The following is a 57,671-nucleotide window of genomic DNA, read 5'->3' on the forward strand; positions in this document are numbered from 1 at the left end:
CTTGTTGCAAAGAGTTAAGAGATATGATTGCAAACATGCAAAAAGCACCGGTTTGTAACATCAGTAGCTTACCCAGCATACAATTTAAAAGAGGTGATAAATTAACCAAAGAAGCAATGCAATTATTAGATGCTGCCGCCGCAAGCATTAAAGCAAACCCAGATTGTAAAGTAAAAGTAATTGGTCACCCCGCTGCCAGCAAAGCAGCTCAGCAAATGGCATGGGAAAGAGTAAATGCTGTAATTAAATACTTAGTTGATAAACAAGGTATTTCTGAAAGCAGATTCATTTTCTCTTACGATGGTGGTTCCGGTGATGCTAATACCATTGATTTGCAAGGCACAACCGAAGAAGGTCCTAATACAGTACCTGCTCCACATCCGAACTTGAGAAGCAGAAACTAAATAATTAATCAGCATATTTTTAAAAAAGCCCCAATTTTGGGGCTTTTTTATGTTTAGATAAAGAGAAGGTTTTTACCTTGCCTATCCATAATAGCTTCATTTTCCTGTAAATTGGGGTACTTTTCAAGAATATTAACGTATGTTTTAAAGCTGCGTATTTATATTGCCAAAATTATTTACCTTCGCAAACTTGTATGAAGAAACTTGTATTGTTTTCATTAATAATTTTGGGATTTGCTGCTTGTTCCAGAAAAGGAGTGAAGTTTCAAAAAAGTCACCGATTCTCGCAGATTTTAAAGAGTAAGGATATTGACTATAAATTCAAAATGGCCGAACAATATTATGTAAATAAAAAATATAATTTTGCTCAGCAGCTCTTTGAAGATTTGTTCCCTTATGTAAAAGGAACTGATCGGTATGAAGACATGTACTACAAACTGGCTTATTGTTATTATTATCAAAAAGATTATTTGAACGCTGAAAATTATTTTAAAACATTCACTGAAACGTTTCCTTCCAGTGCAAAAAGCGAAGAGTGTGAGTACATGCGGGCATATACTTATTATAAGCAATCGCCCAAACCGGAATTAGATCAAACAAATACCAATAAGGCAATTGGTTTAATGCAGGCATTCATTAACATGCATCCCGGTTCATCTAAAATAAAAGAAGCAAATAATATTATTGATTTATGTCGGGAAAAATTAGAAACAAAAGATTTCTTAAATGCCCAGCTCTATTATAATTTAGGTTATTTTAAGGCGGCTGCTATAACATTTTCAGGAGTTTTAGATAATTATCCCGATTCAAAAAATGGTGATTTATATAAATATCAGTCAGTACGTTCATATTTTAAATATGCCGAAATGAGTTATCCTGATAAACAATTGGAAAGATTTGAAAAAGTAAAAGCCGATTGTTCAGATTTTTTGGATCGTTTTCAGGGAAGTAAATACACTACAGAAATTACAAAAATTAATACAGAAACAAATAATTTAATTAAAAACCTACAAAATGAGCAAACTAAGAAGACAGCTCAGCGCTAATATACCTAGCTCTGTTGAACCTAAAAGTTTGAAAGATATTAAAGATATCACCGGTAATCTTTATGAGTCTATTGCAATTGTTGCCAGAAGGGCCAATCAAATTAACATTACCATTCGGGAAGAGTTGCATAATAAATTAGATGAATTTGCTAGCCATACCGACAGTCTGGAAGAAATTCATGAAAATAAAGAACAAATAGAGATTTCTCGTGCCTACGAGAAAATGCCCAATCCGGCAATTCTTGCTTTAAATGAATTTATGGAAGGAAAAATTTACTACCGTTTAAATAACGATAACGATTTATTCAGATAAAGCAACAAAATGTATTAAAATTGATAAAAGGGCAGTATATATACTGCCTTTTTTGTTATTTGCAGTTTAATTAAAATACCATGTTGAAAGGGAAAAAAATATTAATAGGTATTACCGGTAGTATTGCTGCCTATAAAGTAATTTATTTGGTTCGGTTGCTGGTAAAATCCGGTGCAGAAGTAAAGGTTATTATGACTGCATCTGCAAAAAATTTTGTGAGTCCGTTGGTATTAGAAACACTCAGTAAAAATGCGGTATTAGAAAATTTAACCGAATCGTCAACCTGGGCAAACCATGTGGCGTTAGGCCGTTGGGCCGATGTATTTTTAATTGCACCACTCAGTGCAAACAGTCTTGCAAAAATTGCCAACGGAATATGCGATAATTTATTGATGGCCGTTTATCTTTCTGCTACTTGTCCGGTTGTAGCGGCTCCTGCTATGGACGAAGACATGTGGTTACATCCTGCTACAAAACGAAATATTCAGCATGCAGCATCAGATGGTGTTCATTTTATTCCTATTGAAAATGGTGAGTTGGCCAGTGGCTTAGTAGGTGAGGGCCGAATGGCTGAACCTGAAACCATTGTAAACTTTTTAATTAGTCAGTTTTTTAGAGGTACATTATTAAAAAACAAAACTGTTCTGGTAACTGCTGGTCCTACATATGAACCAATAGACCCTGTTCGATTTATTGGAAATCATTCTTCCGGAAAAATGGGTTTCGCCATAGCTGAAGCCTGTTATCTGGAAGGTGCCAACGTTGTTTTAATAACCGGCCCCACTGCATTGTATTCTTCATTCAAAGAAATTAAGTTGGTTCATATTACTACTGCCAATGAATTGTTGGAACAGTGCATGATAGAAGCGCGGCAAGCACAAATTATTATCATGAATGCAGCTGTGGCAGATTATACACCACTAAAAAAAGAAACTCAAAAAATTAAAAAGGGTAAAAACGAATCGGAATGGCTTCTTCCATTGGTTAAAACTATTGATATCCTTGCATTGCTCGGAAAGCAGAAAACTGCGCATCAATACATTATGGGTTTTGCCTTAGAAACAGAGCAAGAACTTAAAAATTCCTTAGAAAAATTAAATGTAAAAAAAATTGATAGTATTGTACTAAATTCACTCAATGATGCACAAGCCGGTTTTGGATATGACACCAATCAAATTACCATTATTTCAAAAAATGGCAGAACAGAAAAGATGGCATTAAAGTCTAAAACAGAACTGGCAAAAGACATTGTTTTATACATAAGTGAAGAATTAGATGCGTAGCATATTTATCATATTTTTATTGCTTTGCTTGGGTTTAAGTACTGGCATTACGGCACAGGAATTACAGGCCAAAGTAACCATTAATGCAAGCAGGGTAAATACTACCATCGATAAAAAAATATTCAATACACTTCAATCGCAATTAACCAATTTTTTAAATAGCAGGAAGTGGACAGATGATCAATTTAATCCTGCTGAAAAAATTGTTTGCAGTTTTTTATTCAATATTGAATCAATGCCACAAACCAATGTATTTAGTGCATCATTGATTATTCAGGCAGCAAGGCCTGTATACAATAGTACCTATCAGGCAGCATTGGTAAATTTTCAAGATCAGGATATAACATTCAAGTACATAGAATTTCAACCCATAGAATTTAATGATAGCAGAGTACAGGGCAATGACCCTTTGGTAGCTAACTTAACTGCTGTGCTGGCTTATTATGCCTATGTAATCATTGGATTGGATTATGATTCATTTGCTCCCAAAGCAGGACAACCCTATTTTTTAAAAGCACAAAATATAGTAAACAATGCACCTGAAGATGCCAGTATTAGCGGATGGCGTGCATTTGATGGATTGAGAAACAGATATTGGCTGGTAGATAATTTAACCAACAATGCCAACAATATTATTCATACTGTAATTTATGATTATTACCGATTGGGACTTGATAATATGTATGATAATGAATTGCAGGCACGCTCCGGAATTTTACAGGCTTTGAATTTATTACAGTCATTTAACAGAGAACATCCCAATACCATGTTTGTTCAATTTTTTATGCAAACAAAAGTGCAGGAATTAATTGGCCTTTTTGTAAAAGCAAATTCCGATGACAAACTAAAAGCGCTGGATGTTTTTACCAATTTAGATGTTGGAAATGCAACAAAATATAAAGAACAATTACAATAATATAATTTAAAATGTATTGATAAAAAATAAAATAACTAAAGCTTATAAAATTTTGCCAAACACCTGCATGAATAGATAAAATGAAGAAGATATTAATGATAATTTGTTTAATAATTTACCTGATGGCCTGTAATAGCCATAAATCAGAAATGCCTGTACTGAATTTTGATACCATGAAAGTGGTAATGTGGGATTTGCTGAATGTAAATGAATGGAATAATATGAAAGCCGGGCAGGATACCGTTTTTAAAAAAATTAGAGACGACCGTAAACAATTTGAACAGGTTTTCTATTGGCATCATATTACCAAAAGCAGTTTTTATCATAGCCTCTCATATTATGAACAACATCCTGATAAAATGAAAAAACTAGTGGACTCACTTTCTGCATATGGTAGAAGAGTTACACTTAAATCTGTTGATACCCAACCTACTCATAAATAGGCACAGATTAATTTTTTATAGAACATTACGTTTTATGGCTTAATTATTTGCCTTATCTTGCATAAGAACGGTTATAATCAAATGCATCATACCATCTAAGCAGATGTTCGTTTTTTTTGAATGATGCATGCATTGCTGCAATACATATTTTAAATGGTAAGGTATGAATAAGGTTGTTTTAAATGCACAAGAAGCCATCAAAGATATTCATGAAGGTGCCACCATTATGTTGGGTGGTTTTGGCTTAAATGGTATTCCTGAAAATAGTATTGCTGCCCTTGTACAAAAGGGTATTCAAAATTTAACCTGTATTTCCAATAATGCAGGAGTAGATGATTTTGGTTTAGGCCTTCTGCTGCAAAAAAAACAGATAAAAAAAATGATTAGCAGTTATGTAGGCGAGAATGCAGAGTTCGAAAGGCAATTATTGGAAGGAGAATTAGAAGTTGATTTAATTCCACAAGGTACACTTGCCACAAGAATACAAATGGCCGCCATGGGCATTCCTGCCTTTTATACACCAGCAGGTTTTGGTACAGAAGTAGCAATTGGTAAAGAAGTACGGTACTTTAATAATAAACCCTATTTAATGGAGTTAGCCCTGCATGCCGATTTTGCAATAGTTAAAGCCTGGAAAGGAGATACTATGGGAAATCTTGTATTCAGAAAAACAACCCGTAATTTTTCAACTTCAATGGCAAAGGCCGGTAATATTACCATTGCAGAAGTAGAAGAATTGGTTCAACCCGGTGAAATAGATCCCGATGAGGTACATGTTGCCGGCATTTATATACACAGGATTTTTCAGGGGTGGCATTATCAAAAAAGAATTGAAAAAAGAACAGTAAGAATGGAGAAGTAAATATTTTTTCAAATTTCTCTCAACATCATTAAATCATTTTTTATGGCATTAGATAAATATGGAATTGCCAAAAGAATTGCGCAGGAACTGCAAGACGGCATGTATGTTAATTTAGGAATTGGTATACCAACATTAGTTGCCAATTATGTACCCCAATCCATCACCGTTATATTTCAATCAGAGAATGGCATTTTAGGAATGGGGCCTTACCCTGCCGAAGCTGAAATAGATCCTGATTTAATTAATGCCGGAAAAGAAACCGTAACACTCATTAAAGGTGCCGCTTTGTTTGATAGTGCAGAAAGTTTTGGCATGATTCGGGCGGGTAAGATAGATTTAACTGTATTAGGTGCGATGGAGGTGAGTGAAAATGGAGATATTGCCAATTGGAAAATACCGGGTAAAATGGTGAAAGGAATGGGTGGCGCTATGGACTTAGTGGCCAGTGCCAAAAATATTATTGTAGCAATGATGCATACCAATCCAAAAGGTGAGAGCAAACTCTTGCCTGCGTGTACTTTGCCCCTTACCGGACTGCGATGCGTGAAGAAAATTGTAACCGATTTAGCAGTATTAGAAATTACACCCAAAGGTTTTTTATTAAAAGAAAAGGCTCCGGGCGTATCTGTTGAAGAAATTAAAGCCAAAACATTGGGCAGGTTAGTTTGCCCGGCTAATGTTCCGGATATGCATATTTAACTTTCTAAGTAAACTCTATTTACCTGGTATATCCGGTAAATAAGTTAAAAGCATGATAATAACCAACAGATTGTTCCATATTTCTTGTCAGGGTTTTATATTTGAAATACATGATGAAGAAAACATTACCGCTTATTGTTGTTTTGATATCTCTTTCCCTTTTCGGGCTTTTTCTTCTACAAGCATCCTGGTTAAAAAATTTACTGGCAGTAAGACAGGAACAGTTACAGCGAAATGTAAAAGAAGCCTGTGTAAATGTGGCTATTGATTTAAGTAAGAGTATGCATTATACCCCTTCGCTTCGTTTTCCAAAACGACCCGGTTTTAGAATTGCCAATGATTTTTTAAGTTTAATAAAACCACCTGCCATCAGCGACCGATTTTCACAACAAGATGTTGATCATAAATTACGCAGTGCATTTCACAAAGCCAATATTAAAGATTTGAATTTTGAGTTTGCCATTACCAATAATAATGATGAAATAGAAATGAAATCAGCAGGCTTTGAAAAAGAATTCTGGGATACATTACACAACAGAAGAATTTTTGTACCGGTGGTACCTGAAACTGGCAGCGATTTAGAAGGGATTGGACCTTATGAAAATTTAATTATCATTGTTCCTGATTTTCAAAAACAGGTTTGGGATTCACTGAAATGGATCATTGCCGGTGCTGCAGTTTTCATGCTTATAATTATTGCTGCTTTCTTTGTTACACTGCGAACACTTTTAAATCAAAAAAAATTGAGCGAAATTAAGAGTGATTTTATTAATAATATGACGCATGAGTTTAAAACACCATTGGCTACCATATCCTTGGCGGTTGATGCTATCAGAAATGAAAAAGTGCAGAGTGATAGAGAAAAGCTGAATTATTTCAGTGGCATTATCAAAGAAGAAAATAAAAGAATGAATAAGCATGTTGAAACCATATTGCAGGCTGCTATTACAGAAAAACAGGAGCTGCAATTAAAAAAGATACAACTGCATTTGCATGAACTGATACGTAAAATTGTAGAAAATTATCAATTACAACTGAAGGAAAAAGAAGCCAAAGTAGTATTACAACTCAATGCAAAAAATGATATGCTGGTGGCCGATGAAGTTCATTTTTCCAACTTATTATCGAACCTGATTGATAATGCCATTAAATATTCAAAAGATAATCTTGAAATAAAAATTACAACACACAGTACCAATAAATATATTGTTATTATGATAGAAGACAATGGTATTGGAATGAGTAAGGAAACCATGAAGCGTGTCTTCGAAAAATTTTACAGGGCCCATACCGGTAATGTGCACAATGTAAAAGGGTTCGGCTTGGGCATGAGTTATGTTAAAACCGTAATTGATGCGCACAAGGGTAAAATAAGAGTGGATAGTACCCTTGGTAAGGGAACAACCTTTACTATAGAAATGCCTGTTGGTGTAACTGCTTAAATCCTCCAAAGCAAACTGCCATCACCATAACTTAAAAATCTGAAAGAATTGTTCAGTGCATAATCATAAACACGCTTCCAGTCATCACCAATCATCGCTGCAATTAATAACAGTAAAGTAGATTGTGGTTGATGAAAATTAGTAATAATACCTTTTGCTAATTTAAAATCATACCCTGGAACAATGATGATACTTGTTTTTGTAATGAGCCTTTCTTTACCCTGAATATCCATCCATTGTAGAATATAGTTAAGTGCCTGATCTATAGAAACATTTTCCTGTTGTTGATAGGGTAGCCATTGCTCTACTGTGATATCCTGTAAAGAATTGAGTGTTTTGTTTTTTTGATAATACTGATGAATTTTTATACCAATCCAATAAAGTGATTCCAGGGTTCTTAATGAAGTGGTGCCAACTGCAACAATTGGATAATTCAATTGCATTTGTATATGTTGTATAAACTGTTTTGAAACATCTATAAACTCAGCATGCATTTCATGTGCGGCTAAATAAGCAGCTTTCACGGGTTTAAAGGTTCCGGCGCCAACATGCAATGTTACATAATCGGTTTGTATTCCTTTTTGTTTCAATGCATCCATTAATTCTGGTGTAAAATGAAGCCCTGCAGTAGGTGCTGCTACCGAACCATCTTTCTCAGCATAAATAGTCTGATACCGAATAGCATCTTCTTGTTCCGTTGCTCTGTTCAAGTAGGGGGGTAATGGTATAATACCGGCAAAATGCAATATTTCAGCGAAGCTGACATTTGCATCATTCCAATTAAATTCTACCAAATAAGTTCCTGCCTCGTCTAATACCTCTTTTTTTGCTGCTTGCAGCAATAGAGTACCGTTAGGCATTGTAATTACTTTTTCCAATATGGTTTCTTTCCATTTTTTTGCACCACCAATCAGGCATTTCCATTGTACATTACCGGTTTGTTGCATGGCTATTGTAATATCTTTGTGCGTATCAAAAGGTTCTAAACAAAATATTTCAATAGTGCTGCCGGTTGATTTAGTGAATAACAATCTCGCTTCTACCACCTTTGTATTGTTGAAAATCAAAATACTATCTTCAGGTAAAAAATCAGGTAAATGCTGGTAGGTTGAGGTATGTATAGTTGATTGTTTGTATACTAATAATTTACTTTCATCACGTTTGGCTAACGGATATTTAGCAATGGCATTTTCCGGTAATTCATACTGGTATTCCTGAATAGCAATTTGTTGTGGGTTGATAGATTTCTGCATAACAACATAATATTTTATAACTGGTGTTTTGAAAGATTAATGTTCAATAAAGCATCCATTCATCCTTTTTTACTCAAGGTATAGCCATTTCGGCAAATACTGTTTGGGTGGTTTTTATCATTTAAATTTTCAAAAATAAGTTTTGTAAACGCCTGTATTCACAGCATTTTTGCAGCTTATCCACACTAATTCACATTGAATTCACCTTAATTTTCATCAAAAATCGCTGAAAGTTAATGCAGGTAAGGATTTGGCTCTGTTATTTTTTGTGGATAAATACAAGTACTCAAAATTTGTATTTAAAGTGGGAAAAAGTGTTATTTTGTGTAAATAAATGGTAATTTTAAACCACAATTTTAAAAATGAACGGATTTCACGGCGAATATGAGGCTACAGTAGATGCGAAAGGTCGCTTCCTTTTGCCCGGTGGCTTGAAAAAGCAGTTGCCGGAAGGGGAGTCTCGTTTTATCCTCAGTCGTGGTTTTGAAAAATGCCTCACACTATATCCTTTTAAAAGCTGGGAAGTCATTATTGCTAAGATTAATCGGTTAAATGATTTTGATCCAAAAGTACGTCAATTCCGTCGCCAGTTTTTAGGAGGTGCTACTGAAGTAGAATTGGATAGCGCCGGCCGTATGTTATTGCCGGCATCTTTAAAGGAGTATGCAGGATTGCAAAAAGATATTGTATTAGCAGCAGCTATTGATCGTTTTGAAATTTGGGATGCAGGTAAATACAAACAGCTCTTTGAAGATTTTTCACCGGAAGCTTTTAGCGATTTAGCCAAAGAAGTAATGTCGGGTTTAGAAGGTGGTATATAATCATGGTTTTACATTTTTAATTGCGCTACAATGAATAATACTTACCATATACCAGTACTTCTTTCAGAAACAATTGATATGCTGGCCATTCAGCCCAATGGCATTTATGTTGATTGCACTTTTGGAGGAGGTGGACATTCTGCTGCAATTTTAAAGCACCTGAATGCGGAGGGTAGGTTATTTGCTTTTGATCAGGATGCAGATGCTTTTCAAAATTTTCCGCATGATGCTCGTATGGTATTTGTTCCTGAAAATTTCAGACACATACAACGATTTTTAAAATTGCATGGTGTGTTTCAGGTAGATGGTATTTTAGCCGATTTAGGTGTAAGCAGTCATCAGTTCAATGAAGCATCAAGGGGGTTTTCAATACGATTCGATGGGCCTTTAGATATGCGTATGGACGGTCGTTCTGAATTAACTGCTGAAAAAATTATTGCTACTTATTCTGAACACCAATTACACAAGTTATTTGAAAAATACGGTGAGGTTACCAATGCTAAAACTTTAGCCAAGCATATTGTTCAATACCGTCAGCATACCTCCGTAAGCAATGTTGCACAGTTTAAAGCAGCTTTGGCAGAGATGGTAAAGGGTAATCCTAATAAATATTTTGCTCAGGTATTTCAAGCATTACGAATAGAAGTAAATGATGAATTGGGGGCACTCAATGATTTATTACTGCAATTGCCGACTATATTAAAAACCAGTGGCCGTGCGGCTTTTATTACTTTCCATTCATTAGAAGACAGGCTGGTGAAAAATTATTTTAAAGGAACAACAGTTGAAGATGAAAACCCTTTCATTTCAACGCCCAAAAAACAGGAGTTTGAACTGATATCCAAAAAACCAATTGTGCCTTCTGAGAGTGAAATAAAAATGAATTCAAGGAGCAGAAGTGCCAAGCTAAGAGTAGCTGAAAAATTATAAAAGCATGATTCAATACCATGAATACGAATAATAAAACAGAAAATAAAAACGGAAAGCCATTGCAAAGGCTTTTTAATTCTGAATGGATTACCAATAATCTGTTTTTTATTTTATTCATTAGTTTTTTGGCAGTTCTGTATATCGCTAATGGCCATGTTGCTGATAAAACAATTCGAAATATCAGTAAAACAAAAAATGATATCAAAGATTTACAATATCAATATAAAACACTGAAAAGTGAAGTGATGTTTAAAACTGAAGAAACAGAAATTTTAAAAAAAGTTGAACCAATGGGTATTCAGATTAACAAAGAATTACCCGTTAAATTATATACTAAAAAGAAATAGTATAAAATGGATGTAAAACGCGACATATTATGGAGAGTATACCTAACCTACATTTTAATTGTAGCGGTTGGTATTACCATATTTGCCAAAGCTGTTTATATTCAGCAGGTACAGGGAAAATACTGGCAAAGTTTAAGCGACAGTTTGCATGAACGTTATGTAGAAACCGATGCAGAGCGAGGTACCATTTATAGTGAGGATGGCGAAATGTTAAGTACCAGTATTCCGCAATTTGATATATATGTAGATTTTGGCGCTGATGGATTACGTGAAAGAAATGGAAAAAGGTTCAGAGAAAATATTGATTCGCTCAGCATTTCACTCGCCAATCTTTTTAAAGATGAATCTGCCGCAGGTTATAAAAGAATTTTACTGAAAGGTTACAGAGAGAAGTTTCGTTATTTTCTATTAAAAAGAAGTATTACCTATCAGCAATACACAACACTAAAAAACTTTCCATTGGTTCGTTTGGGAAAAAATAAAAGCGGATTTATTGCTGATGATAAAAGTATACGGCTCAATCCATATAAAATGCTGGCTTTTAGAACCATTGGCTTAGATCGGGATTCATTTAAAGTGGGATTGGAATTAAGTTATGATAGTATTCTACGTGGCAAATCAGGAAGCCGCCTTGTTCGATACATTGCAGGTGGAGTGGGAGTTCCGGTAGATGCCGGTTACGAAACAGAAGCAATAAACGGAAAAGATATAATTACAAATATTGATGTGTTGATTCAGGAAATTACCGAAAATGCACTCATGAAAATGTTGGTACAAAACGATGCACAACACGGTTGCGCCATTGTAATGGAAACAGCTACTGGTAAAATTAAAGCAATGGCCAACCTGGGTAAAGGTACTGATGGTAGTTATTATGAAAATTATAACTATGCAATCAATGCATCAGAGCCGGGATCAACTTTTAAGCTGGCAACATTAATGGCTTTATTAGAAGATAAAAAAATTACATTAGGTCAAACTGTAAACCTGCATGGCGGTACATTAAAAATTGCCGATAGAACCATTTATGATGCAGAACAACATGGACATTTTGAAGTTACTGCAAAACATGCATTTGAACTAAGTTCAAATGTTGGGGTGGCCGAAATGGCGTTGGATGCCTATAAAAATAATCCACGATCATTCATTAAAAAATTACATGATTTTAGATTGGATGAAACTACCGGAATTGATTTGGTTGGAGAAAGAAATTCTACCATCATTAAACCCGGAAGCAGAAGTTGGAGTGCTACTACACTACCTTGGATGGCATTTGGATACAATGTGGAGGTTACCCCCTTGCAAATACTCACATTATACAATGCTATTGCCAACAACGGTGTAATGATGAAACCCTATTTGGTCAACGCAATTGTAGAAGAAGGTAATGTATTAAAGAAAATTGAACCAGTAACACTTATTGATAAAGTTTGCAGTAATACTACTTTAAAACAAGTTCAATCATGTTTGGAAGGCGTATGTACAAATGGTACTGCTAAAGAGCTTTTTAAAAATACACCCTATACTGTTGCAGGTAAAACCGGTACCGCTCTGGTAGCAGATGCAAATAAAGGATATGCAGATAAAGTTTATCAATCTTCATTTGCAGGTTATTTCCCCGCCAACAACCCGCAGTATACCTGCATTGTGGTAATCAAAAATAAGCCTTTTGCAAAAGTTTTTTATGGTGCAGCAGTGGCTGGTGTTGTGTTTAAAGAAATTGCAGACAGACTATATACCCTTTACGTTAAACAAAGCAGTACGCAGTTTGCAGTTGCTAAAAACGATAGTACGCATTTTAATTATATTGGTTATAAAACTGACTTATTGAATATTGCAAAATCATTGAAAATAAAAACAACCGATTCGGTTTCTATTGTAGATGATTGGGCCGGTATTGCAGGCACCCCAAGTCATGCAATTGTATATACAAAAAAAATACAGCTTTATCGAATGCCTTCTTTAAAGGGTATGGGTTTAAAAGATGTAATGTATTTGTGCGGTAATATGGGTTTAAAAGTAAATGCCAAAGGAGTAGGTAAAGTAATAGATCAGTCCATTATACCGGGCGAAACAATTTCCAAAGGACAAATATTAACGGTAGCATTAAATTAAGCAACATGAAGTTATTGCAGGATATATTATATAAAGTGCGTTTACAGGAAGTGTATGGCAATACCGATATTGCGATATCCGGTTTATATATTGATTCACGTAAAGTAGAACAAAATTCAGTTTTTATTGCCATAAAGGGCGAAAAGGCAGATGGTCATTTATTCATTGATGCGGCTATTGTTAATGGTGCTATTGCAATTATTGCTGAAGTTTTACCACTGCAATTTGAAAAAAATATTACTTACATTAAAGTAAACAGTACCCATGAAGCCGTGGCTTATATGGCACATAATTTTTATGATTATCCTTCCGAAAAAATGATATTGGTGGGTGTTACAGGTACCAATGGAAAAACAACGGTGGCTACATTGTTGTACAAACTTTTTTCAGGTTTAGGATATTCATGCGGTTTGATTAGTACTGTTCAAAATCAAATCAATCAAAACATTATTCCTGCCACACATACCACACCAGATGCCATCAGCTTGAATGCATTATTGCAAAGAATGGTTACCGAAAATTGTTCGCATGTGTTTATGGAATGCAGCAGCCATGCTATTCATCAACATAGAATAACAGGTCTTCAGTTTAAAGGAGCAATATTTACCAATATTACACTCGATCATTTAGATTACCACAAAACATTTGAAGAATATATCCGGGTTAAAAAAAGCTTTTTTGATAATTTAACAGAAAATGCTTTTGCACTTTCTAATAAAGATGATAAACGTGGTGAAGTAATGTTGCAAAACACCAGAGCTGTAAAATACTATTACAGTTTAAAAGCCTCATCTGATTTTAAAGGAAAAATTTTAGATAATGCTTTAACGGGTTTACAAATGCTTATCAATAAGCAAGAGGTTCATTTCAGGCTTATTGGTGAATTTAATGCATACAATTTATTGGCTGTATATGGTACTGCATTATGTTTAAAAGAAGATTCCGAAAAAACATTAACTGTTCTCAGTGGTATAACCGGAGCAGAGGGAAGGTTTGATTACATTATAAGTAAAAATCAGGTTATAGGAATTGTTGATTATGCGCATACACCAGATGCTTTAGAAAATGTATTAACTACACTGATAAAATTAAAAAAAAATTTTCAGCAAATCATAACTGTAGTGGGTTGCGGTGGTGATAGGGATAAAACCAAAAGACCCATTATGGCGCAGGCTGCATGTGATTTAAGCAATAAGGCCATTTTTACAAGCGACAATCCCAGAAGCGAAAATCCAATGGATATTCTTGCTGATATGGAAAATGGATTGACTACTGCAGCAAAGAAAAAATATGTTGCGATACCCGACAGAAGGCAGGCTATAGAAAAAGCCGTTAAAATGGCAAATACCGGTGATATTATACTTGTAGCAGGAAAGGGTCACGAAAAATATCAGGAAATAAACGGAGTGAAATATCCATTCGATGATAAACAAGTATTGCGGGAAATGTTTGCAAAGTTTGAATGAATTTATAAGTGATAGATAATAATATAAACTATGTTATACGAATTATTTAGCTGGCTTAAACAACACTTCAACATAATGGGGGCAGGTGTATTTCAATACCTCACCTTCAGGGCAGCTATGGCTATATTATTATCGTTAATTATTACTACAGTTTATGGTAAAAGGATAATTATTTTTTTGAAGGATAAACAAATTGGTGAAACGGTGCGTGATTTGGGTTTGGCAGGAGAGCAACAGAAAAAGGGAACTCCTACTATGGGGGGTATAATTATTTTATTGGCGATTATAATTCCAACTTTATTATTTGCGGATTTAAGTAAGGTTTACATACGCCTCATGTTGCTTTGTACAGTATGGCTTGGAATAATTGGTTTTTTAGATGATTATTTTAAAATTAAAGCAAGAAGGCTGGCAGGTAAACGGGGTGAACAATACAAAAAGAAAAACAGTGATGGTTTGGCCGGAGTCAGTAAAATTATTGGGCAGGTTGGCTTGGGTATTATTATTGGCGCCACTTTATATTTTAATAGTAATGTAACGGTTGAACGAGAAATTATTACGAAAGAAGTAAATAAATCGTTGCATCCCGGTGAAATTGTAGCAAGAGGCTCTAATGTTGTTACCAAAAATATTGAAGGCGAGAGCAGAAGATTTGTTGAAGTAAAAACACCCATCACCACCATTCCATTTACCAAAAATCATGAATTTAATTATAGTAAATTAATTAGTTGGATGGGGAACAGAGCCGAGGCTTATACCTGGATTATTTATATATTAATTGTAACATTCATCATTGCTGCTGTTTCGAACGGTGCAAATATAACAGACGGTTTAGATGGACTGGCAGCAGGTGTAAGTGCCATTATTGGTGCAGGATTGGGCATATTCGTTTATGTGAGTGGTAATTTAAAGTTTGCTGAATATTTAAATATCATGTATATCCCCAATTTGGGCGAACTCTCCATTTTTGTTGGTGCATTTGTTGGCGCCTGTATTGGATTTTTATGGTACAATGCATATCCTGCAGAAGTTTTCATGGGCGATACCGGCAGCCTTGCGTTAGGAGGAATTATTGCCTCATTGGCAATTATTGTTCGGAAAGAATTATTGATACCAATATTTTGTGGTGTGTTTTTAATTGAAGAATTAAGTGTAATTATTCAGGTGGCTTATTTTAAATACACCAAGAAAAAGTTTGGCGAAGGCAGGCGAATTTTTCTCATGAGTCCTTTGCATCATCATTATCAGAAAAAAGGTTTTCATGAAAGTAAAATTGCTGTACGATTTTGGATTATAACCATCTTTTGTGTGCTGTTGTCAATTGTAACCTTAAAAATTAGATAGTATCATACCATGCATCCAGATATATTTAAACATATTGATTTTAAAAACCCTGCTAATCGAAAGTTAGTAGTATTAGGTGCTGGCGAAAGTGGTGTTGGTGCTGCTATTCTTGCAAAGCAGAAAGGGTTTTCAGTCTTTGTATCTGATGGTAATACAATTGCTGAAAAATACAAACTCGAGTTGCAACAATTTGGAATTGAGTTTGAAGAGCAATTACATTCAATTCATAAAATAGAGGAAGCAGCTATTGTTGTAAAAAGTCCGGGAATAGCCGATAAAAATGAAATAATAAAAAAAGTTAAACAAAAAGGCATACCCATTATCAGTGAAGTGGAATTGGCATACCGGTATTGTGGCGAAAGCAAGATCATTGCAATAACCGGTAGTAATGGCAAAAGTACTACCACAGCATTAATGTATCATATTCTGGATAAGGCAGGAATGGATTGTGCAATGGTAGGTAATATTGGTATTTCATTTGCGAAACAGGTTGCATTAGCTCCTAAGCAATGGTATGTTGCCGAAATCAGTTCTTTTCAATTAGATGATATTATTGCCTTTAAGCCACATGTTGCTGTACTGCTCAATATTACAGAAGATCATTTAGACAGATATGAATATAATTTTCAAAACTACGTCAACAGTAAGTTTAGGATTATTGAAAATCAAACTACCGATGATTATTTTATTTATTGCGATGATGACGATGTTATTAAAAAAGAATTAAACAAAATTTCAATCACTCATACTAACCCCTTATCATTCTCTATGAAACACGAAATTAAAAACGGAGCTTACCTAAAAGGAGATCAAATGATGTTACGCATTCAGGAAGAACGCGTAAGCATGAGCATTTATGATTTTGCTTTAAAAGGAAAGCATAACACTTACAACACAATGGCTGCATGTATTGCTGCAACAACAGTAGGAATCAGAAAAGAAAAAATTAGAGAGGCGGTGAATGATTTTCAAAGCCTTGCGCATCGAATGGAGTTTGTAGCAACCGTTCGCGGTGTTGAATTTATTAATGATAGTAAGGCAACCAATGTAAACAGTACCTGGTTTGCTTTGGAGAGTATGAACAAGCCTACTATTCTTATACTGGGCGGTATTGATAAAGGAAACGATTATAGCCTGATTACCGACCTGGTGAGAGAAAAGGTAAAAGCAATTGTTTGCATGGGTACCGACAATAAAAAAATTGTTACTGCTTTTAAAAATGTTGTTCCGGTAATCATCGAAACAGCTTCCGCAAAAGATGCAGTAGAACAATCTTTTAAATTAGCAACAAAGGGTGATGTTGTCTTATTAAGCCCTGCCTGTGCCAGCTTCGACCTGTTTAAAAATTTTGAAGACAGGGGTAATCAATTTAAAGTTGCTGTAAAAGATTTATAAAAAATGAGTCAGGCAAATAGCGATACACTTTTTACACAAATATCTTCAATAGAAGGTATGAAGGGACAACTCTTGCAAAAAACAAGAGGTGATAAATACATATGGGGTATCGTTATTTTACTGACTTTAATATCAGTACTTGTGGTATATAGTGCAACCGGTTCACTTGCTTATAAAATGAATAAAGGCAATAATGAGATTTATTTATTTAAGCAACTGGCTTTTATGGTAATGGGTATGCTGATTATTTATTTCTTGCACAGAGTTAATTATACCATTTTTTCAAGAGTAGCAACAATATTGTTTCTGGTTTCCATTCCATTATTGTTATATACTTTATTATTTGGTACCCGAATTAATGATGGAAGCAGATGGATTAGACTGCCCATTATTAACATGACTTTTCAAACCAGTGATTTTGCCAAGCTGGCTTTGTTTATGTATTTATCTAAAATGCTAAGTAAAAAACAACGGGTAATCAAAGATTTTAAAGAAGGGTTTATCCCCATTGTTATTCCGGTTATTCTGGTTTGTGCTTTCATTATGCCTGCTAATTTGTCAAATGCATTATTAACAGGTGCCACTTCTTTATTACTCATGTTTATTGGCCGTGTAAGTATTAAACACATTCTTTTATTATTGATGGTGGCTTCCATTCCGGTTATGATCATTATTACCATTGCTATTACTACTTACAAACCGGTAAAACCCGGCAATAACTATAAAACAGAAAATATAGAAAAACTCAATTCATTTGGTCGGTTATCTACCTGGGTAAAAAGGGTACAGGATTTTATTTATTCCAACAATGCAGAAGTACCTTATCAGGTACAGCAGGCTAAAATTGCCATTGCCAATGGAGGTGTTTTATTGGGATTAGGTCCTGGTAATAGCAGACAACGGAATTATTTGCCGCAGGCTTATAATGATTTTATTTATGCCATCATTATTGAAGAGTATGGCTTGTTAGGAGGCGGGTTTGTTATTTTTATTTACTTACTTTTTTTATTCAGATGTATCAGTATTTTCAGAAGATGCCCTTATGCATTTGGTGCATTTTTAGCGCTGGCACTCAGCTTTACCCTTGTTATACAGGCCATGGCAAATATGGCAGTGAATGTAAATATGGTACCCGTTACCGGCGTTACACTACCCTTAATTAGTATGGGCGGAAGCTCTTTCTTATTTACTTGCGCATCGATAGGTATTATTCTAAGTGTAGCAAGAAATGTTGAACAGTTAGAAGGTAAAACCAATGAAGACGAGAAACAAAATATAGATGAAAAGTTAGTTCAGGTACCATTACAAAACGCTTGATTCTAAATTGTATAATATTATGATACAACAATTAATAACGAATGCTTAAAATTTTGATTGCCGGAGGAGGAACCGGCGGACATATTTTTCCGGCATTGGCCATAGCAAAAGCACTTGAAAAAAAAGCTGCTGTTTCGTTATTGTTTGTTGGTGCGAAGGGAAAAATGGAAATGGAAAAAATACCACAGGCGGGTTATAAAATTAATGGAATTGATATTGCCGGATATAACAGAGCCAATCTCTTTAAAAACTTTTCCTTGCCCTTTAAATTGATTAAAAGTTTTTGGCAAGTGAATCAAATACTGAACAATTTTAAACCTGATGCTGTGATTGGTGTAGGTGGATACTCCAGTTTTCCGGTATTGCGAACAGCACAGCGTAAGGGTATTCCAACATTTATACATGAAAGTAATTCCTTAGCCGGTAAATCTAATCAGCTTCTGGCAAAAAAAGTACAATACGTATTTGTTGCTTTTGAGGACATGCAAAAATATTTTCCTCAAGAAAAAATTATTATTTCAGGTAATCCTGTACGTGAGGAAATAATAAATAACAAAATTTCAAAATATGAATCGCTGGAATATTTTGGGTTATTGAACAACAAAAAAACAATTTTAATTCTGGGTGGAAGCCTTGGTGCCAAAAGTATTAATAATGCAATCGCAAAAAATATTGCATCGTTTTCCGACAATGGATTACAGCTAATTTGGCAAACTGGGCAACATACCTATCAACAATATAAGCATTTGTCAGAAGGAACAAATTCATTTTGTATTCAAGCTTTTATTGAAAAAATGAATATGGCTTATGCTGCTGTCGATGTGGTGGTTTCAAGAGCAGGAGCCCTGTCTGTTGCTGAGTTGTGTGTAGTGAAGAAACCTGTTGTATTTGTACCTTATCCATATGCAGCCGAAGATCATCAAACCGTTAACGCACAATATCTGGTTCAAAAAAATGCTGCACGTTTGGTAAAAGACAATGAGGCTGATACTGGCTTAGTGCCTGCTATTCTTGATTTAATTCAAAATGTGGCGTTGCAGGAAACACTGAGTAAAAATATTGCATCACTGGCTAAGTTGAATGCCGCAGATATGATTGCTGAAAAAATTTTAGAAACGATTCAATGATTGAATTAAAAAACATACAGACTGTTTATTTTATTGGCATTGGCGGCATTGGCATGAGCGCTTTGGCAAGATATTTTCATGCTAAAGGTGCACATGTAAGTGGATACGACAGAACCGAAACCGCATTGACGAAACAATTAGAACTTGAAGGTATTGCTGTACATTATCAAGAAAACACCAAACTTATTCCTGCTGAAACAGATGTGGTGGTATATACACCTGCAATACCTGCAGACAATAAAGAATTAGTGTTTTGTGCCGAAAAAAAATATTTGATTGTAAAACGGAGCGATGTGCTGCAATGGATTACCCTTCATTCTTTTAATATTTGTATTAGTGGTACCCATGGTAAAACTACTACCAGTACCATGATTGCGCACATTCTCAGACATTCAGGCTATGGTTGTAATGCATTTTTAGGTGGTATTTCTACTAACTATCAATCTAATTTCTGGAGCAGTGAAAATAATGTAGTAGTGGTAGAGGCCGATGAATATGATAGAAGCTTTTTAAAACTTTTGCCCAATATTGCTATTGTTACTGCAATTGATCCAGACCATTTAGATATTTATGGTACAGCTGAAGCAGTAGAAGAGGCTTTTATTGCTTTTACCAAAAAAATTAAAAAAGATGGAACTTTAATTTATCATTCTACAATACCATGTGCAGACAAATTAAATAAAACAGTAGTGCACTACAATTATGCTTTATCAACTCCCGACGCCGATGTGCATGCTTCACAAATTCAAATTCAGGAGGGTGGTTATGTATTTACGGTTCAGGCAAAATACTGGCAATTAACATCCGTTCAATTAAATATGGGTGGTTTGCATAATGTTGAAAATGCCCTGGCTGCTATTCTCGTAGCCAAACAATTAGGTATTGCCGACCATTTAATCAAAGAAAGCATAAGCACATTTAAAGGAGTTAAAAGAAGATTTGAATTCATTTTAAAAACAGCTCAACATGTTTTTATAGATGATTATGCACATCATCCTGCTGAATTGGATGCACTCATTCATGGTGTACGCAGTCTTTATCCAAATAAAAAAATGGTCTTGGTTTTTCAACCACACTTATACAGTAGAACAAAAGATTTTGCGGATGCTTTTGCAAAAAGTTTACAAAATGCAGATCAGGTAATTCTACTGCCAATTTATCCGGCACGAGAATTACCCATTCCTGGCGTTGATGCTGCATTGTTGACAGAAAAAATGAATAGTGCGAATGTGTTATTACTATCGAAAGATGAACTAATACATTGGGTAGCAACGAACCGGCCCGAGCTACTGATAACAGCCGGTGCAGGAGATATTGATAAAATGATAGAACCTTTAAAAGAAAAACTAATAGAATAAAAATGGCCGTACTTACTCATATTCGTTTCAAACAATTATTCAGCAGAAAAGGCATTGCCAATCTGTTTTGGATAATTTTTGGTGTGGGTATGATTGTTTTATTGTCAGCTGCCATTAAAAGGCAAAACCAGCAGGTGTGTAGTGGCGTAAGTGTTGAATTAGATAAAAATTTTGAGGATGCTTTTATAGATGAAAAAGATGTTATAGCGTTATTGAATACGAATGGAAAAATTACACAGCATTCGCTCCAAAGTATTTATTTAAAAAGTTTTGAAATGCTGGTTGAAAAGAATGCATGGGTTAAAAATGCAGCCTTGTATTTTGATAATAAAAATATTTTACACGTAAAAATTAAAGAACGAACTCCTGTTGCAATGGTATTGGGTAATAATGAAGATGCATTTTATATAGATAGTGCAGCAATGCGTTTACCACAAAGTGATAAGTTTGCGGTTCGTGTACCGGTGTTTACTGGTTATCCCGGCAGTATGTCAGCTAAAATTTCTAAACCAGATAGTTTGCTGTTACGGCAAATGGTTCGGATGGCATCTTTTATACAAGCCGATAGTTTTTGGATGGCACAAATTGAACAAATCAACATACAATCAAATGCTGAATTTGAACTGGTGCCTATGGTTGGCAGTCATTTAATCAATTTTGGTACAGCTGATAGTCTGGAAAAAAAGTTTAATAATCTTTATGCTTTTTATCAACAGATATTTACCCGTACAAGCATGAATGCTTATAAAACAATTGATCTTCGATTTAACAATCAGGTTGTAGCTGTTAAAAGTGAATATAAAAATAATGGCCTTGATTCTGTAAAAGCCAAACAAGACGCTGCTATATCATGGATGTCTGATACTGCAGTTGTTCAGCATAATTTACCTGTACAAAATAGTGTGAATAAAACGAATAACCTACCTGTAGAAAAAGAGCAGCAAAAGGTGCAAAAACAAATAAATTTTAAACAAAATAAAATAAACAATCACACGTTATCAGATAATCAGAAGTTGGGTTTAAAAACGAATTCAAATAAGAATAAAAAAGCGCCCAAAGCAGTCATGAAAAAACAAAATTAAATATCATCATTTTCAAAGTACCCTATACAAAACAAAATCAGTATGATGCAACAAGATAAGCCAAATATGAATCAATCATCTGTTCAAAACGAAGCAATAGTTGGAATGAACGAGTCGCCAATTATTGTAGGGTTAGATATTGGCACTACCAAAATTGCTGTGATAGCAGGCAGAAAAAATGAGCAAGGTAAATTAGAAATACTCGGTTTTGGAAAAGCCAACAGCAATGGTGTGCATCATGGCCAGGTGCTGAATATTGATCAGGCAATCAAATCTATTCAACAGGCTTTAGAAAATTGTGCCAAAAGTAATCCGGAACTGTTGATTGAAGATGTGTATGTAGGAATTGCCGGTTATCATATTAAAAGTTTACAAACAAGAGGTGATATTGTACGCCAGGATCCTGAAATTGAAATTCAGCAAAAAGAAATTGATCAACTGATTGCCGATCAACGGAAAACTTTTATTCCTGCAGGAGACGAAATTATTGATGTAATTCCTCAGGATTTTAAGGTAGATAACATTCAAAATATAAAAGACCCTGTTGGATACAATGGCGTAAAAGTCGGAGCTAATTTTCATATTATTACCGGCGATAAAAATGCCATCAGAAATATTAACAGAGCGGTATTGAGAAGTGGACTTCATACAAAAGATCTGGTATTGCAGCCTTTGGCCAGTGCCAGTGCAGTAATGAGTGAGATTGATTTAGAAGCCGGAGTTGCTATTTTAGACATTGGTGGTGGAACCAGCGATTTGGCAATTTTTTATGAAGGTATTTTAAAACAAACAGCAGTTATTCCGTTTGGTGGTGAAAATATTACCAACGATATACGGATGGGCCTTGGTGTATTAAAACAACAGGCTGAAGCATTAAAAGTTCAATTCGGTTGTGCTATTGCCGATGAGGCCAAAGCCAATACTTATATTACCATACCGGGATTAAAAGGTTTGCCTGCAAAAGAAATCAGCATGCGTAATCTGGCGCAAATTATACAGGCAAGAATGAGTGAAATTTTAGATTTTGTAACCTACCATATAAAACAGGTTGGTTTAGATAATAATGCTTTAAATGGAGGTATTATTCTTACCGGTGGCGGTTCTCAGTTAACACACTTAATTCAGTTAACCGAATATATTACCGGTTTAAATGCCCGAATTGGTTATCCTAATGAGCATTTGGCACCCAATCATATTGCAGAATTAAAACAGCCCATGTATGCAACCTGCCTGGGGTTAATTCTGAAAGGTTATAATGATTACGAATCAAAATCCAAAGATTTTTCAAAACAATTTAAATATATTCAGGTGCCACATCAGTTAAAAGAGCAAACCAAAATTATAGAAACGCCAATGGTTCAACCAACTGAAAAAATTGGAACTGCTCCCAAATTGAATGCACGTTTTTGGGATAAGTTTAAAAATGGCATCATTGAATTGTTTAAAGAAGAAGAAGATCAAATTATAAGATAAATTTTTTACCACTATCCTGTAAATACCGTTTATTCTACTTACTAACTATTAAACCGTACGTTATGATTCATTTCGATTTGCCCAAACAAAAATCATCCATCATCAAAGTGCTTGGTGTTGGTGGTGGAGGTAGTAATGCCGTAAACTTCATGCATGAACAAAACATTGAAGGTGTAGATTTTATTATATGTAATACCGATGCCAAAGCGCTTGAACAAAGTAAAGTACCCAATAAAATTCAACTAGGCCCACATTTAACACAGGGTCTTGGTGCAGGTGCGAATCCTGAAGTTGGAAAAAAAGCAACAGAAGAATCGTTGCAGGAAATTAAAAGTATTTTAGAAGTAAATACCAAAATGGCATTTATAACGGCCGGTATGGGTGGAGGAACCGGAACAGGAGGTGGCCCCATTGTTGCCCAAATATGTAAAGAATTAGGTATTTTAACCGTTGGTATTGTAACCACTCCTTTTGGTTTTGAAGGCCCACGAAGAATGGCTCAAGCGGAAGAAGGTATTATGCAATTAAAACCATACGTAGACACATTGCTTGTAATTAGCAATGATAAATTACGGATGCAATATGGAAATTTAAAAATGAAAGAAGCATTTAGTAAAGCTGATAATGTGTTGGCAACTGCTGCTAAATGTATTACAGATATTATTAATAGCCGCGGCCATATTATTGTTGACTTTGCAGATGTTTGCACTGTTATGAAAAATGGAGGCGTTGCTATTTTAGGAAAAGCTGAGGTAGAAGGTGAAGACCGGGCACAAAGAGCGATTGAAGAAGCATTAAACTCGCCTTTATTAAATGACAATGATATTAAAGGCGCCAAATGGATTTTAATCAACATCAATAGCGCGGAAGGAGATCATGAATGCACGATGGATGAAATTGAAGTGATTAATAATTACTTGCGCCTGCAGGCAGGAGAAAATACAGATGTTATTGTCGGAATGGGTTATGATAATACTTTGGATAAAAAAATTGGTATTACCATGATTGCAACCGGATTTGAGCATAAAAATCCATTTGAAAAACAAGCTGCTCCTAAAATGGAAGCACCCAAACCTGAAAAAATTGTAATGACGCTGGGTTTGGATGAACATCAGTATACAGATGTGCAACCGGCTTCAAATACTACTGATGCAAATGATAAAGCTATTGCAGATCCATTTGCACCACATATTAAAAATGAACCGGAAAATAATACTGCTGAATTTTCCTTGTATACTCCTGTGGAAAGAGAAGCTGTGTTAGATATGCGTGAAACTGAGATTTTGCAATTTGAATTGAGTACTGAAATAACAGCTCCTGTAACTCCTCAGCAGGAAGTAAAAATGGAGGCAGAACTGCCTAGTGCCATTGAGGAAAATATTGCAGGCATGAAATTAACAGAGAAAGCTGAATCACCTTCTATTCTCTCTAAACCTTTTAAGATTTATGCAGAACCGGAAATACCGGAAGTTACCGGCAATAGTTTACCGGTTCAGCCTGCTGAAATAAAAGAAGAAACTAAAAAAGAAGAATTACCACTTCAGTTTTATACCAATGAAAAGAAAGAAGAACCTGAAGTAAAACACCATTACCACGAACGTACACAGGTTGAGCAGCCTTCTTTGTTTCAATACAATAGTGATTTGGATGAGGCAGAAGAACAACGTCGCAGGGCTACTGAGCGCTTACATCGGTTAAGAAATTTATCTTATAACATGAATTCTAATGATCCGAATAATGAATTTGATACAGTGCCTGCTTATGTGCGCCGTAAAATGGAATTATTTGGAAATAACCAATTGGCATCAGTAGAAAACTTTTATAGTAAAATAACAGTTGAAAAAGATGAAAAGAACAAAACTCAGATTTCTAGTCTGAATAGTTTTTTAGATGGTAAAAAACCTGATTAATTTTTAGGTTTAGTTGGTAGAATAAAAAATAACCCTTCGTTTAGTAGCGAAGGGTTTATTTTTGATAACAATTGATATATTTCTTGTTTAAATAAAAACTTTATTCATTCAATTACTATTGTAAATCATTTTTATGAAAACTGTCGTTATAACAGGTGGCACAGGAATGGTAGGAAAACATTTAACTGCTATGTTGCTAAACAATGGTTATCAGGTAATTGTGCTGAGTAGAAATCCGCCTGGAAATAGTCATCACAAGGCACTTTCCTATGCAAAGTGGGATGTAGAAAATCAGTTGATTGATGTTGAAGCGCTGGCTTCAGCAGATGCCATTGTGCATTTGGCCGGTGCGGGTGTTGCAGATAAACGCTGGTCGGCTAAAAGAAAATTAGCAATACAGGAAAGCAGAATCAAAAGCAGTGCACTGCTTGTTGATTCATTGCAAACTATGAATAATTTTAAAGTAAAAACAATTGTAAGTGCATCTGCCATTGGATGGTATGGTCCGGATAACGATGAAAGCAAAATAAACGGCTTTATTGAAAGTACACCTCCAGCAAAGGATTTTTTAGGAGAAACTTGTAGGCTTTGGGAAGAAAGCATTACACCTGTTTCAAACTTAGGAATACGATTGGTTAAATATAGAATTGGTATTGTTTTAAGTAATGCCGGCGGGGCACTTCAGGCATTTAGACAACCATTACGGGGGGGGATTGCTACCATATTAGGATCCGGGAACCAAATGATAAGCTGGATTCATATTGACGATTTATGCCGGCTTTTTATGAATGCCCTCGAAAATAATCAGCTCAATGGCGTTTATAATGCTGTAGCCAATCAACCAGTTACTAACAGAAAATTGACACTGACATTAGCCAAAATTCAACGTGGAAAATGGTTTATACCCGTTTATGTTCCATCATTCCTTTTAAAAATAATAATGGGCGAAATGAGTATTGAAGTACTGAAAAGCACTACCGTTAACAATACCAAAATAAGAACAGCAGGGTTTACATTTTTATATCCGGAAATTGAGCATGCCTTACAACAATTGAAAGCTTCGGAATAATAACATTTATAAATCTGCCTTCCTAAAAGTTTTATAACAAAGCCACCAGATAAAGCCTGTAAAAATTAGTGTATACAAGATATGCAAATTAATATCTGATAAACTTTGTAAATAGGCCTGATTGGATGCTTCATCAATTTTTCCTAAAAAGTTTGGTCTGGGTACCAATCTGTTTGATAATTCAAACGGTAAATAGGCATTAATGGGTATGCTTTTGAAACTGAAATAGGCTTTCATTATATTTTCAATAACGAGCATATAAAAAAAGAAAATGCCCAACGCAATAAATGCTTTTCTAATAATAAATCCTGTAAAAAATGCAATACTGAGTTGTGCAAATGTCATTAAGAAAAAAAGTGGAATAAAATACAGCTCCTCACTCCATCTGTGTTGACCCACCGCATCAGAATAATAAAATCCTAAAAATGCAGCTACCAAAGTATACATTACCGTAACAAGTACAGCTACAATCAATACATCTAAAAGTTTAGCAGTAATAAATTCATCCCGGATCCATCCGTCAATAATATTTTGCCGGTGCGTTTTATATTGATACTCGTTGGTGATGAGCATAATAATTAAAATAGCAGGTACCAGCAAAAACCAGGAAGAAAAGTAAGCAACAGAATGCCAGGCATCGGGAAAAGCAAAAGGATTACCTAATAAAAATCTTGCAGCATTACCGGCCATATCTTTTCTGGAGGTAATATTTTCGTATACGTTGTGGAATAGTAGATTGATAGCCGGATAAGTAAAAGTTACAATGCCCAGCATCCACCAGAATGCAGGATATTTTTTTATTTTCAGCCATTCTATTTGTAATAGTTGTTTCATGATGCAGTATAAATATTTTTAAAATATAATTTTAATTTCCTGTTAATTCAAAGAATTTTTCTTCCAAGCTTTTTTTCTTTACTTCCAAATGCGATAAAATAACACCTTTGTTGTAACAATGGGCATTAATATCCTCCGGTAGAATAGCGTTTGCGGAACAGTGCATTTGACAAAAATCTTTTTCTTCTGTTAAATGCGTATATCCTGGGATGGATAATAAAACCTGCTTTAATTGGTTGAGATCTCTTGAACGAAGAATGATAACATCTTCATTACTCAAAATTTCTTTTACCGGCCCGTTTACCAATAAATTGCCCTGTTTTAAAATGCAGAAATGGGTACAAACCTTTTCTACCTCATCTAACAAATGGCTGGCCATAATAATTGTTTTTCCCTGTTGGCCCAATTCTTTTATCAATGTTCTTATTTCTGCTATTCCAACCGGGTCTAAACCATTCGTGGGCTCATCTAAAACCAATACCTCCGGATTGCCTAATAATGCTGCTGCAATGGCCAACCGTTGTTTCATACCCAAACTGTATGTGCTGAATTTATCGTTCTTTCTGCTTTGTAACCGAACAGTTTCTAATACAGCATCAATATCTGTTTTATTACCCCGGCTACTGATGGCTTGTGTAATTTTTAAATTATCATATGCAGATAAATAATTATAAAAATTGGGCGTTTCCAATAAGGTGCCAATTCTTTTTCTGTAATGCTTGTTGGTGCTATTGTTGAACCAACTATAATGTCCACTGTCTGCTTTTAACACATCCAATAAAATACTGAGGGTAGTGGTTTTGCCACTTCCATTGGGTCCCAATATACCAAAAATAGCTTCTTTCGGAACCTCAAAAGTCAGACTGTTCAATGCTTTAACAGGCCCGTAGCTTTTAGAAATATTATCGGTGGTGAGAATTTTTTCCATACTGTAATTTGAAGTAATATACTATTTATTTTCATTTAAAAAATTATACTTTGCCTGTAGCATTCTGTTTTTGCCCTGCAAATCTTTTCTTAAAAAAGTTGTATAGCCCAATACCTGTAATTCCTTTTCAGTTTCAAGTGCCATATTTTCATTCACTTCCAAAAAAAGCAAACCATTCGGGTTTAAATGGCTTTTTGAAAATTGGGCTATTGTTTTATAAAATAGCAATGGATCATTATCCGGCACAAACAAGGCTTCATGTGGTTCAAATTCAACCACTTGTTTTGCCATTGATTTTTTTTCTAACCATCCAATATAGGGTGGATTACTGATAATAAAATCATACCTATCCAATAATGACCAGTTGTAGGTATTTAAAATATCAATTGTTTTAAAATTAATATTAGTTTGATGTGTTACTGCATTCTGCTTAGCAACTGATAAAGCTTTTTCACTAATGTCAACACCGATTACATTGAAATCGGGGCGTTGATGTTTTATAGTAATGGGTATACAACCACTTCCACAGCCAATGTCTAAAACTGAAACAGGAAGTTCTATATTCTTTGCTTCTTGCAGCAACCATGCAACCAGTTCTTCTGTTTCTGGCCTTGGAATTAATACAGATTCATTTACAAAAAATGGCAAACCAAAAAACCAGGCTTTTTTCAGTACATATTGAACCGGTTTATATTGTGCCAGCTCATCTGAATATTGTTTCAATATAGCCTTTTGTACCTGATTCAGTGTTATTTCCGGATGCACGATCCGGTTAATTTTATTGAAACCGGTTATTGCTTCAATGACCATATCGGCAATGTTTGCAGCTTCTCTGTCATTGTACAATTCAAACAAAGCCAATAGTAGTTGTTGATATGCAGTTTTTATAGTCATACTGCAAAATAGCACCAATTCAGCTACTTTTGTAAAATTGGCAGGTGTAATATGGAAAGAGATCAGTTTTATATGCAACGTTGTATTCAATTGGCAAAAATGGCTGTTGGGTACACCCAACCTAACCCAATGGTGGGTGCTGTTTTGGTATATGATGACAGAATAATTGGAGAGGGGTATCATCAACAATTTGGTGGCCCGCATGCAGAAGTGAATTGCATGAATAGCGTTTCTGATGCGAACCGGCAACTCATTTCAAAATCTACTTTATATGTTTCATTGGAGCCCTGTGCACATTTTGGTAAAACACCACCATGTAGTTTGCTGATTTTACAGCATAAAATACCGCGGGTAGTTATTGGTACTCTTGATCCTTTTGAGGCAGTAAACGGTAAGGGTATTGATCAATTAAAAGCAGCAGGGGTTGAAGTAGTTACCGGTCTTCTGGAAAAGGAGTGTAAAGAATTAAATAAACGATTTTTTACGTTTCATACAAAAAAAAGACCCTATATTATTTTAAAATGGGCACAAACCGCCGATGCGTTTATTGCGAATCATTCAACAGAACGTTTGTTCATAACAAACGCTTATACCAACCGACTGGTACACAAATGGCGGAGTGAGGAGGCAGCCATTTTTATTGGAAAAAATACAGCTTTACAGGATAATCCACTTTTAAACAATCGGTATTGGCCTAATGGTGCGCAACCTCTGCGAATGGTGATTGATGCCGATTGTGAGCTTCCTGAGCGCTTACATATTTTATCAGATGGAAATCCTACCCTTGTTTGGAATCGAAAAATAAACCGTACAACAGGAAGTGTTGAATACATACAATGGAAGCATTCAATATCAGCAATCCCTGCTATTGTGCAATCTTGTTATGAAAAAAACATTCAAAGCATTTTGGTCGAAGGGGGTACAACTTTGTTGCAGTGTTTTATTGATGCCGGTTTATGGGATGATGCAAGGGTAATTACCAATACAACAATGTGGATGAACCGTGGCTTACCCGCACCCAAATTACATGGAGCGCAATTACAATGTTCAGAAAATTTACAAAACGATTTTATTCAATATTTTATTCCTGCTGAATATGAATGAAACACCTGATTTTTTCTTCACCATTCAACAACCAGCATTTGCAGAATATAAAGACAGAGGCAGTAAATTTCTGGCTTATGCTTATCCCTTAACTTCAAAAGATCAGGTAAAACAATATTTGTCTGATTTAAAAAAAGAACATCCCAAAGCAGTGCATCATTGTTTTGCTTACCGGTTGGGAATGGATAAAACAGATTTTAGAGTGAGTGATGATGGCGAACCTTCCGGAACTGCCGGAAGACCAATTCTTGGGCAAATAGACAGCAGGCAGTTAATCAATGTATTAATTATTGTGGTTCGATATTTTGGCGGCACTTTATTAGGCGTTCCAGGATTGATCAATGCATACAAATCTGCAGCAGCGCTTGTTTTGCAAATGGTTCCGGTGGTTCAATGCCCTGTAGCCTTGTTGTATGATTTGCATTTCAATTATACCGCAATGAATGATATAATGATGATAATTAAACAATACAATTGTTCTATTACTTATCAGGATACGCAGTTGTTTTGTTATATGAAAATTGGAATACCCAAGTCAAGATTGAATGAAGTTTTATTTAAACTAAATGATTTACGATCAGTTGAAATAAAAGCGTTATAGTTACAATTTATTGGTAATGCGGTACACAGCAAATCCAATCATTTCCTTGAATAGTTCCTGCCAGTTATAGAAGTTACAAAAATTTGGAATGATAAAATCATACCAATTATTTTTTCGGTTGGGTAAAACGTTGTAATGAACGGGGTAGGGTATTACAGGAATACCTGCTTTCTGAAAAACAGCAAATGCACGGCGCATATGTTCTGCAGATGTTATTAATAAAAAGGGTGGTTTAAGATGATCGGCTTCTATCAGTTTTTTGGTATACAATGCGTTTTCGTAAGTATTGCGTGATTGGTTTTCTACCAAAATATCATTTTCAGGAACAGCAGCTTTCAAAAACTGTTGTTGCAAAAATTTGGCTTCTTTATCAACGGTATCCAACAACAATCCTGCACCTCCACTTACAATAATTTTGTGAATGGCGCCAACGCTATACAACTGCAAAGCGGCAGTGTACCTTTCGGCTGCACCATTAAAAAAGCCTTCATGGTTTTTATTAAAACTAATTAATCCACCCAATACTATGGCTGCCTCGCCATGCTGATTAAATGGAGCAGGATTGGTTTGCCATCGGCTTTCTGCACTGTTGTACAAATAAGTATTACTGAATAAAATGAAAAGGCCAATACCCAATATTTTAAAGACTTTTTTTACTTTTTTTGACTCTGAAAAATAATATGCTATCCCAAAAATAACACACCAGGTAAGGGGCGAAAGTAAAAAGAACAATAGTTTGGAAAGCACAAAAAACATGATGCAGATAGTTGAAACTTAAAAAAGAAAAATTGCCGTTGTGGTAAATTTAAGTGATTGATCTCAGGTTAGATGCACTGTAATATTTAATGCCTGAATCGGTTACTTACAATCAATTCCTTATTGCCGGCAGTATAAGTATAAAATCCTTCTCCGGATTTTACGCCTAATTTTCCTGCAGTAACCATGTTGATCAATAACGGACAGGGTGCATACTTTGGATTACCCAGCCCTTTATGCAGCACCTCTAAAATACTGAGGCAAACATCTAACCCAATAAAATCGGCCAGTTGAAGTGCCCCCATTGGATGGGCCATACCCAATTTCATGATGGTATCAATGGCTTCAACACCAGCAACGCCTTCATATAAACTGTAAATGGCTTCATTTATCATCGGCATTAAAATTCTGTTGGCAATAAAGCCTGGATAATCATTCACAACACATGGTATTTTTCCTAATTGTGTACTCAACGCAATAATGGTATTACTAACATCAGGAAGCGTATCATACCCATTAATAATTTCAACTAATTTCATTACCGGTACCGGATTCATAAAATGCATTCCAATTACCTGCTGTGGCCTTTTGGTTACCGAAGCAATTTTTGTAATGGAAATGGATGATGTATTTGAAGCCAGAATGGCATTGGCAGGTGCAAAGGCATCTAATTGTTTAAACAATTGTAATTTAATGTCTATATTTTCGGTAGCTGCTTCAACAACAAGGGCTGCCTGTTGTACCCCTTTTTCTATCGTATTATGTGTAACAATATTTTGGAGCGTTTCAATTTTTTTTTCTTCTGTAAGAATACCTTTTCCAACTTGCCGGTCTAAGTTTTTTGCAATGGTAGCCATTGCTTTGTCTAATTGAGGTTGGTGTACATCAATTAAAGCAACTTTAAATCCATTTTGTGCAAATACATGTGCAATGCCATTGCCCATAGTGCCAGCACCAATTATTGAAACATATTCCATAAATAAATTATTTAACTAAACTAAATTGTTACAATAGTTAACTAATATCCACTGGAGGAAGATGACTTTTTGCTTTTAAAATCACCTCTTTTCCAGGCTTTAATAAAATCGGCCCATGCCAGAGGGTTAAAAATATTTTGTGGAGGTAACTGACCTTGGTAGTAGTATCGGTTAGCCTGTTGCCTTAATTGATAATTTACTGCTTCACGGCCATCGGCAGGTAAAGCAGCTAACAGAGCCCTGCGTTTCGATTCGTCGGTATTTTGCCGTGCAATTTCATATTGATCATCGGGAATTTGTGTATTCACAAAATCTCTTTCAAATTGTTCGCGGGTAGGCCTGGGTTTTAAAATAGCAGCAGGCAAATAGTTGGTATCACTAACTAATAATACAATTAAACTATATTGGTTATCAGATAAATGTGTGGGAATTTCGTAAGTTTTATCTTTATAACCTACTGATGAGAATGTAATTTTATCGCCCTTTAAAACAGCAATGGAGAAGATACCATCATAATTGGTAATAGTACCCCTGCCTTTGCCATCCACAATAACACTGGTAGATGGAATGGCCTTTAAACTATCAGAAGTCATTACCACACCATATAACTGAATCACAGAATCTCTTGGTGCTTTACTGATTTGTGCCTGAAGTTTTGGCACAAACAGAAATAAAACAATGGCAGGCAAAAAATATTGTAGAATTTGTTTCATTTGTTGATTTATAAAATCATGTTTTGCTACTTTCTGTAAACTGAATTGCAATTTAGGGTAAAATCTCTGTCTATTCAATTCATGTGCATACCAATCGTATGGCACAAAAATAGGGTGTTGTACACAATGAGAACAAAGGTTTTCTATAAATGTTGATTACTGCTAATTTCGTAACAAAGTAAGGGGGATGGGGATTAACTTTGCGAAAATTTACATTTTTTAACAAAAACTTGCGTGATGACAGAAGCTGATATTTTAAAAGCACTCAGTAATGTACAGGACCCCGATCTGGGTAAAGATCTTGTTACATTGAAAATGGTAAAAGATATTGTTATCGATGATAATGAAGTTAGCTTCACTATTGTTTTAACCACTCCGGCTTGTCCGTTGAAAGAAACAATTGGAAAAGCCAGTGAAAATGCCATTCATACACTGGTCAATAAAAATGCAAAAGTGAATATCAATTTTACTGCCCAAACTACCACCAACAGAAAAGATGCTCTTCAACTATTGACCGGAGTAAAAAATATTATTGCAGTGGTAAGCGGAAAAGGCGGAGTTGGAAAAAGTACCGTTGCTGCAAATCTGGCATTGGCATTGGCTGAGGGTGGTGCGCATGTAGGTTTAATGGATGCCGATATTTATGGGCCCAGTGTACCTATTATGTTTGGTGTAAGAGGTCAACGCCCCATGATGCGCGAAATAAATGGGAAAGGGGTCATTGTTCCTTTGGAAAAATATCAAATTAAATTAATGAGCATTGGGTTGCTGGTAGATGAAAAAAATGCGGTGGTATGGCGCGGCCCAATGGCCAGCAGTGCCATAAAACAGTTTGTAACAGAAGTTGACTGGGGTGAATTGGATTATCTGGTTATAGATATGCCCCCCGGTACCGGCGATATTCATTTAACGCTGATGCAAACAGTACCTGTAACGGGAGTGATAATTGTAACAACACCGCAACCCGTGGCATTGGCAGATGCCAAGAAAGGAATTGCCATGTTTGGACAGGCACAAATTAATGTTCCAATTATCGGGTTGGTTGAAAATATGGCGTATTTTACGCCTGCCGAATTGCCTGAAAATAAATATTATCTCTTTGGAAAAGAAGGAGGCAGAAAATTAGCTGAAGAGTATGAGTTGCCGTTTTTGGGGCAAATTCCCATTGTGCAAAGCATACGTGAGGGGGGAGACACCGGTGTTCCTGCAATGGTGGGGGGTGATGTTATTTCGCAGGAAGCATTTAGAACTATTACCAATATTGCGATAAGGAATATTGCCATGCGGAATGCGAATTTGATCAATACCCAACCGGTAGCCGTTCCATCTTAAAAAAAGGATAGCCTGGAAAACGGATAGGTTCTGTTTCAATTTATTACGAACAGACCATTGGAAATGGACATCGGTTGAATTCCAAAATTGCGAACATGTATCATTTACCACATTTCAAAGCCAATTATCCCAACGATGTATTTGCATTTATGCAGGCACATCCTTTCATTACTTTATGTGGATGTTCGCCTGAGGGCTTGCCTGTGGCAACACATATTCCTGTACTGATTGAAAAAAGAAGTGAAACTATTTTTCTTACAGGTCATGTTATGCGCAATCAATTACATACACTGGCTTATGAGGCAAATAACAAGGTATTGGCAATTTTTCAGGGGCCGGAAAGTTATGTTAGCGCAGCTTTGTACAGCCAGCCCGCAGTGGCCAGTACCTGGAATTATATGGCGGTACATGCATCAGGAATCATCAGGTTTTTAGATGATACAGGATTGTATCAATTATTAGTACGGCAAACCCGTTATTTTGAAGGTACAGCAAACAGTACTGCTGATGTTGAAAAGATGCCCGCTGATTATGTCAAAGAAAATATGAAAGCTATTGTAGCTTTTGAAATAGAAGTTAAACAATGCAACCATGTATTTAAACTCAGTCAGAATAAAGATGAAGAAAGTTTTCAGTCTGTTGTGGAGCATTTAAAAACCGGTAATGCAACACAACAGGCTTTGGCCAATGAAATGTTGAAAATAAAAATTGAATCAGCCAAATGAAAAAATATAGTATTTTATTTTTATTGATGATGTCTTGTACCACTGCTAAAATACAACAAGCCACCCAACCCGGTTTTTTTGATAAAGAAGGCCATAGGGGTTGCAGGGGGTTGATGCCTGAAAATACAATTCCTGCATTTTTAAAAGCAATTGAGTTAGGGGTAACTACACTTGAAATGGATGCAGTGACTACGAAAGATAGTCAGGTACTAATTAGTCACGATCCTTATATTAATCAAGAATTTTCTTTACATCATGATGGAACACCGGTAACAGCTGCAGAAGAAAAAACTTTGAATATTTATCAGATGACGTATGCTGAAACACAGCAATATGATGTGGGTACGAAATTTTATCCGCGATTTCCCAATCAGCAAAAAATTGCGGTACATAAGCCCAAACTTAATGTAGTGATTGATACAGTAGAAGCCTATACCCATTTACACCATTTACCACTGGTTCAATACAACATTGAAACAAAAAGTACCGATTCTACCGACGGTATTTTCCATCCTGATCCTGCCACTTTTGTTCGTTTAATTATGAATATAGTTGAAGCGAAAGGTATTGCTTCAAGAGTTATTATTCAATCATTTGATATCAGAACATTGCAATACCTGCATCAGCATTATCCTGCAATTAAAACTGCTTTATTGGTAGAACCCCCAATGCAATTGAATTTTGCGGCACAGTTAAAGCAACTCGGATTTATCCCTGCCATTTATTCGCCCGATTATAGTATGGTTACGCCTTTACTGGTAAAACAATGCCGGGATTTGGGTATTGCATTAATACCCTGGACGGTGGATGATTTTTCAACCATGCAGCGTTTAAAAAAGATGGGTGTAAACGGCTTAATCAGCGATTATCCTGATTTGTATAAAAAATTAAAGTGAGTTACCGCTAACAAGAATAGACGGAACTAATATTTCTTTGAATGTTTTATCACCATGCAAACATTCCATCATTCTTTTGAAAGCATATTTTCCTAATTTTTTCCCACTGGTTTCAATGTATGTGATATTGGGTTGAAATAAAGTAGGAATAAATCCATTACTGATGCTGATAACAGCAGTTTGTTCAGGAATTTTTATTTTTTTTTCATATAATGCCTGCATGGCACCCATTAAAATTTGATCGCCCATACAAAAAATAGCATCGGGTATGTTTTTGGAATTTAAAAAGTGTAAGGTTTCTTTTTTAGCAGCTTTTGTTTGATCAGGAAACCGGCAATTTACAATTGCAGCAGGAGCAAATGTTTGAAAAGTATGTGTGAATGCTTCCAATCTTTTTTCTGTGATAGATAGGTTCGGATAACCAAATAAAGCCAGAACATTTTTTTTCTGATGCTCAATAAGTGCATGTGCAGCTATGGTTGCACTTTCTGTATCTGCCAAACAAATTTTATTACAGTTTTCATGATGCGGAACCCTATCAATATACACCACCGGTATGTCCTGTTCTTCTAATTTTTCAAATGCTGATATGTCGTTATTTTCTTTAGTAACCGATACAAATAATCCCGAAACCCTGTTTTTTTTTAACAATTTTAAATTGTTTTGTTCCACTTCACTGCTTTCGCCCGATTGCATAATTAATAAAGAATAGCCGGCCTTTCTTGCTTCTTCTTCAACAGATGCAATAAAGGTATCATAAAAAAAATTTGTAATAGTAGGTATCATAATACCCAGTACGTTGCTAACGTTGGTTCGCAATTGAATGGCATATGCATTAGGTTCATATTCTAAAGATGCTGCCAATTCTCTTACTTTTTGTTTGGTTTTTTCGGCAATATCCGGATGATTTTTTAACGCTCTGGAAACGGTAGAAATACTCATGTTTAATATTTGAGCCAATTGCTTTAAAGTGCTGGTTTGTTGCATTGCGTATATTTTTCAAAAAAATTAATCATCATTTTTCAAGGCCAGAAAAATACCGTTGGTCCACCCAAAACCATCTTGTGTAGGATATTCACCACCACCCGCATGTATGCCGGATGTTTCAACATTGTACTTCTCCATTAATTTTCCTGTATTTCTGTACACTGTTTCATTGAGTAAAAGCCAGTTCTCTTTTAACTGATGGGCTAAATGATTTTCCTGATAATTTTTGAGACCTTTATAAGTTATCCATTGCAGAGGTGCCCATCCATTCGGTGCATCCCATTGCTGGCCTGAATGCAATGTAGTAGTAACGGCACCGCCTTGTTGTAAAAATTTTTCAGCCGTAATGGCTACAACTTTAGCTGCATCTTCTTTCGATGTAATTGAAAAAAATAATGGATACAATGCTGCCAGTGAATAAACTGTTTTTTGTTGCTTTTTAATAAACTGGTAATCAAAATAAAAACCCTTCTCTTCATTCCAGCAAAACTGCCGAATGGCTTCCTTGCGTTTTGTACTTTTTTGGATAAATAAGTTTGCTTTGTTAGTATGGCCAGTACCATTATAAATATTAGCAAGCGTTTCTTCGATAAATAAAAGCAAACAATTCAAATCAACCGGAATAATATGGGTGGTTTCAATTGTGGCCATGTTTTGCGCATCAGTAAACCACCAGCTCGAAAAATCCCAGCCCGATTCTGCTGCAGCTCTTATATGGCGGTATATTTCATTAGCAGTAGCCCCTGCTACCTGTTGAGCCAGGTGTGTATCTTCCTTATAGGCTTCAGGCCTTGGTGTATCATCATCATCCCAGTATCTGTTTAAAACAGCACCATTTTCTAATAAAACAACCCTTCTGTAAGTTGATTGGATTTCAGATAACTGGTCAGCTCCATCCATCCAGTAAGCATATTCTTTTTCAATTGCAGGTAAATAATCCAATAAAATATGCGTCCCTTTTTTTGCAGCCAGTAATTCCACCATTAAACAAAAAAATGGCGGTTGTGAGCGGCTAAGATAATAGGTTCTGTTACCATTGGGAATATGACCGAACGTATTAATTAAATAGGAAAAATTTTTAATCATATTTTCAATGATATCCCATCTTCTATCCACACTTAACCCAAGCATTGTAAAATAGCTATCCCAATAGTAAATTTCTCTGAAACGTCCGCCGGGTATAATATAAGGGTAGGGTAGTGGAATCAATGTGCCACCCTTTTCTCCGGGTTGCTGGGTTAATACTTCCCATAAATCCTGAATATTGGTAGTAATATCTTTATTGTCTGAATGATAATGAAGTGTACTGTCATTTGGCAGTTTAAAATGCGTTTTAATAAACGATAACAAATTAAAATTGGTTGAATTTTTTTGTGACTGATAGGAATGAATAATTTGTTCAACGGAATCAACAGGAATGGCATCTACAAAAAATTTAGAATCAGAAAATAAATTACTTTGTTGGATGGTAACATATAATTCTCCAAAATCTTCAATATTTAATAAGTTATCAAATGTTTGCATATAGAATAAAATGAAATTGATTGAATGTTTACACTTGTGACTGTTGTTGCTTGTATTTGAGTTGTAATTTTCTGAAAATAAACAAACAAAGCGCCAAAATAGTGATTGGTACCAATGAAAAGTAGAATGCCTGAATACCCCCATAATATTGAAAAATATTGCCGGTAATTAAAGAGCCTGTTGTACCGCCCAATGCGGAAAAAATAATAATTAATCCAGACATAACACCTTGCTTTTCTACCGAAAGTGTACTTAAAATAACTGAATTAATGGCCGGATAAATAGGTGCAATTAATAATCCAATCATAGGGAAAATGAATGCTGCAATGGGAGCAGTAGCCCAACCGGTAATGGGTTGCCCCGTTGTTTTTTGTGCTAACGGTATGGCCACTAACACTAAAATGGTTGCCAGAATCAAACATAAAAACAATGCTGTAAACCAATTTAATTTTTTTAGTACCAGGCCGGCTAAAAAGCGGCCCGCTGCAGTAGAGCCGGCTAAAATGCTGGCCATTTCTATACTTAGTGTGGTTGGTAATTTTAAAACCTGGCTATTAAAAGTGGGCAGCCAGCTCATAATACTTTGTTCAATTAATACATAAAAAAATGCACAGGCAATAAAAATAAGTACAATTGGAGAAACAATTAATTGAAACATTTCTCCAACACTTTTCGCTAATGAAATTTTCTGAACTTGCTGTTGTGCTTTTGATTCATCGAGTCGTGCACTCAATAATAAAATAAAAGCAAATGTAGTGCAGGCCCCCAACCAAACATACACTTTCAGCCAGGCGGTAGAATGTGGATCTTTATCGTTTACAAAATAGCTGAATATAAAATAGCCTGCTAAAATACCCACCATAAAGAATGATTCTACAAAATTCATGAGGCTGATATGTTCTTTTTCAGAGCGAGTAACTAATCCAATGGTACTGTACACTGATATTTTAATTAATGCAAAACTGGAACCTATAGCCGCAAATAAAAGCTTGGTGGCAAAAAAGCTATTGGTATAAGGCATTGAAAAACACACCAATGAAATAAATGCAAGTGCAATGAGCATCGATTTTTTATAGCCTATTTTAGTAATAAAAGAAGATATAATAAATGAAACGATGGCAATACTTAAATCTTTAAAGGGCTCCAAAACGGCTGCAGCGCTTTGTGTTACACCATAATTATTTTGAACTTGCAGGATAACCGTGCCTACACTATTTAATAAAATAGCAAACACGAAATAATTAATGAATATCGAGAGTTTAATTCTCCATTGATACATGGCAGATCGTTTAAGATGAAGTTTAAAGGTTGAATTTAATTACTTATTGGCATACCGGGATACAAAAAAAATCAGAAATACAAAACCGAATTGATTCCGCCCTCGTAACTATTGTACAAAACATTTAAAAACAAATACAAAAAACACTATGAAAAGAATTTTTTTAATGATGACAGCGGCTTTGGTAATGAATGCAACTATAGCTCAAAAAGAAAAAACCGTTGAAGTTGGCGGAGCGCCAATGTATCCCAGTAAAAACATTGTGCAAAATGCAGTAAACTCAAAAGATCATACCACACTGGTAGCTGCAGTTAAAGCCGCCGGATTGGTTGAAACTTTACAAAGTGCCGGTCCGTTTACGGTTTTTGCACCCACCAATGAAGCCTTCGATAAATTACCAGCTGGAACTGTTGATAATTTGGTAAAACCGGAAAACAAGGCTTTATTAACTAAAATTTTGACTTATCATGTAGTGGCAGGAAAATACAATGCCAAAGACATTGCGAAATTAATTAAAGAAGGCCATGGTAAAGCAACTTTAAAAACAGTAGAGGGTGGTACATTAACCGCTACTATAGAAGGTAAAAAACTAGTATTAACCGATGCCAAAGGAGGTAAAAGCTATGTTACTATTGCCGATGTAAATCAAAGTAACGGAGTAATACATGTAATTGATACCGTATTAATGCCAGGTGCATAAAAATGAAGGAGGGGGAATACTTTAGAATCTAATATCCAATATAATTCAGCATCCAATACTTTTAAAAAACCAAAAATCCAATACAACCTTTTAAAAACAATCAGGGTAACAGGAAACAGAGAGACGTATCAGTAATAGGATCGTCTCTCTGTATTTCAAATACTAGCGAAGCATATCTTTTATTTCGTTCAACTTCATCAGCGCCTCAACCGGCGTAAGTCGGTTAATATCAATGGCAGCCAGCATTTTACGAATGTTTTCAAAAGTTTCGGTATGTGCATCAAAAATAGATAACTGAACTTGTGGCGCTTTTATCAATTTTCCTGATTTTATTTTCGGCAAATGTGTTGTTGTATCAGGTTCATCATCATTATGTTGATGTTGTAATTCTTTTCCTTCCAATTGCAGTAAAATTTGGTTGGCCCGTTCAATTAATTCAGGCGGCATGCCAGCCATTTTAGCAACATGAATACCAAAACTATGTGTGCTGCCACCCGGCGCCAGTTTTCGCAGAAAAATAACTTTATTACTTGTTTCTTTATTAGTAATATGAAAATTTTTTACCCGCAACAATTGGTTTTCCAGTGCATTTAATTCGTGGTAATGGGTAGCAAATAATGTTTTTGGCGTAAATGGCGAATCGTGCAAGTATTCTACCATACTCCATGCAATGGAAATACCATCATAAGTTGAGGTGCCTCTTCCTATTTCATCTAATAAAATTAAACTCCGTTCCGAAAGGTTGTTAATAATGCTGGCTGTTTCATTCATTTCTACCATAAAAGTAGATTCACCTCCACTTAAATTATCGCTGGCACCAACACGGGTAAAAATTTTATCGGTTAATGGAATAGAGGCATTTGCAGCAGGTACAAAACTGCCCATGTGAGCCATGAGCGTAATTAAGGCAGTTTGACGTAATATGGCGCTTTTACCACTCATGTTTGGTCCGGTTAAAATAATAATTTGCTGGGTTAAAGGATCCAATGAAATATCATTAGCAATATATGCTTCACCTGAAGGCATATTTCGTTCAATGACCGGATGCCGGCTTTCTTTTAAATGCAATGCTAACCCATCGTGTATTTCAGGTTTTCTGTATTCAAATTTCAATGCATTTTCAGCGAAACAAATTAAACAATCCATAATGGCTAACGTACTGCCATTTACCTGTATGGGTGCAATATAATCTTGCAGCGCAGTTAACAGTGCATCATATAAACCGGACTCTAGTGCAAGAATTTTTTCTTCAGCACCCATTATTTTTTCTTCATATTCTTTTAACTCAGGCGTGATGTATCGTTCAGCATTGGTTAAAGTTTGCTTCCTTATCCAGTGTGTGGGTACTTTATTTTTATGAGCGTTGGTAACTTCCAGGTAATAACCAAATACATTGTTGAAACTAATCTTCAATGATGTTATTCCGGTGGCTTCGGATTCTTTTTGTTGGATATTGAGTAAGTATGATTTACCTCCTGAAGCAATTTTTCTTAATTCATCTAAGTTTGCATCCACCCCAACTTGTATAACATCTCCTTTCTGTGCAGAAACCGGGGGTGGATCTTTTAGCTCTTTAATAATTTTTTCTGTAATTACGCTGCAATTGTTTAACGCATCAGATAAACGTTGTAAATAAATATTGTTACAATTGGCAAATGCGCTTTTTATGGCAGCGGTTTGCTGTAATCCCTTGGCAATTTGCAATACTTCGCGGGGATTAATTTTTTTTGTGGGAATTTTACTCAGTAAGCGTTCAATATCACCACACTGCTTAATGGCATGGGCAGTTTTGCTGCGTAATTCAGGTTCCTTAATTAAATAAGCAACCGCATCTAACCTTTCCTGAATCGCAATTTTATTTTTAAGTGGAAAAACCATCCAGCGTTGCAATAAACGGGCGCCCATTGGGCTTACGGTATTGTCTAAAATTTGTAATAGTCCGTTTCCTTCACCATATCCACTGCCCAATAATTCCAAGTTGCGTATGGTGAAACGGTCCATCCATAAAAAATCATCTTTTTCTATACGTTTTATAGCAGTTATATGTTGTAAGTTGGGGTGTTCTGTTTCTTTCAGATAATGCAGAATTGCACCGGCTGCTACAATGCCTGCTCTTAAATGCTCAATACCAAAACCTTTTAATGAATGCGATTGAAAATGCTTGAGCAAGCTTTCATTGGCAAACAATTCATCAAAAATCCATGATTCTAGCGTGTAGGTATAAAACTTGTTACCAAATAATTCTTTGAATTGTTTTTGGTGGTTGCGTTGAAAGATTACCTCTGCCGGTTTTAAACTTTGCAGTAATTTATCAGCATATTCTATATTGCCTTCTGCAATAAAAAACTCACCGGTTGAGATATCTAAAAAAGCAATTCCTGTAATAGTTTCTGTAAAATGAACGGCAGCTAAAAAATTATTGCTGTTATGTTCCAGTAATTTATCATTGGTGGCAATACCCGGGGTAACCAATTCGGTTACACCTCTTTTTACAATGCCTTTGGCCTGTTTTGGATCTTCTAACTGGTCGCAAATGGCCACTCGATAACCGGCTTTTACTAATTTGTGTAAATATGTTTCTAAGGCATGGTGCGGGAAACCGGCCAGCTCAGATGCAGCAGCAGCGCCATTATTTCTCTTGGTTAGGGTAATACCTAAAACGGATGATGCAACAATAGCATCGGCACCAAAAGTTTCATAAAAATCGCCTACCCGAAATAACAGAATGGCATCAGGGTATTTTTGCTTGATTGCATTATGCTGTTGTATTAAGGGGGTTTCTGAAACTGATTTTTGCATGGCAACAAATATAATTATTGCTGCAAAGCTTACCCATTCCTTTTTTTAAAGGGAAAAATTTAGTTTGAATGGTAACTTTTACCGGAACAATTACAAGTTTTAGTATCTTGACCGCGCTAATGAAACAACTACAATTCCTTCTTTTTTTGCTATTATGCAGTATGGGTTTGTTTGCCCAAACATTGGGTGGAAATACTGTATATAATTTTGTTACACAGCCTAATACAGCCCAATTGTCTGCATTGGGAGGGGTAAATATTTCCAATATTAGCAATGATGTGGGTATGGCTTTTCAAAATCCGGCTCTGCTAAGGCCTGCTATGCAACAGCAACTCAATACTGCTTTCAATAATTTTATTGCAGGTATTAAAAATTATAGCTTAACCACTGCATGGTATTTGAATCAATCAAAAACCAATGTAGCCATTGGTATTAATTATTTTGATTATGGCATTTTAACTCAAACAGATGCTTCCGGCAATGTTTTCGGAACATTCAAACCTGTAGATTATGTGGCGCAGCTCCTATTTTCGCATGCTTATCACAACAATTGGTGGGTGGGTAGTACTTTTAAATTCATGAATAGCCAGTATGCCCAATATAAAAGCAGCGGAATAGCAATAGATATTGGATTAAATTATTATGATTCCGCTCGGGGTTTTCAGGCCGGATTGGTTGTTAAAAATATGGGATCACAATTAAAAACTTATACCAATGGCATAAGAGAAGAATTGCCTTTTGATGTGCAAATGGGCTTTACCAAAAGATTAGAAAAGGCACCTTTGCAATTTTCCTTAACTGCGCATCATTTGCAAACCTTTAATACCTTGTATAATGATACTGCTTTTAATGCAGCTTATAGTAATACAAGCAATAATGCTAATTTTATAAATCAATTGGTAACCCATTTGGTTGCTTCTGTACAATTGTTGATTGATCATAAAGTAGAAGTTACAGCAGGCTATAATTTTTTACGCCGCCACGATTTAAATGCTTATACTACGGCCAATGGTTTAAATGGATTTACGATGGGTGCAGGTGTGCTATTTAAAAAAATACACATTCGTTATGCAACCGGTTTTTATCAGCAAAACATGTTTCACCAGGTTAGTTTAAATTTTAACTGGAAGGGTGATGGCCTTTAGAATAAATGAATTGTTGAACCGCTATACCATTTCACTCAAATGTTGTTTTTCTTCTTTAAAAGATTCTCTTGGTACCAAGCCCAGTAATTCAAACATGGCATTGTCTTCTTCAAAACTGGGGTTGGGAGTGGTTAACAATTTATCTCCGGCAAAAATTGAGTTGGCCCCTGCCAGAAAGCATAGTGCTTGCTCTGCAATAGTCATACTGGTTCTTCCGGCACTCAGGCGTACCATGGTTGCAGGCATAATAATTCTTGCTGTGGCAATCATTCTCACCATATCCCATACATCTACTTTTTTATTATGTGCCAAAGGGGTTCCGGCAATGGGTACGAGTGCATTAATGGGTACACTTTCCGGGTGTTGGGGCATTGTTGCCAGTGTATGTAGCATTTTTATTCTGTCTTCATGTGTTTCGCCTAATCCAATAATACCGCCGCAACAAACCGTAACACCAGCTTTTCTTACATTTTCTAAAGTATTTAATCTGTCGTTGTATGTTCTGGTAGTAATGATTTCGTGATAGTGTTCCTCACTGGTATCTAAATTATGGTTGTAGGCATATAAACCGGCATCTGCTAATTTTTTTGCCTGATCTTCAGTCAGCATACCCAGTGTACAGCAAACTTCCATGCCCATTTCATTTACGCCTTTTACCATTTCCAATACCCGGTCAAAATCTCTGTTATCGCGTACTTCACGCCAGGCTGCACCCATACAAAAACGGGTACTGCCTGCATCTTTTGCTTTTTTTGCATAAGCCAGTACTTCTTCTTTTTGCATTAAAGCCTGAACATTTACATCGGTATTATAACGTGCTGCCTGTGGGCAATAGGCACAATCTTCGGTACAACCTCCGGTTTTAATACTCAGTAAAGTACAAACCTGTACTTCTGCAGTGTTATTGTATTTTTTATGCAGGGTTGCTGCATTGAATATTAATTCCAATAAAGGTGAGCGGTATATATTTTCAATTTCTAAAAGGGTCCAGTTACTTTTGATATCTGTTTGCATATAATTGATTTCTACTTTTTCAGCGACAAATATAGGAATACCTGTAAAACTTTGCGATTAATCCGGTTGAGGTGCCGCTAAAAAGAAATAAACTTTTTCATGAATGAAAAAATGGTTGAATTGGGCATAAGTAAGTGGTTCTTTTTGCTGTAGCCATCCGCTTAAAGTAAAAATGTTATAGCGCAGTGTTTGGTTAAATAAGGTAAACATTTTTCTGGAAGGAATACCATATACACCGGCACCGGTTTTGCCAAATTCAAACAAAACTATGGGCTTACAGCGTTGTATGGTTTGCATAGCTCCTTCTAATACTAAAAACTCTGCCCCTTCCACATCTATTTTAATTAGCTGTATTTGGATGGATGAAGGAATAACTGCATCTAACGTATTTAAGTTAACAGGTATGTAGTCATCTAATTCAGGCCGGTCATAAGGCCTTTTTCGTATACTACTGTATGCCATATTGGTTGTAACCAGATTAAACGTTGATATGCCTGTACTATTACTTAATGCATAAGGATACACTTTTACTTTTTCATTAAATTTTTTTTCTAAATGTTTAAACAATTGTGGGATGGGCTCAAAAGCATAGTGTTGTTGGCGGGGTGATGCCGCTACCATCATTGCTGTAATTTTTCCTTTGTGAGCACCTACATCTGCACCAATGCCTTCATTTTGTAAAACTTTTTTTATAACGCGATGGGTTTGACGATCTATTTGTTCATTCTTTGTGAGTGCAATGGGAGCATGCAGTACGCATTGTTTCAACAAATTTCTGATGAAGCGGTAAACTGTCAATCTGTTATGTTTTTGTGTTGAATATAGTTTCTCCATTTTTCAATTACCTGTGTCATATCGGTCGGTAAATCAGATTCAAATAATACCTCTTTGCCCGTAACCGGATGCACAAAGCCCAGCGTTTTTGCGTGTAATGCACATCTGTTACAAACAGTAAAACAATTTTCAACAAATTGTTTGTAACGGGTGTAAATGGTTCCCTTTAAAATTTTATCGCCACCATATTCAAAATCATTAAACAGGGTATGGCCTAAATATTTCATATGTACCCTTATTTGGTGGGTTCTTCCGGTTTCTAACACACATTCAATTAATGTTACATAATTAAATCGTTCCAACACACGGTAATGCGTAATGGCATGCTTGCCAATTTCACCATCGGGATATGCGGCAAACATTTTTCTATATTGCTGGTGCCGGGCAATATGTGCATCAATGGTACCTTCATCTGCTTCTATATTTCCCCACACCAATGCCACATATTTTCGTTTAACGGTATGATGAAAAAATTGTTTGGCCAAATGTGCGGCTGCATCGGCAGTTTTAGCCAACACAATTAAACCGGTTGTATTTTTATCAATACGATGTACCAGGCCATAACGCGGCAATTCATCTTCATTTAAAGCAGCGTTTTGTTGCAGTAAATGATATTTTACACCATTCAGTAATGTGCCGGTATAATTACCTATTCCCGGATGCACCACCATATTGGCTGTTTTATTAATGACCATAATGGCATCATCTTCAAATACTATGTTTAAAGGAATGGGTTCAGCTTTAACTTCGGTATATTCAGGATTATTGAAACTGAGTAATACAATTTCATCGCCGGGTTTAATTCTGTAATTGCTCTTTACAATTTTTCCATTTACAGTTAAGAAACCTGCTTCAATACCTTTCTGAATTTTGTTGCGTGTGGCATTTTCCAATCGCATTTGTAACCATTTGTCAATACGAATGGGTTCCTGATTTTTATCAATTGAAAACGCTTTGCGTTCATAAAGGTTTTCATTGTTTTCTTCAGCAGGTATTTGAATGTATTCCATATTCATTATTGCAAATATAGGTGCAGGCCATAAAACTGTATTATTTTCACCGGCCTGCTTTTGTAACTTTGCCAAATTACTTTGAAGAAATACTTTGAAAAGTGCTGCTGAAATTTATATTCAATTCTAATTTATACAGTTATGGAGCGGTTGGTTTATTTTGAAGATTTAGGTTTAAAAGATTATAAAAGTGTATGGGATTTTCAGGAGCAACTGCTTGCAGCCAATGTAGCCTTAAAATCGAATGAGGCTACCCGGAAACAAACCAAAAATTATTTGCTTTTTGTTGAACATACACCCGTTTATACATTGGGTAAAAGCGGAAAACGCGAACATATTTTGATTTCAGAAGCTGAAATGAAGGGAAAAAGTATTGATTTTTTTCATATTAACAGAGGCGGTGATATTACTTTTCATGGTCCGCAACAAATTGTTGGTTATCCTATTCTTGATTTAGATAAATTTAAAACCGATTTAGGCTGGTACCTGCGCAGTTTGGAAGAAGTCATCATTCAAACATTGGCAATTTATGGTATAAAAGGCAGCCGCAGTAAGGGCGAAACCGGTGTTTGGATTGATCCGGATAAAAAAGGTTTTGAACGTAAAATTTGTGCCATGGGTATTAAATGCAGCAGGTGGATTACCATGCACGGTTTTGCTTTCAACATCAATACCGATTTAAATTATTTCAACAATATTATACCCTGTGGTATTCAAAATAAACAGGTTACTTCGCTGCAAAAAGAGTTGGGAATGTTTATCCCCATGGATGAGGTAAAACAACACGTAAAAGAAAACTTTGCAAAGGTGTTTGAGGTGGAATGGGCAGTTTAAAAATCTTTTTCGATATAAAACTTGTTTTTTTCTTTCAGGTGGTGGTCTTCATACAATTCAAAATAAAACCAGCCTGCATGTAAAAAATTAGATTTATCTACCACCAGATAGGGATCTTTTATTCCATTCATCTGAAATACAAATTCATTCTTGTCATTAAAAAACTTTACACTGTAATCATGTATTTTTGTATTGGGTAAAGCAATGGTTACATAGCCTTTATTATTGGTAAAAACAAATACAGATGGCTTCCACTCCATTTTGGGGATATACCTTTTTAATATAATTTCATTCTCTGCTACTATACTTAATGTGTCTTTGGTTTTTGTAGTAATAGAATCTTTAAAATGCCTGTAATCTTTGGGTTCCAGCATATACAACAACGAATCACGCTCTTTATTAAAGATGCGGAACATGATAATCGTTTCATTATTTTGTAAAGGCTGACCCGGTAATAAAATCTGGTTATTTTTTTGGGCATCTGCCATAACTCTTAAATTATCCGCCGATTTGGAAGCAGTAAAAAAATATTTACCTCCCTGCTGTACATAAAAAATACGATAATACACTGTAACTCCCGGTGTAAACTGATTGTCTACAAATCCGTTTTGCACCAATTCTGGTGATTGGGCCGAAAAAATACTGGTAAAAAACTTTAAACTATCATAAGAGCGCTGCACAACTAATTGATTGCAATCTGGATATGGGTTGATCCAACTGATTTGATTTTTATTTTTAGTGAGCGCATGCACCGAAAAATTGGGCAAGGTATCGTTTTGCTGTGCAAGTGCAGGCAATTGACCACAAACAAGAAAAACAACGGCAAGAAAACAAATACGTTTCATTCAGACAAATATAATGGTGATGCTGTTATGAAAATTTCAAAATATGCGGTAACAAGGATGCATTACCCTGTAAACCGCCACTATGAACAGCTACAATATTACTTCCTGAAGGAAAATATTTTTTTTCTATTAAATCGAAAACAGCCCACATGAGTTTTGCTGTATAAACTTTATCGGTAGGTAAACGGTATAATTGCCACCATTCATTCATTTGTTGCAGTAGCTGATTGTTATGTTTTGCATAGCCCCCAAAATGATAGGTATTCAACCAAACCATTTGTTTCATTTTTTCCGGTTCTTTTACCAATAGTGCAATATCCTGCTGTATATTTTCGGCGCCTTTTAAAACGGGAATTCCTAAAATAGTTTGGTGTGGTACTGCACCCTTTAGCAATCCTGCCAGCATGGTACCTGTGCCAACAGCCCCGGTAATATGGGTGGTTTGCGAAGGAATAAACCGGTGTATGGTTGCTGCACCTGCTGCACCCGGTTCACCATAACCGCCTTCCTGCACCCAATAATAACCGGATTGACGAAATTGCTGCTGTAGCAGGGTTTTATTCCGATAATCTGTTCTGCTTATAAAATGCAATTCCATACCGGCATTGGCAGCAGCTTTCAGTGTAGGGGTAATTTTTTCTTCACCTCTTATAAAGCCAATACAAGGCATACCTGCCATTTTACAGGCTACAGCTGTTGCTAAAATATGATTGGAATATGCACCCCCAAAAGTAGCAATGCGACTGCTGTTTTGCTGAATGGCTTCATTTAAATAAAATTGTAATTTAAACCATTTGTTACCACTTACTTCCGGATGAATAACATCTAATCGCAAAACAGCGAGTGTTATGTTTTGATTAACAGCTGCATAAGTTAGTGGAATAGCTTGCAAATAGGGCATTTTATCAAAAGGTAATGTAAACATGCAGCATGTGTTTGTAATAAAACTATTGGATGTTTTAAACTTATCTTTTAGCTTCGCAAAGATTCAAATTTACAATTATGCAACCAACACTCGTTATTCTAGCAGCAGGTATGGCCAGCAGGTATGGTTCTATGAAACAAACAGAAGCTTTTGGTCCCGGTGGCGAAACCATTATGGAATATTCTATTTTTGATGCCATTAGAAGTGGGTTTTCGAAAGTAGTTTTTATAATTCGTGAAGAATTTGCGGATGCCTTTAAAGCACAATTTGAGCCCCGTTTAAATGGTAAAATTGAAATAGATTATGTGTACCAGCGCATACATGATTTTGTGGGAAGCCACACTGTTCCTTCTGATAGGGTAAAACCCTGGGGTACAGCCCATGCATTATTATGCTGTAAAGGGAAAATAACTGAACCATTTGCCATCATCAATGCAGATGATTTTTATGGAAGAGAAGCTTTTGAAAAAGCTGCTAAATTTTTGCAGCAGGAATGCAATGAAACAACTTATGCCATTATGGGTTATGAATTATCGAAAACACTGAGTGGCAATGGAAGTGTAAGCCGCGGTGTTTGTTCTGTAAATGAAGCACAACAATTGGTGAATATCAGGGAAAGAACAAAAATTTATAGAGATCATACATCCGGAAAAATTATATTTGAAGAGGAAAACGGGAATGGTACTTTGCCAGATAATACCCTTGTCAGTATGAATTTCTTCGGTTTTCATCCCAACATTATTGCGCTGGCAGAAAAATTGTTTGGTGAATTTCTCGATAAGCATATCAAAAATATTAAATCAGAATTTTTTATTCCTTTAGTGGTTGATGAATTTGTGAAAAGAAATTTAGGCGTGGTAAAAGTATTGCCTACATCTGCCCAATGGTTTGGGGTTACTTATAAAGAAGATGCGCCGGAAGTGAAAAAAAGCATTGAAGCATTGGTACAAACCGGAGCATATCCTGAATATTTATGGAAATAATGGTTTTATTTGAAAAGGAAAAAGCCACCCGATTTAATGAGGTGGCTTTTTTAATGTTATAAAACTTTGCTTAGTTATTATAAGCCTTCACCAAAAACACACAATCTTCCATTTTCTTCACCTGTTCTTCTCTGTTGTTATTGGCAATATATGATTTTAAGGGGAGTTTAATTTTTGTGATATTTTTTTCCGAATCATTGTTGTTTAAGTGGTTCACTAAGCTGTAAATATTTTTGCTTTTGATAGCAAAAGTAATACCATCGGCATGGGTTTGGCGTGTACTTAAAATACCAATTACTTCACCTTTTTTGTTTAAAACCGGGCCTCCGCTATTACCGGGATTAGAATTCATTTGAATTTGTGTACTTAAAGTATCTCCATCAAAACCTGTTTTTGCACTTAAATAACCCTGCGTGTAAACAATTTCATTTCGGGGATAGCCCAGCGTAAAAATTTCTTCTCCTAAATCGCCGGTTTTTTTAGCAATGCTGTAAGGTAAATATTTTAATGGCTGATAATCTTTGTCATTAATCTTTAAAATTGCCAAATCAACGGCAGGGTTTATGTTAACAATACTGGCGGTAAATTCCTGTCCCTTATTATTTACCACAATAGCGCCTGAGCCTCTTAATACGTGTGCATTGGTAACCAGATATCCTTTGGTATCAATTAAAAAACCCGTACCACCACTAATTAAACGGGCATTTTCGGGTAATTTACTTTTTACTTCGTTAATTAAAGAGCCTTGCACCTGTTGGTTGCGTTTAATTACCTCAATGTCTTTACTCAACTGTTGCAATTGGCTTACATTCACTGCCGGACTAAAATAAGCAAACATAGCACTGGTTATAATGGCAATGGCACCGGCAACGCTTGCAGCTATGGCTGTAACTTTTTTGTACCTGTTCCATAACATTACAATTTTGCCTTTGGTATGAATAGCCGAGCCTTCATTAATTTCACCTTTTTCCATCAGTTTTTGATGGCTTTGGTGCAATGCCTGTTTAAATTGCTGGCGATCGGCAAATGCATCCATTTGTGCTAAAAACATGCTATGCTCTACCACCATTTGGTCAATTTCGGGCGTGTTTTTTCGCAACTGCTCAAAATAAGCTTTCTCTGCAGGTAACATGGTACCGTCTAAGTAACGCTCAATTGCTTGTATTAAAAGAATGTCTTCCATTGTATTTATTCTCCAATATTATATTGTGCAAAGAATAGTTTTTTCAATCGGGTTAAACATTTATACTTCTGGTTTTTGGCATTATCTGCATTGGTGTACCCAAACGATTTGGCCAGTTCCTGCATATCTAATTTTTTCAAATAATAGCCTTCCAATAAACTTTTACAGGGTTCACCTAAACTATTGAGTGCTCTTTCCATTATTGCAAACTCGGCGTTGCGTTTTTCATGAATCTCAAGGTCATCTTCCACCTGAACAGTCTCTTCAAAGCCATCAATTTGTTGAACAAATCTGCCCATTTGTTGTAATCGTTTAAGCCATAATCTCCTGCATATGGAATATACATACGTGTTAATTTTAGAGGTTAAAACAAATGATTCGCTTTTTGCTTTTTCATATAGCGCAATCATAGCTTCCTGAAAAATATCTCTGGCATCATCGTAAGTACCATTGTTATTAAGAATAAAAGACTGTACCATATTAAAATTTTTTTTATATATGGTTTCAATAGCTCTGGTATCGTTGCTTGCCAAACCTTTCAGTAATTCCTGTTCGTTAAACTCAGCTTTCACGCGATGTACTTTTAATACTTGAAGGAGGGTAAAAGTAACCCAAAAATTACTTAAAATATTATTTCAAAAAAAATCTTGTGGCAGGGTTACCTTTTATTGCAGTGTGGTATTAATAGAAAATTCATTCACAAAAAAAGCTCACAACAATGAAAAAATTATTAGCCGTTTTAGCAGTAGCCGGTGTTATGGCAGCCTGCAACAATGCAAAATCTGATGAAGCAAAAACTGATTCAACAACTGCCGTTAAGGTAGATACTGCTACTGCAAAAGTTGATACTGCTACTGCAAAAGTAGATACTGCTGCTGCAAAAGTAGATAGCGCTGCTAAAAAATAATTGCAATAAGCAAGTATACTTATTTCAAAAGGCGGCTTGCAGTCGAAGTAAAGTATAGAAGAGTTTTTCATATGGCAAGCAATCGTTAGAGGCCGTTCCGTTTCCACGGAAGGGCTTTTTTCTTTCGGTAAAGTCAATATTTTTAACAATTTGTACCCTTTTTTAGATCATTTCATATCAGTACCTCATGTAATATAATTAGTATATAAATTATAAATAATTAAAAACTAAAGCATGTTAGTTTTTAAAAATATTTAAAATTTTTTTTGTGGTGATTTTTGAATGCCTTATTTTTGAGGCATTATGAAACAAATTACAGCAAATACCGGTTTCTGTTTTTTCTTTTATTACTACTTTATTCAATAGTAGCCGGGTGTAATTTGCCAATGTTTAATTTTAAAACAACCAATATAACACCCGGCCTAAAGCCGGGATTTTTTATTTTATGAAAAAAAAAATAGCAATTCAGGGTTATGAAGGCAGTTTTCATCACATGGCTGCCATCGAATACTTCGGTAAAAATGTAGAAATTATAGCATGTGCTACATTTAAAGATCTGGTAAAAATAGCCGGCACCAAAAAGGAAAGTAATGGTGGTATAATGGCTATTGAAAATTCTATTGTGGGTAGCATATTACCCAATTACGGATTATTGCAGAAAGGTAATCTGCAAATTACTGGAGAAGTGTATTTGCCGGTTAAGCAACACCTTATGGTTGATCCGGGTGTTCGGATAGAAGATATTAAAGAAGTGCATTCACATCCCATGGCTATTCAGCAATGTTTGGAGTTTTTAGAAAAACATAACTGGAAATTGGTTGAAACGGAAGATACTGCATTAAGCGCACAGATTTTAAGTACACAACATAAAAAAGCGATTGCAGCTATTGCCAGTTCATTGGCAGCAGAATTGTATGAATTGGATATCATTGCCCCCAATATTCAAACACAGAAAAATAATTACACCCGTTTCCTGGTAGTAGAACGTACAGAGGATGCAACCGAGGCTGCCGATGCAAACAAAGCAACCGTTCACTTTGCAACCGATCATACAAAAGGAAGTCTGGCTAAAGTGCTCACCATTATTGCCGATAATGGCATCAATTTAAGTAAGCTGCAAAGTATGCCTATTGCCGGTACTAATTTTAAGTACAGCTTTTATGCTGACATGGAATTTGAAAATGTAAACGAATTGAATAAAGTATTAAAGCTTTTGAAGCCTCATATCGATATGTTTAAAAATTTCGGTATTTATAAAAATGGAAATATTTAATATGATACCCATTGCAGACAGACTACAGGGAGTGGGAGAATATTATTTTTCTGGTAAACTCAGAGAAATAGATGCTTTGAACCGCGAAGGGAAGCAAATTATTAATTTGGGTATTGGCAGTCCTGATATGCCTCCGCATCCCGACGTAATTACTGCATTGCAACAAAATGCTGCATTGCCCAATGTGCATGGCTATCAATCTTATAAGGGTGCACTTGTATTGCGAAAGGCAATTGCCGACTGGTATAAGGTATGGTATCAGGTTGATTTAGATTCCGAGACGGAAATTTTACCACTAATCGGCAGCAAAGAGGGGTTAATGCATATTTGCATGACCTATCTGAACCCGGGAGATGAAGTTTTGGTTCCTAATCCTGGTTATCCAACCTACAGCAGTGCAGTTACGTTAGCAGGTGGTATTTGCAGAAATTATGAAATGAAGGAACAAACAAACTGGGCACCAGATTTCAACGCATTGGCGCAAGAAGACTTGTCGAAGGTAAAGTTAATGTTTGTAAACTATCCGCATATGCCTACAGGTCAGAACGGGCATTTGGCCTTATTTGAAAAAATGGTAGCATTTGCACACCGGCATCAAATTTTAATTGTTCACGATAATCCCTACAGTTTTATTTTGAATGAACATCCGGTTAGTATGCTACAGGTGAATGGGGCTAAAGATGTAGTGATAGAATTAAATTCATTAAGCAAAAGCCATAATATGGCCGGGTGGCGTGTGGGAATGCTGTGTGGCAGGAAAGAAAGAATTGATGAAGTATTGCGCTTTAAAAGTAATATGGATAGTGGCATGTTTTTGCCATTACAATTAGCCGCTGCAAAAGCACTTTCATTAGGTAAAGACTGGTTTATTGAATTGAATAAAGTATATGCCAGACGCCGGGAAAAAGTTTTTGAATTACTGGATTTATTAAAATGTATTTATCAAACCAATCAGGTAGGGCTATTTGTTTGGGCTTCAGTTCCAAATACTATACAAGATGGTTTTGCTATGAGCGATTCGGTATTACACAACGCAGGTGTTTTTATTACACCGGGAGGTATTTTTGGAACAGCAGGTAATCAATATGTACGGATAAGCCTTTGTGCAACAGAAGAAAAATTAATGGAAGCCATTCATCGAATTAAGTAAATGAACTCATGTTTAACAATGTAACGATAGTAGGTGTTGGATTAATCAGCGGATCTTTTGCCATTGCCTTAAAAGAAAAGGGTATGGCCAAACATATTATTGGCGTTAGCCGAACCAGAGAAAGTGAACAAAAAGCGCTTCAATTAGGATTGATAGATGAGGCACTTCCTTTAAAAGAGGCAATCCAAAAAAGCGATTTAATTTATGTGGCCATCCCGGTGGATGTTACCATTCCTGTTGTTGTGGATATTTTAGATCAAATCAATGATCAACAAATTGTTGCCGATGCAGGCTCCACCAAAATGGCACTTTGTAAAGCAGTGCAAGAGCATCCCATGCGGCGCAGACTGGTGGCAACACATCCTATGTGGGGTACAGAATACAGTGGCCCCGAGGCAGCTGTACACGATGCTTTTGCAGGCCGGTCCTGTGTTATATGTGAAAAAGAATTGTCAGATGGTTTAGCTGTGCAAAAAATGGAAGGGGTGTACAAAGCATTAGGAATGCATTTGGTGTATATGACTCCCAATGCACACGATGTGCATGCGGCTTATGTAAGTCATATCTCACACATCACCTCATTTGCATTGGCAAATACTGTGTTGGAAAAAGAAAAAGAAGAAGATGCCATTTTTGATTTGGCCGGTGGTGGTTTTGAAAGTACAGTTCGGTTGGCTAAAAGTAATCCCGCTATGTGGGGGCCCATATTTATGCAAAACAGAGAAAATGTGCTGGATGTACTGAATGAGCATATTGTACAATTGAGAAAATTTAAAGCCTGTCTGGAAAAAGAAAATTATACCTATTTAATAGAATTAATGGAGAATGCTAATAAAATAAAACGCATTCTTCAATAAAAACGGAAAGCACAAAACGCTTTAAAAATGAAATAGCGCATTGTGCAGGTTACATAAACAAAACAAAGCAAGGAGATAATATAATCTACCTTTGCACAAAATTTAAGAATACATGATAACATTTGAAGCGTTAGGATTAGAAGAAAATTTAGTAAAGGCTACTGAATCATTAGGATTCGTGAATCCTACTGCCATACAGGAAAAAGCAATTCCGGTTTTATTGAGTGGAACAAAAGATTTAATTGGATTGGCACAAACCGGAACCGGTAAAACTGCAGCATTTGGATTGCCCTTACTTCAGTTAATTAACGAAAATCAGAAATACCCTCAGGCATTGGTTGTATGCCCTACAAGAGAACTTTGCCTGCAAATTGTAAGCGAAATTCAATTGTTTAAAAAATTTAAACAAAACATTCAGGTAGTGGCAGTATATGGAGGCGCCTCCATTGGCTTGCAAATTCGCGACCTGAAAAAAGGTGTGCACATAGTAGTTGCAACACCCGGCCGTTTAATCGATTTAATTGAAAGAAAAGCCATTAATCTGGAACAAATCAGTTATGTGGTTTTAGATGAAGCCGATGAAATGCTGAATATGGGCTTTAAAGATGATATTGAGTTTATTCTGGAAAATACTCCTAAAAGAGAATCTACCTGGTTGTTTAGTGCAACCATGCCTCCCGAAATTAAAAAGGTTAGTAAACGCTACATGAAAGAGCCTTTTGAAATTACTGTGGGTAAGGTGAATACCACTAATAAAAATATTGACCATCAGTATTATGTGGTGAATGCACATCACAAATATGAAGCATTGAAAAGGTTAATTGATTTTAATCCCGGTATTTACGGTATCATTTTTACCAGAACAAAAGCCGAAGCACAATCTATCTCTGAAAAATTAACCCGTGATGGATATGATATTGATGCACTGCATGGCGATTTATCGCAGCAACAACGAGATAAAGTAATGGGCGAATTCAGAGAAAAGGCATTGCAGTTATTAGTAGCCACCGATGTGGCAGCAAGGGGAATTGATGTAAAAGAAATTACCCATGTTATTAACTACGATTTGCCTGATGATATTGAAGTATATACCCACCGTAGTGGTAGAACCGGCCGTGCAGGAAGTACAGGTATTTGCATGAGTTTAATACATGTAAAGGAAGTATACAAAATACGTTCAATTGAAAAATTGGTACAAACAACTTTCCATAAATTAGAATTACCCACCGGTAAAGATGTTTGCCGTA

Annotated in this window: 55 protein-coding genes (2 of these 55 running past the window's edge); 37 read left to right on the plus strand and 18 right to left on the minus strand. The window is 35.8% G+C overall.

Annotated elements, in window-relative coordinates; all coding sequences use genetic code 11:
* From AC3QLY_RS09280 to AC3QLY_RS09320, 9 genes are all read left to right on the plus strand, one after another.
* On the plus strand, positions 1-404 hold the end of the coding sequence (locus AC3QLY_RS09280; RefSeq protein ID WP_074417879.1) for an OmpA family protein. 1,108 nt of this gene lie to the left of the window's left edge; 404 of the gene's 1,512 nt are visible here — the last part of the coding sequence; its start codon lies off the left edge, out of view; it ends in the stop codon at positions 402-404.
* 194 nt (positions 405-598) lie between these two features.
* Positions 599-1,450: an outer membrane protein assembly factor BamD gene (locus AC3QLY_RS09285; protein ID WP_074419969.1), complete on the plus strand. Its 852-nt coding sequence runs from the start codon at positions 599-601 to the stop codon at positions 1,448-1,450.
* Positions 1,419-1,763 (plus strand): DNA-directed RNA polymerase subunit omega, encoded by a 345-nt coding sequence (locus tag AC3QLY_RS09290; protein ID WP_068247057.1) that lies wholly within the window; start codon positions 1,419-1,421, stop codon positions 1,761-1,763. The genes AC3QLY_RS09285 and AC3QLY_RS09290 overlap by 32 nt, the downstream gene beginning before the upstream one ends.
* An 80-nt stretch (positions 1,764-1,843) precedes the next feature.
* Entirely contained in the window at positions 1,844-3,046 is a 1,203-nt protein-coding gene (gene coaBC / locus AC3QLY_RS09295) for a bifunctional phosphopantothenoylcysteine decarboxylase/phosphopantothenate--cysteine ligase CoaBC (protein ID WP_074419970.1), read from the plus strand.
* Positions 3,039-3,962 (plus strand): type IX secretion system protein PorD, encoded by a 924-nt coding sequence (gene porD / locus AC3QLY_RS09300; protein ID WP_074417876.1) that lies wholly within the window; start codon positions 3,039-3,041, stop codon positions 3,960-3,962. The genes coaBC and porD overlap by 8 nt, the downstream gene beginning before the upstream one ends.
* A 122-nt stretch (positions 3,963-4,084) precedes the next feature.
* Complete coding sequence (locus AC3QLY_RS09305; RefSeq protein WP_074417875.1) at positions 4,085-4,405, plus strand: DUF4296 domain-containing protein; 321 nt, start codon at positions 4,085-4,087, stop codon at positions 4,403-4,405.
* A 163-nt stretch (positions 4,406-4,568) separates the two neighbouring features.
* The gene (locus tag AC3QLY_RS09310) at positions 4,569-5,267 is read left to right on the plus strand and encodes a CoA transferase subunit A (protein WP_074417874.1); all 699 of its coding nucleotides are present in this window, start codon (positions 4,569-4,571) and stop codon (positions 5,265-5,267) included.
* A 42-nt stretch (positions 5,268-5,309) separates the two neighbouring features.
* Positions 5,310-5,966, plus strand: coding sequence for a CoA transferase subunit B (locus AC3QLY_RS09315; protein WP_074417873.1), 657 nt, complete (start codon positions 5,310-5,312; stop codon positions 5,964-5,966).
* Between the two features lie 110 nt (positions 5,967-6,076).
* On the plus strand, positions 6,077-7,408 hold the full coding sequence (locus AC3QLY_RS09320; protein ID WP_228733102.1) for a sensor histidine kinase: 1,332 nt from the start codon (positions 6,077-6,079) through the stop codon (positions 7,406-7,408).
* On the opposite strand, the gene AC3QLY_RS09325 is transcribed toward AC3QLY_RS09320, so the two are convergent.
* Positions 7,405-8,661 carry an S-adenosylmethionine:tRNA ribosyltransferase-isomerase gene (locus AC3QLY_RS09325; RefSeq protein ID WP_074417872.1) on the minus strand — a complete coding sequence of 419 codons (1,257 nt, stop codon included), beginning with the start codon at positions 8,659-8,661 and terminating at the stop codon, positions 7,405-7,407. The genes AC3QLY_RS09320 and AC3QLY_RS09325 overlap by 4 nt on opposite strands.
* Before the next feature lie 362 nt (positions 8,662-9,023).
* On the opposite strand from AC3QLY_RS09325, the gene mraZ reads away from it, so the two are divergent.
* The 14 genes from mraZ (at position 9,024) to AC3QLY_RS09395 (ending at position 26,415) form a co-directional block, all read left to right on the plus strand.
* Positions 9,024-9,482, plus strand: a complete 459-nt coding sequence (gene mraZ, locus AC3QLY_RS09330) for a division/cell wall cluster transcriptional repressor MraZ (RefSeq protein WP_074417871.1) — start codon at positions 9,024-9,026, stop codon at positions 9,480-9,482.
* A gap of 30 nt (positions 9,483-9,512) precedes the next feature.
* Entirely contained in the window at positions 9,513-10,412 is a 900-nt protein-coding gene (rsmH, locus tag AC3QLY_RS09335; RefSeq protein ID WP_074420705.1) for a 16S rRNA (cytosine(1402)-N(4))-methyltransferase RsmH, read from the plus strand.
* Between the two features lie 17 nt (positions 10,413-10,429).
* Complete coding sequence (locus AC3QLY_RS09340; protein WP_074420706.1) at positions 10,430-10,759, plus strand: FtsL-like putative cell division protein; 330 nt, start codon at positions 10,430-10,432, stop codon at positions 10,757-10,759.
* Positions 10,760-10,765: 6 nt separating this feature from the next.
* Complete coding sequence (locus tag AC3QLY_RS09345) at positions 10,766-12,874, plus strand: penicillin-binding protein (RefSeq protein ID WP_074420707.1); 2,109 nt, start codon at positions 10,766-10,768, stop codon at positions 12,872-12,874.
* A 5-nt stretch (positions 12,875-12,879) separates the two neighbouring features.
* The gene (locus tag AC3QLY_RS09350) at positions 12,880-14,340 is read left to right on the plus strand and encodes a UDP-N-acetylmuramoyl-L-alanyl-D-glutamate--2,6-diaminopimelate ligase (RefSeq protein WP_074417868.1); all 1,461 of its coding nucleotides are present in this window, start codon (positions 12,880-12,882) and stop codon (positions 14,338-14,340) included.
* 30 nt (positions 14,341-14,370) lie between these two features.
* Entirely contained in the window at positions 14,371-15,684 is a 1,314-nt protein-coding gene (gene mraY, locus AC3QLY_RS09355; protein ID WP_074417867.1) for a phospho-N-acetylmuramoyl-pentapeptide-transferase, read from the plus strand.
* A gap of 9 nt (positions 15,685-15,693) precedes the next feature.
* A complete protein-coding gene (murD, locus tag AC3QLY_RS09360) occupies positions 15,694-17,079 on the plus strand; it encodes a UDP-N-acetylmuramoyl-L-alanine--D-glutamate ligase (protein WP_074417866.1) in 1,386 nt (461 codons plus the stop codon).
* 3 nt (positions 17,080-17,082) lie between these two features.
* Positions 17,083-18,396 (plus strand): FtsW/RodA/SpoVE family cell cycle protein, encoded by a 1,314-nt coding sequence (locus AC3QLY_RS09365; protein ID WP_081299039.1) that lies wholly within the window; start codon positions 17,083-17,085, stop codon positions 18,394-18,396.
* Between the two features lie 41 nt (positions 18,397-18,437).
* A complete protein-coding gene (murG, locus tag AC3QLY_RS09370; RefSeq protein ID WP_074417865.1) occupies positions 18,438-19,523 on the plus strand; it encodes an undecaprenyldiphospho-muramoylpentapeptide beta-N-acetylglucosaminyltransferase in 1,086 nt (361 codons plus the stop codon).
* Positions 19,520-20,881 carry a UDP-N-acetylmuramate--L-alanine ligase gene (gene murC / locus AC3QLY_RS09375; protein WP_074420708.1) on the plus strand — a complete coding sequence of 454 codons (1,362 nt, stop codon included), beginning with the start codon at positions 19,520-19,522 and terminating at the stop codon, positions 20,879-20,881. Before murG ends, murC begins: the two co-directional genes overlap by 4 nt.
* Positions 20,882-20,883: 2 nt before the next feature.
* Positions 20,884-21,963 (plus strand): cell division protein FtsQ/DivIB, encoded by a 1,080-nt coding sequence (locus AC3QLY_RS09380; protein WP_074420709.1) that lies wholly within the window; start codon positions 20,884-20,886, stop codon positions 21,961-21,963.
* Between the two features lie 42 nt (positions 21,964-22,005).
* Positions 22,006-23,436 (plus strand): cell division protein FtsA, encoded by a 1,431-nt coding sequence (gene ftsA, locus AC3QLY_RS09385; RefSeq protein ID WP_228733101.1) that lies wholly within the window; start codon positions 22,006-22,008, stop codon positions 23,434-23,436.
* A 62-nt stretch (positions 23,437-23,498) separates the two neighbouring features.
* On the plus strand, positions 23,499-25,346 hold the full coding sequence (gene ftsZ / locus AC3QLY_RS09390; RefSeq protein WP_074420710.1) for a cell division protein FtsZ: 1,848 nt from the start codon (positions 23,499-23,501) through the stop codon (positions 25,344-25,346).
* Positions 25,347-25,479: 133 nt separating this feature from the next.
* Positions 25,480-26,415 carry a TIGR01777 family oxidoreductase gene (locus AC3QLY_RS09395; protein ID WP_074420711.1) on the plus strand — a complete coding sequence of 312 codons (936 nt, stop codon included), beginning with the start codon at positions 25,480-25,482 and terminating at the stop codon, positions 26,413-26,415.
* A gap of 6 nt (positions 26,416-26,421) precedes the next feature.
* On the opposite strand, the gene AC3QLY_RS09400 is transcribed toward AC3QLY_RS09395, so the two are convergent.
* The 3 genes from AC3QLY_RS09400 to prmC are packed head-to-tail and all read right to left on the minus strand — an operon-like array spanning position 26,422 to position 29,071.
* Complete coding sequence (locus AC3QLY_RS09400) at positions 26,422-27,249, minus strand: DUF2705 family protein (protein WP_074419697.1); 828 nt, start codon at positions 27,247-27,249, stop codon at positions 26,422-26,424.
* Positions 27,250-27,280: 31 nt separating this feature from the next.
* Positions 27,281-28,177 carry an ABC transporter ATP-binding protein gene (locus AC3QLY_RS09405; protein ID WP_074420712.1) on the minus strand — a complete coding sequence of 299 codons (897 nt, stop codon included), beginning with the start codon at positions 28,175-28,177 and terminating at the stop codon, positions 27,281-27,283.
* Between the two features lie 21 nt (positions 28,178-28,198).
* Positions 28,199-29,071 (minus strand): peptide chain release factor N(5)-glutamine methyltransferase, encoded by an 873-nt coding sequence (prmC, locus tag AC3QLY_RS09410; RefSeq protein ID WP_074418376.1) that lies wholly within the window; start codon positions 29,069-29,071, stop codon positions 28,199-28,201.
* A 51-nt stretch (positions 29,072-29,122) separates the two neighbouring features.
* On the opposite strand from prmC, the gene ribD reads away from it, so the two are divergent.
* Both ribD and AC3QLY_RS09420 read left to right on the plus strand, forming a co-directional pair.
* The gene (gene ribD, locus AC3QLY_RS09415) at positions 29,123-30,175 is read left to right on the plus strand and encodes a bifunctional diaminohydroxyphosphoribosylaminopyrimidine deaminase/5-amino-6-(5-phosphoribosylamino)uracil reductase RibD (RefSeq protein WP_074418375.1); all 1,053 of its coding nucleotides are present in this window, start codon (positions 29,123-29,125) and stop codon (positions 30,173-30,175) included.
* Complete coding sequence (locus tag AC3QLY_RS09420; protein WP_074420298.1) at positions 30,168-30,776, plus strand: IMPACT family protein; 609 nt, start codon at positions 30,168-30,170, stop codon at positions 30,774-30,776. Before ribD ends, AC3QLY_RS09420 begins: the two co-directional genes overlap by 8 nt.
* Here AC3QLY_RS09420 and AC3QLY_RS09425 read toward each other — a convergent pair whose 3' ends face one another.
* The 3 genes from AC3QLY_RS09425 to AC3QLY_RS09435 all read right to left on the minus strand — a co-directional run bounded on the left by AC3QLY_RS09425 (position 30,777) and on the right by AC3QLY_RS09435 (position 33,222).
* A complete protein-coding gene (locus AC3QLY_RS09425) occupies positions 30,777-31,532 on the minus strand; it encodes a YdcF family protein (RefSeq protein ID WP_074418373.1) in 756 nt (251 codons plus the stop codon).
* Between the two features lie 86 nt (positions 31,533-31,618).
* On the minus strand, positions 31,619-32,509 hold the full coding sequence (locus AC3QLY_RS09430) for a 3-hydroxyacyl-CoA dehydrogenase family protein (RefSeq protein ID WP_074418372.1): 891 nt from the start codon (positions 32,507-32,509) through the stop codon (positions 31,619-31,621).
* Positions 32,510-32,550: 41 nt separating this feature from the next.
* Positions 32,551-33,222 carry a carboxypeptidase-like regulatory domain-containing protein gene (locus AC3QLY_RS09435; protein WP_074420300.1) on the minus strand — a complete coding sequence of 224 codons (672 nt, stop codon included), beginning with the start codon at positions 33,220-33,222 and terminating at the stop codon, positions 32,551-32,553.
* Positions 33,223-33,459: 237 nt separating this feature from the next.
* Between AC3QLY_RS09435 and AC3QLY_RS09440 the strand changes: the two genes are divergently transcribed.
* The 3 genes from AC3QLY_RS09440 to AC3QLY_RS09450 all read left to right on the plus strand — a co-directional run bounded on the left by AC3QLY_RS09440 (position 33,460) and on the right by AC3QLY_RS09450 (position 36,175).
* Positions 33,460-34,554, plus strand: a complete 1,095-nt coding sequence (locus tag AC3QLY_RS09440) for an Mrp/NBP35 family ATP-binding protein (RefSeq protein ID WP_492989694.1) — start codon at positions 33,460-33,462, stop codon at positions 34,552-34,554.
* A gap of 95 nt (positions 34,555-34,649) precedes the next feature.
* Positions 34,650-35,279, plus strand: coding sequence for an FMN-binding negative transcriptional regulator (locus AC3QLY_RS09445; RefSeq protein WP_492989695.1), 630 nt, complete (start codon positions 34,650-34,652; stop codon positions 35,277-35,279).
* Positions 35,276-36,175 carry a glycerophosphodiester phosphodiesterase family protein gene (locus AC3QLY_RS09450; protein WP_492989696.1) on the plus strand — a complete coding sequence of 300 codons (900 nt, stop codon included), beginning with the start codon at positions 35,276-35,278 and terminating at the stop codon, positions 36,173-36,175. Before AC3QLY_RS09445 ends, AC3QLY_RS09450 begins: the two co-directional genes overlap by 4 nt.
* Here AC3QLY_RS09450 and AC3QLY_RS09455 read toward each other — a convergent pair.
* The 3 genes from AC3QLY_RS09455 to AC3QLY_RS09465 are packed head-to-tail and all read right to left on the minus strand — an operon-like array spanning position 36,167 to position 39,965.
* On the minus strand, positions 36,167-37,162 hold the full coding sequence (locus AC3QLY_RS09455) for a LacI family DNA-binding transcriptional regulator (protein WP_074418368.1): 996 nt from the start codon (positions 37,160-37,162) through the stop codon (positions 36,167-36,169). The two genes, AC3QLY_RS09450 and AC3QLY_RS09455, sit on opposite strands and share 9 nt — an antisense overlap.
* Positions 37,163-37,183: 21 nt before the next feature.
* A complete protein-coding gene (treA, locus tag AC3QLY_RS09460; protein ID WP_492989697.1) occupies positions 37,184-38,686 on the minus strand; it encodes an alpha,alpha-trehalase TreA in 1,503 nt (500 codons plus the stop codon).
* Positions 38,687-38,714: 28 nt separating this feature from the next.
* The gene (locus AC3QLY_RS09465; RefSeq protein WP_074418366.1) at positions 38,715-39,965 is read right to left on the minus strand and encodes an MFS transporter; all 1,251 of its coding nucleotides are present in this window, start codon (positions 39,963-39,965) and stop codon (positions 38,715-38,717) included.
* Positions 39,966-40,113: 148 nt separating this feature from the next.
* On the opposite strand from AC3QLY_RS09465, the gene AC3QLY_RS09470 reads away from it, so the two are divergent.
* The gene (locus AC3QLY_RS09470) at positions 40,114-40,665 is read left to right on the plus strand and encodes a fasciclin domain-containing protein (protein ID WP_492989698.1); all 552 of its coding nucleotides are present in this window, start codon (positions 40,114-40,116) and stop codon (positions 40,663-40,665) included.
* A 162-nt stretch (positions 40,666-40,827) separates the two neighbouring features.
* Here AC3QLY_RS09470 and mutS read toward each other — a convergent pair whose 3' ends face one another.
* The gene (gene mutS, locus AC3QLY_RS09475; protein WP_074420293.1) at positions 40,828-43,464 is read right to left on the minus strand and encodes a DNA mismatch repair protein MutS; all 2,637 of its coding nucleotides are present in this window, start codon (positions 43,462-43,464) and stop codon (positions 40,828-40,830) included.
* A gap of 119 nt (positions 43,465-43,583) precedes the next feature.
* Between mutS and porQ the strand changes: the two genes are divergently transcribed.
* The gene (porQ, locus tag AC3QLY_RS09480) at positions 43,584-44,609 is read left to right on the plus strand and encodes a type IX secretion system protein PorQ (protein WP_287100655.1); all 1,026 of its coding nucleotides are present in this window, start codon (positions 43,584-43,586) and stop codon (positions 44,607-44,609) included.
* A gap of 21 nt (positions 44,610-44,630) precedes the next feature.
* Here the strand turns inward: porQ and bioB are convergent, their stop codons facing one another.
* From bioB to AC3QLY_RS09495, 3 genes are read right to left on the minus strand one after another with little or no spacing between them, the layout of a single operon-like run.
* A complete protein-coding gene (gene bioB, locus AC3QLY_RS09485; protein WP_074420291.1) occupies positions 44,631-45,623 on the minus strand; it encodes a biotin synthase BioB in 993 nt (330 codons plus the stop codon).
* Between the two features lie 57 nt (positions 45,624-45,680).
* Positions 45,681-46,421, minus strand: coding sequence for an FkbM family methyltransferase (locus tag AC3QLY_RS09490; protein WP_179855961.1), 741 nt, complete (start codon positions 46,419-46,421; stop codon positions 45,681-45,683).
* Positions 46,418-47,467 carry an RluA family pseudouridine synthase gene (locus AC3QLY_RS09495; protein ID WP_228733099.1) on the minus strand — a complete coding sequence of 350 codons (1,050 nt, stop codon included), beginning with the start codon at positions 47,465-47,467 and terminating at the stop codon, positions 46,418-46,420. The genes AC3QLY_RS09490 and AC3QLY_RS09495 overlap by 4 nt, the downstream gene beginning before the upstream one ends.
* Before the next feature lie 141 nt (positions 47,468-47,608).
* On the opposite strand from AC3QLY_RS09495, the gene lipB reads away from it, so the two are divergent.
* Positions 47,609-48,301 carry a lipoyl(octanoyl) transferase LipB gene (gene lipB, locus AC3QLY_RS09500; protein WP_074421246.1) on the plus strand — a complete coding sequence of 231 codons (693 nt, stop codon included), beginning with the start codon at positions 47,609-47,611 and terminating at the stop codon, positions 48,299-48,301.
* Here lipB and AC3QLY_RS09505 read toward each other — a convergent pair.
* Both AC3QLY_RS09505 and AC3QLY_RS09510 read right to left on the minus strand, forming a co-directional pair.
* Complete coding sequence (locus AC3QLY_RS09505) at positions 48,298-49,146, minus strand: hypothetical protein (RefSeq protein ID WP_288072776.1); 849 nt, start codon at positions 49,144-49,146, stop codon at positions 48,298-48,300. The two genes, lipB and AC3QLY_RS09505, sit on opposite strands and share 4 nt — an antisense overlap.
* Before the next feature lie 25 nt (positions 49,147-49,171).
* Positions 49,172-50,071: a 1-aminocyclopropane-1-carboxylate deaminase/D-cysteine desulfhydrase gene (locus tag AC3QLY_RS09510; protein ID WP_288072775.1), complete on the minus strand. Its 900-nt coding sequence runs from the start codon at positions 50,069-50,071 to the stop codon at positions 49,172-49,174.
* A 77-nt stretch (positions 50,072-50,148) separates the two neighbouring features.
* Here AC3QLY_RS09510 and AC3QLY_RS09515 point away from each other — a divergent pair, with 77 nt between their 5' ends.
* Positions 50,149-51,054 (plus strand): nucleotidyltransferase family protein, encoded by a 906-nt coding sequence (locus tag AC3QLY_RS09515; protein ID WP_074421288.1) that lies wholly within the window; start codon positions 50,149-50,151, stop codon positions 51,052-51,054.
* A gap of 70 nt (positions 51,055-51,124) precedes the next feature.
* Here the strand turns inward: AC3QLY_RS09515 and AC3QLY_RS09520 are convergent, their stop codons facing one another.
* Together AC3QLY_RS09520 and AC3QLY_RS09525 are read right to left on the minus strand one after the other, a co-directional pair.
* The gene (locus AC3QLY_RS09520) at positions 51,125-52,237 is read right to left on the minus strand and encodes a S1C family serine protease (RefSeq protein WP_218330584.1); all 1,113 of its coding nucleotides are present in this window, start codon (positions 52,235-52,237) and stop codon (positions 51,125-51,127) included.
* 5 nt (positions 52,238-52,242) lie between these two features.
* Complete coding sequence (locus AC3QLY_RS09525) at positions 52,243-52,809, minus strand: RNA polymerase sigma factor (protein ID WP_218330583.1); 567 nt, start codon at positions 52,807-52,809, stop codon at positions 52,243-52,245.
* Between the two features lie 146 nt (positions 52,810-52,955).
* Here AC3QLY_RS09525 and AC3QLY_RS09530 point away from each other — a divergent pair, with 146 nt between their 5' ends.
* From AC3QLY_RS09530 to AC3QLY_RS09550, 5 genes are all read left to right on the plus strand, one after another.
* Entirely contained in the window at positions 52,956-53,144 is a 189-nt protein-coding gene (locus AC3QLY_RS09530; protein WP_287100658.1) for a hypothetical protein, read from the plus strand.
* A gap of 445 nt (positions 53,145-53,589) precedes the next feature.
* Positions 53,590-54,417, plus strand: a complete 828-nt coding sequence (locus tag AC3QLY_RS09535; protein ID WP_218330581.1) for a prephenate dehydratase — start codon at positions 53,590-53,592, stop codon at positions 54,415-54,417.
* Complete coding sequence (locus tag AC3QLY_RS09540; protein ID WP_287100659.1) at positions 54,404-55,567, plus strand: pyridoxal phosphate-dependent aminotransferase; 1,164 nt, start codon at positions 54,404-54,406, stop codon at positions 55,565-55,567. The genes AC3QLY_RS09535 and AC3QLY_RS09540 overlap by 14 nt, the downstream gene beginning before the upstream one ends.
* A gap of 8 nt (positions 55,568-55,575) precedes the next feature.
* Positions 55,576-56,424: a prephenate dehydrogenase gene (locus tag AC3QLY_RS09545; RefSeq protein WP_074418570.1), complete on the plus strand. Its 849-nt coding sequence runs from the start codon at positions 55,576-55,578 to the stop codon at positions 56,422-56,424.
* Positions 56,425-56,536: 112 nt separating this feature from the next.
* Positions 56,537-57,671, plus strand: partial view of a DEAD/DEAH box helicase gene (locus tag AC3QLY_RS09550; protein WP_074418571.1) — the 5' portion only. It continues 539 nt past the right edge of the window; the window shows 1,135 of its 1,674 coding nt (coding positions 1-1,135); the start codon lies at positions 56,537-56,539; the stop codon falls past the right edge of the window.

The organism is Hydrotalea sp. GW822-HT8A01, from assembly GCF_058798575.1.

Bases quoted from the DNA above. Each gene is read 5' to 3' on its own strand.
- AC3QLY_RS09285 (WP_074419969.1), top strand. From the start codon at position 599: ATGAAGAAACTTGTATTGTTTTCATTAATAATTTTGGGATTTGCTGCT.
- AC3QLY_RS09290 (WP_068247057.1), top strand. From the start codon at position 1,419: ATGAGCAAACTAAGAAGACAGCTCAGCGCTAATATACCTAGCTCTGTT.
- coaBC (WP_074419970.1), top strand. From the start codon at position 1,844: ATGTTGAAAGGGAAAAAAATATTAATAGGTATTACCGGTAGTATTGCT.
- porD (WP_074417876.1), top strand. From the start codon at position 3,039: ATGCGTAGCATATTTATCATATTTTTATTGCTTTGCTTGGGTTTAAGT.
- AC3QLY_RS09305 (WP_074417875.1), top strand. From the start codon at position 4,085: ATGGCCTGTAATAGCCATAAATCAGAAATGCCTGTACTGAATTTTGAT.
- AC3QLY_RS09310 (WP_074417874.1), top strand. From the start codon at position 4,569: ATGAATAAGGTTGTTTTAAATGCACAAGAAGCCATCAAAGATATTCAT.
- AC3QLY_RS09315 (WP_074417873.1), top strand. From the start codon at position 5,310: ATGGCATTAGATAAATATGGAATTGCCAAAAGAATTGCGCAGGAACTG.
- AC3QLY_RS09320 (WP_228733102.1), top strand. From the start codon at position 6,077: ATGATGAAGAAAACATTACCGCTTATTGTTGTTTTGATATCTCTTTCC.
- AC3QLY_RS09325 (WP_074417872.1), bottom strand. From the start codon at position 8,661: ATGCAGAAATCTATCAACCCACAACAAATTGCTATTCAGGAATACCAG.
- mraZ (WP_074417871.1), top strand. From the start codon at position 9,024: ATGAACGGATTTCACGGCGAATATGAGGCTACAGTAGATGCGAAAGGT.
- rsmH (WP_074420705.1), top strand. From the start codon at position 9,513: ATGAATAATACTTACCATATACCAGTACTTCTTTCAGAAACAATTGAT.
- AC3QLY_RS09340 (WP_074420706.1), top strand. From the start codon at position 10,430: ATGAATACGAATAATAAAACAGAAAATAAAAACGGAAAGCCATTGCAA.
- AC3QLY_RS09345 (WP_074420707.1), top strand. From the start codon at position 10,766: ATGGATGTAAAACGCGACATATTATGGAGAGTATACCTAACCTACATT.
- AC3QLY_RS09350 (WP_074417868.1), top strand. From the start codon at position 12,880: ATGAAGTTATTGCAGGATATATTATATAAAGTGCGTTTACAGGAAGTG.
- mraY (WP_074417867.1), top strand. From the start codon at position 14,371: ATGTTATACGAATTATTTAGCTGGCTTAAACAACACTTCAACATAATG.
- murD (WP_074417866.1), top strand. From the start codon at position 15,694: ATGCATCCAGATATATTTAAACATATTGATTTTAAAAACCCTGCTAAT.
- AC3QLY_RS09365 (WP_081299039.1), top strand. From the start codon at position 17,083: ATGAGTCAGGCAAATAGCGATACACTTTTTACACAAATATCTTCAATA.
- murG (WP_074417865.1), top strand. From the start codon at position 18,438: ATGCTTAAAATTTTGATTGCCGGAGGAGGAACCGGCGGACATATTTTT.
- murC (WP_074420708.1), top strand. From the start codon at position 19,520: ATGATTGAATTAAAAAACATACAGACTGTTTATTTTATTGGCATTGGC.
- AC3QLY_RS09380 (WP_074420709.1), top strand. From the start codon at position 20,884: ATGGCCGTACTTACTCATATTCGTTTCAAACAATTATTCAGCAGAAAA.
- ftsA (WP_228733101.1), top strand. From the start codon at position 22,006: ATGATGCAACAAGATAAGCCAAATATGAATCAATCATCTGTTCAAAAC.
- ftsZ (WP_074420710.1), top strand. From the start codon at position 23,499: ATGATTCATTTCGATTTGCCCAAACAAAAATCATCCATCATCAAAGTG.
- AC3QLY_RS09395 (WP_074420711.1), top strand. From the start codon at position 25,480: ATGAAAACTGTCGTTATAACAGGTGGCACAGGAATGGTAGGAAAACAT.
- AC3QLY_RS09400 (WP_074419697.1), bottom strand. From the start codon at position 27,249: ATGAAACAACTATTACAAATAGAATGGCTGAAAATAAAAAAATATCCT.
- AC3QLY_RS09405 (WP_074420712.1), bottom strand. From the start codon at position 28,177: ATGGAAAAAATTCTCACCACCGATAATATTTCTAAAAGCTACGGGCCT.
- prmC (WP_074418376.1), bottom strand. From the start codon at position 29,071: ATGACTATAAAAACTGCATATCAACAACTACTATTGGCTTTGTTTGAA.
- ribD (WP_074418375.1), top strand. From the start codon at position 29,123: ATGGAAAGAGATCAGTTTTATATGCAACGTTGTATTCAATTGGCAAAA.
- AC3QLY_RS09420 (WP_074420298.1), top strand. From the start codon at position 30,168: ATGAATGAAACACCTGATTTTTTCTTCACCATTCAACAACCAGCATTT.
- AC3QLY_RS09425 (WP_074418373.1), bottom strand. From the start codon at position 31,532: ATGTTTTTTGTGCTTTCCAAACTATTGTTCTTTTTACTTTCGCCCCTT.
- AC3QLY_RS09430 (WP_074418372.1), bottom strand. From the start codon at position 32,509: ATGGAATATGTTTCAATAATTGGTGCTGGCACTATGGGCAATGGCATT.
- AC3QLY_RS09435 (WP_074420300.1), bottom strand. From the start codon at position 33,222: ATGAAACAAATTCTACAATATTTTTTGCCTGCCATTGTTTTATTTCTG.
- AC3QLY_RS09440 (WP_492989694.1), top strand. From the start codon at position 33,460: ATGACAGAAGCTGATATTTTAAAAGCACTCAGTAATGTACAGGACCCC.
- AC3QLY_RS09445 (WP_492989695.1), top strand. From the start codon at position 34,650: ATGTATCATTTACCACATTTCAAAGCCAATTATCCCAACGATGTATTT.
- AC3QLY_RS09450 (WP_492989696.1), top strand. From the start codon at position 35,276: ATGAAAAAATATAGTATTTTATTTTTATTGATGATGTCTTGTACCACT.
- AC3QLY_RS09455 (WP_074418368.1), bottom strand. From the start codon at position 37,162: ATGCAACAAACCAGCACTTTAAAGCAATTGGCTCAAATATTAAACATG.
- treA (WP_492989697.1), bottom strand. From the start codon at position 38,686: ATGCAAACATTTGATAACTTATTAAATATTGAAGATTTTGGAGAATTA.
- AC3QLY_RS09465 (WP_074418366.1), bottom strand. From the start codon at position 39,965: ATGTATCAATGGAGAATTAAACTCTCGATATTCATTAATTATTTCGTG.
- AC3QLY_RS09470 (WP_492989698.1), top strand. From the start codon at position 40,114: ATGAAAAGAATTTTTTTAATGATGACAGCGGCTTTGGTAATGAATGCA.
- mutS (WP_074420293.1), bottom strand. From the start codon at position 43,464: ATGCAAAAATCAGTTTCAGAAACCCCCTTAATACAACAGCATAATGCA.
- porQ (WP_287100655.1), top strand. From the start codon at position 43,584: ATGAAACAACTACAATTCCTTCTTTTTTTGCTATTATGCAGTATGGGT.
- bioB (WP_074420291.1), bottom strand. From the start codon at position 45,623: ATGCAAACAGATATCAAAAGTAACTGGACCCTTTTAGAAATTGAAAAT.
- AC3QLY_RS09495 (WP_228733099.1), bottom strand. From the start codon at position 47,467: ATGGAATACATTCAAATACCTGCTGAAGAAAACAATGAAAACCTTTAT.
- lipB (WP_074421246.1), top strand. From the start codon at position 47,609: ATGGAGCGGTTGGTTTATTTTGAAGATTTAGGTTTAAAAGATTATAAA.
- AC3QLY_RS09505 (WP_288072776.1), bottom strand. From the start codon at position 49,146: ATGAAACGTATTTGTTTTCTTGCCGTTGTTTTTCTTGTTTGTGGTCAA.
- AC3QLY_RS09510 (WP_288072775.1), bottom strand. From the start codon at position 50,071: ATGTTTACATTACCTTTTGATAAAATGCCCTATTTGCAAGCTATTCCA.
- AC3QLY_RS09515 (WP_074421288.1), top strand. From the start codon at position 50,149: ATGCAACCAACACTCGTTATTCTAGCAGCAGGTATGGCCAGCAGGTAT.
- AC3QLY_RS09520 (WP_218330584.1), bottom strand. From the start codon at position 52,237: ATGGAAGACATTCTTTTAATACAAGCAATTGAGCGTTACTTAGACGGT.
- AC3QLY_RS09530 (WP_287100658.1), top strand. From the start codon at position 52,956: ATGAAAAAATTATTAGCCGTTTTAGCAGTAGCCGGTGTTATGGCAGCC.
- AC3QLY_RS09535 (WP_218330581.1), top strand. From the start codon at position 53,590: ATGAAAAAAAAAATAGCAATTCAGGGTTATGAAGGCAGTTTTCATCAC.
- AC3QLY_RS09540 (WP_287100659.1), top strand. From the start codon at position 54,404: ATGGAAATATTTAATATGATACCCATTGCAGACAGACTACAGGGAGTG.
- AC3QLY_RS09545 (WP_074418570.1), top strand. From the start codon at position 55,576: ATGTTTAACAATGTAACGATAGTAGGTGTTGGATTAATCAGCGGATCT.